Origin of the sequence: Paenibacillus sp. NPDC058071, assembly GCF_042885235.1 — a bacterium.
Classification (GTDB): domain Bacteria; phylum Bacillota; class Bacilli; order Paenibacillales; family Paenibacillaceae; genus Pristimantibacillus.
In genome coordinates, this window is the sequence record NZ_JBHVSK010000009.1 from 57,672 (window position 1) to 115,342 (window position 57,671).

50 protein-coding genes, 1 pseudogene and 1 riboswitch (2 of these 52 cut by a window edge) are annotated in these 57,671 nt (G+C 54.1%); of the genes and pseudogenes, 7 read left to right on the forward strand and 44 right to left on the reverse strand.

Annotated elements, in window-relative coordinates; genetic code table 11:
* Both ACFVTB_RS16055 and ACFVTB_RS16060 read left to right on the forward strand, forming a co-directional pair.
* Nucleotides 1-372, forward strand: partial view of a hypothetical protein gene (locus ACFVTB_RS16055; RefSeq protein WP_387750938.1) — the end only. The gene continues 1,038 nt to the left of window position 1, outside the view; only the last 372 of its 1,410 coding nucleotides appear in the window; its start codon lies off the left edge, out of view; it ends in the stop codon at nucleotides 370-372.
* A gap of 151 nt (nucleotides 373-523) precedes the next feature.
* A pseudogene (locus tag ACFVTB_RS16060) lies at nucleotides 524-714 on the forward strand (hypothetical protein); the annotation flags it as partial.
* Between the two features lie 77 nt (nucleotides 715-791).
* Here the strand turns inward: ACFVTB_RS16060 and ACFVTB_RS16065 are convergent.
* The gene (locus ACFVTB_RS16065) at nucleotides 792-1,367 is read right to left on the reverse strand and encodes a hypothetical protein (protein WP_387750941.1); all 576 of its coding nucleotides are present in this window, start codon (nucleotides 1,365-1,367) and stop codon (nucleotides 792-794) included.
* Nucleotides 1,368-2,631: 1,264 nt separating this feature from the next.
* A complete protein-coding gene (locus ACFVTB_RS16070) occupies nucleotides 2,632-4,869 on the reverse strand; it encodes an MMPL family transporter (RefSeq protein ID WP_387750943.1) in 2,238 nt (745 codons plus the stop codon).
* A gap of 133 nt (nucleotides 4,870-5,002) precedes the next feature.
* Here ACFVTB_RS16070 and ACFVTB_RS16075 point away from each other — a divergent pair, with 133 nt between their 5' ends.
* The gene (locus tag ACFVTB_RS16075; RefSeq protein ID WP_387750946.1) at nucleotides 5,003-5,620 is read left to right on the forward strand and encodes a TetR/AcrR family transcriptional regulator; all 618 of its coding nucleotides are present in this window, start codon (nucleotides 5,003-5,005) and stop codon (nucleotides 5,618-5,620) included.
* 30 nt (nucleotides 5,621-5,650) lie between these two features.
* Here the strand turns inward: ACFVTB_RS16075 and ACFVTB_RS16080 are convergent, their stop codons facing one another.
* The 13 genes from ACFVTB_RS16080 to ACFVTB_RS16140 form a co-directional block, all read right to left on the reverse strand.
* Entirely contained in the window at nucleotides 5,651-6,439 is a 789-nt protein-coding gene (locus ACFVTB_RS16080) for an undecaprenyl-diphosphate phosphatase (protein ID WP_387750949.1), read from the reverse strand.
* 145 nt (nucleotides 6,440-6,584) lie between these two features.
* Entirely contained in the window at nucleotides 6,585-7,862 is a 1,278-nt protein-coding gene (locus ACFVTB_RS16085) for a hemolysin family protein (RefSeq protein ID WP_387750952.1), read from the reverse strand.
* A gap of 216 nt (nucleotides 7,863-8,078) precedes the next feature.
* A complete protein-coding gene (locus ACFVTB_RS16090) occupies nucleotides 8,079-8,438 on the reverse strand; it encodes a Lin0512 family protein (protein ID WP_387750955.1) in 360 nt (119 codons plus the stop codon).
* A gap of 69 nt (nucleotides 8,439-8,507) precedes the next feature.
* Nucleotides 8,508-9,668, reverse strand: coding sequence for a DUF3900 domain-containing protein (locus ACFVTB_RS16095; protein ID WP_387750958.1), 1,161 nt, complete (start codon nucleotides 9,666-9,668; stop codon nucleotides 8,508-8,510).
* Nucleotides 9,669-9,676: 8 nt separating this feature from the next.
* Nucleotides 9,677-10,771, reverse strand: coding sequence for a nitric oxide synthase oxygenase (locus tag ACFVTB_RS16100; RefSeq protein WP_387750961.1), 1,095 nt, complete (start codon nucleotides 10,769-10,771; stop codon nucleotides 9,677-9,679).
* 157 nt (nucleotides 10,772-10,928) lie between these two features.
* Nucleotides 10,929-11,354: a disulfide oxidoreductase gene (locus tag ACFVTB_RS16105; protein WP_387751416.1), complete on the reverse strand. Its 426-nt coding sequence runs from the start codon at nucleotides 11,352-11,354 to the stop codon at nucleotides 10,929-10,931.
* A 36-nt stretch (nucleotides 11,355-11,390) separates the two neighbouring features.
* Nucleotides 11,391-12,092 carry a DsbA family protein gene (locus ACFVTB_RS16110; protein WP_387750964.1) on the reverse strand — a complete coding sequence of 234 codons (702 nt, stop codon included), beginning with the start codon at nucleotides 12,090-12,092 and terminating at the stop codon, nucleotides 11,391-11,393.
* Nucleotides 12,093-12,226: 134 nt separating this feature from the next.
* Nucleotides 12,227-14,317 carry a HelD family protein gene (locus ACFVTB_RS16115; RefSeq protein ID WP_387750969.1) on the reverse strand — a complete coding sequence of 697 codons (2,091 nt, stop codon included), beginning with the start codon at nucleotides 14,315-14,317 and terminating at the stop codon, nucleotides 12,227-12,229.
* A 195-nt stretch (nucleotides 14,318-14,512) separates the two neighbouring features.
* Nucleotides 14,513-14,815, reverse strand: coding sequence for a DUF1294 domain-containing protein (locus tag ACFVTB_RS16120; RefSeq protein WP_387751419.1), 303 nt, complete (start codon nucleotides 14,813-14,815; stop codon nucleotides 14,513-14,515).
* Nucleotides 14,816-14,841: 26 nt separating this feature from the next.
* Nucleotides 14,842-17,349, reverse strand: a complete 2,508-nt coding sequence (gene hrpB, locus ACFVTB_RS16125) for an ATP-dependent helicase HrpB (protein ID WP_387750972.1) — start codon at nucleotides 17,347-17,349, stop codon at nucleotides 14,842-14,844.
* Nucleotides 17,350-17,421: 72 nt separating this feature from the next.
* A complete protein-coding gene (locus ACFVTB_RS16130; protein ID WP_387750974.1) occupies nucleotides 17,422-18,246 on the reverse strand; it encodes a hypothetical protein in 825 nt (274 codons plus the stop codon).
* 100 nt (nucleotides 18,247-18,346) lie between these two features.
* Nucleotides 18,347-19,297, reverse strand: coding sequence for a magnesium/cobalt transporter CorA (corA, locus tag ACFVTB_RS16135; RefSeq protein WP_387750977.1), 951 nt, complete (start codon nucleotides 19,295-19,297; stop codon nucleotides 18,347-18,349).
* A 36-nt stretch (nucleotides 19,298-19,333) separates the two neighbouring features.
* Entirely contained in the window at nucleotides 19,334-20,287 is a 954-nt protein-coding gene (locus tag ACFVTB_RS16140) for a hypothetical protein (protein ID WP_387750980.1), read from the reverse strand.
* Nucleotides 20,288-20,456: 169 nt separating this feature from the next.
* On the opposite strand from ACFVTB_RS16140, the gene gluQRS reads away from it, so the two are divergent.
* Nucleotides 20,457-21,422, forward strand: a complete 966-nt coding sequence (gene gluQRS / locus ACFVTB_RS16145; RefSeq protein WP_387750983.1) for a tRNA glutamyl-Q(34) synthetase GluQRS — start codon at nucleotides 20,457-20,459, stop codon at nucleotides 21,420-21,422.
* Between the two features lie 1,021 nt (nucleotides 21,423-22,443).
* Here gluQRS and ACFVTB_RS16150 read toward each other — a convergent pair.
* The 19 genes from ACFVTB_RS16150 to lepB form a co-directional block, all read right to left on the reverse strand.
* Complete coding sequence (locus ACFVTB_RS16150; protein WP_387750986.1) at nucleotides 22,444-23,175, reverse strand: adenosylcobinamide amidohydrolase; 732 nt, start codon at nucleotides 23,173-23,175, stop codon at nucleotides 22,444-22,446.
* A gap of 1 nt (nucleotide 23,176) precedes the next feature.
* Nucleotides 23,177-24,286 carry a threonine-phosphate decarboxylase CobD gene (gene cobD, locus ACFVTB_RS16155; RefSeq protein WP_387750989.1) on the reverse strand — a complete coding sequence of 370 codons (1,110 nt, stop codon included), beginning with the start codon at nucleotides 24,284-24,286 and terminating at the stop codon, nucleotides 23,177-23,179.
* A gap of 22 nt (nucleotides 24,287-24,308) precedes the next feature.
* Complete coding sequence (gene cobS / locus ACFVTB_RS16160) at nucleotides 24,309-25,142, reverse strand: adenosylcobinamide-GDP ribazoletransferase (protein ID WP_387750992.1); 834 nt, start codon at nucleotides 25,140-25,142, stop codon at nucleotides 24,309-24,311.
* Nucleotides 25,124-26,104: an adenosylcobinamide-phosphate synthase CbiB gene (gene cbiB, locus ACFVTB_RS16165; protein ID WP_387750995.1), complete on the reverse strand. Its 981-nt coding sequence runs from the start codon at nucleotides 26,102-26,104 to the stop codon at nucleotides 25,124-25,126. The genes cobS and cbiB overlap by 19 nt, the downstream gene beginning before the upstream one ends.
* Nucleotides 26,101-26,712 (reverse strand): bifunctional adenosylcobinamide kinase/adenosylcobinamide-phosphate guanylyltransferase, encoded by a 612-nt coding sequence (cobU, locus tag ACFVTB_RS16170; RefSeq protein WP_387750998.1) that lies wholly within the window; start codon nucleotides 26,710-26,712, stop codon nucleotides 26,101-26,103. The genes cbiB and cobU overlap by 4 nt, the downstream gene beginning before the upstream one ends.
* A 6-nt stretch (nucleotides 26,713-26,718) precedes the next feature.
* Complete coding sequence (cobT, locus tag ACFVTB_RS16175) at nucleotides 26,719-27,798, reverse strand: nicotinate-nucleotide--dimethylbenzimidazole phosphoribosyltransferase (RefSeq protein WP_387751001.1); 1,080 nt, start codon at nucleotides 27,796-27,798, stop codon at nucleotides 26,719-26,721.
* A gap of 68 nt (nucleotides 27,799-27,866) precedes the next feature.
* Nucleotides 27,867-28,646: an ABC transporter ATP-binding protein gene (locus tag ACFVTB_RS16180; protein ID WP_387751004.1), complete on the reverse strand. Its 780-nt coding sequence runs from the start codon at nucleotides 28,644-28,646 to the stop codon at nucleotides 27,867-27,869.
* Nucleotides 28,643-29,680, reverse strand: a complete 1,038-nt coding sequence (locus ACFVTB_RS16185) for a FecCD family ABC transporter permease (RefSeq protein ID WP_387751007.1) — start codon at nucleotides 29,678-29,680, stop codon at nucleotides 28,643-28,645. The genes ACFVTB_RS16180 and ACFVTB_RS16185 overlap by 4 nt, the downstream gene beginning before the upstream one ends.
* A gap of 1 nt (nucleotide 29,681) precedes the next feature.
* A complete protein-coding gene (locus ACFVTB_RS16190; RefSeq protein WP_387751422.1) occupies nucleotides 29,682-30,668 on the reverse strand; it encodes an ABC transporter substrate-binding protein in 987 nt (328 codons plus the stop codon).
* 140 nt (nucleotides 30,669-30,808) lie between these two features.
* Nucleotides 30,809-31,010: riboswitch (cobalamin riboswitch) on the reverse strand.
* Between the two features lie 68 nt (nucleotides 31,011-31,078).
* On the reverse strand, nucleotides 31,079-33,331 hold the full coding sequence (locus ACFVTB_RS16195; RefSeq protein ID WP_387751010.1) for a heavy metal translocating P-type ATPase: 2,253 nt from the start codon (nucleotides 33,329-33,331) through the stop codon (nucleotides 31,079-31,081).
* Between the two features lie 220 nt (nucleotides 33,332-33,551).
* A complete protein-coding gene (locus ACFVTB_RS16200) occupies nucleotides 33,552-33,857 on the reverse strand; it encodes a rhodanese-like domain-containing protein (protein ID WP_387751013.1) in 306 nt (101 codons plus the stop codon).
* Entirely contained in the window at nucleotides 33,857-34,240 is a 384-nt protein-coding gene (locus ACFVTB_RS16205; protein ID WP_387751016.1) for a DnaJ family domain-containing protein, read from the reverse strand. The genes ACFVTB_RS16200 and ACFVTB_RS16205 overlap by 1 nt, the downstream gene beginning before the upstream one ends.
* A gap of 153 nt (nucleotides 34,241-34,393) precedes the next feature.
* Nucleotides 34,394-34,705, reverse strand: coding sequence for a YbjQ family protein (locus tag ACFVTB_RS16210; protein WP_387751019.1), 312 nt, complete (start codon nucleotides 34,703-34,705; stop codon nucleotides 34,394-34,396).
* 95 nt (nucleotides 34,706-34,800) lie between these two features.
* Nucleotides 34,801-35,169: a DUF3889 domain-containing protein gene (locus ACFVTB_RS16215; protein ID WP_387751022.1), complete on the reverse strand. Its 369-nt coding sequence runs from the start codon at nucleotides 35,167-35,169 to the stop codon at nucleotides 34,801-34,803.
* A 356-nt stretch (nucleotides 35,170-35,525) separates the two neighbouring features.
* Nucleotides 35,526-38,669, reverse strand: coding sequence for an efflux RND transporter permease subunit (locus ACFVTB_RS16220; protein ID WP_387751025.1), 3,144 nt, complete (start codon nucleotides 38,667-38,669; stop codon nucleotides 35,526-35,528).
* A gap of 51 nt (nucleotides 38,670-38,720) precedes the next feature.
* Nucleotides 38,721-39,410, reverse strand: a complete 690-nt coding sequence (locus ACFVTB_RS16225) for a winged helix-turn-helix domain-containing protein (protein ID WP_387751028.1) — start codon at nucleotides 39,408-39,410, stop codon at nucleotides 38,721-38,723.
* On the reverse strand, nucleotides 39,407-40,891 hold the full coding sequence (locus ACFVTB_RS16230) for a sensor histidine kinase (protein ID WP_387751031.1): 1,485 nt from the start codon (nucleotides 40,889-40,891) through the stop codon (nucleotides 39,407-39,409). The genes ACFVTB_RS16225 and ACFVTB_RS16230 overlap by 4 nt, the downstream gene beginning before the upstream one ends.
* A 248-nt stretch (nucleotides 40,892-41,139) precedes the next feature.
* Entirely contained in the window at nucleotides 41,140-42,096 is a 957-nt protein-coding gene (locus ACFVTB_RS16235) for a DUF4184 family protein (RefSeq protein ID WP_387751034.1), read from the reverse strand.
* A gap of 52 nt (nucleotides 42,097-42,148) precedes the next feature.
* Entirely contained in the window at nucleotides 42,149-42,700 is a 552-nt protein-coding gene (gene lepB, locus ACFVTB_RS16240) for a signal peptidase I (RefSeq protein ID WP_387751037.1), read from the reverse strand.
* Nucleotides 42,701-42,850: 150 nt separating this feature from the next.
* On the opposite strand from lepB, the gene ACFVTB_RS16245 reads away from it, so the two are divergent.
* A complete protein-coding gene (locus tag ACFVTB_RS16245; RefSeq protein ID WP_387751039.1) occupies nucleotides 42,851-44,068 on the forward strand; it encodes an MFS transporter in 1,218 nt (405 codons plus the stop codon).
* On the opposite strand, the gene ACFVTB_RS16250 is transcribed toward ACFVTB_RS16245, so the two are convergent.
* Nucleotides 44,047-45,801: an ATP-binding cassette domain-containing protein gene (locus ACFVTB_RS16250; protein ID WP_387751041.1), complete on the reverse strand. Its 1,755-nt coding sequence runs from the start codon at nucleotides 45,799-45,801 to the stop codon at nucleotides 44,047-44,049. The genes ACFVTB_RS16245 and ACFVTB_RS16250 overlap by 22 nt on opposite strands.
* Nucleotides 45,798-46,637: an ATP-binding cassette domain-containing protein gene (locus ACFVTB_RS16255; RefSeq protein WP_387751043.1), complete on the reverse strand. Its 840-nt coding sequence runs from the start codon at nucleotides 46,635-46,637 to the stop codon at nucleotides 45,798-45,800. Before ACFVTB_RS16255 ends, ACFVTB_RS16250 begins: the two co-directional genes overlap by 4 nt.
* Before the next feature lie 126 nt (nucleotides 46,638-46,763).
* Here ACFVTB_RS16255 and ACFVTB_RS16260 point away from each other — a divergent pair, with 126 nt between their 5' ends.
* Complete coding sequence (locus ACFVTB_RS16260; RefSeq protein WP_387751046.1) at nucleotides 46,764-47,378, forward strand: biotin transporter BioY; 615 nt, start codon at nucleotides 46,764-46,766, stop codon at nucleotides 47,376-47,378.
* A 148-nt stretch (nucleotides 47,379-47,526) separates the two neighbouring features.
* On the opposite strand, the gene ACFVTB_RS16265 is transcribed toward ACFVTB_RS16260, so the two are convergent.
* From ACFVTB_RS16265 to ACFVTB_RS16280, 4 genes are all read right to left on the reverse strand, one after another.
* On the reverse strand, nucleotides 47,527-48,690 hold the full coding sequence (locus ACFVTB_RS16265) for an iron-containing alcohol dehydrogenase (RefSeq protein ID WP_387751049.1): 1,164 nt from the start codon (nucleotides 48,688-48,690) through the stop codon (nucleotides 47,527-47,529).
* Between the two features lie 68 nt (nucleotides 48,691-48,758).
* Nucleotides 48,759-49,250 (reverse strand): YlbF/YmcA family competence regulator, encoded by a 492-nt coding sequence (locus ACFVTB_RS16270; protein ID WP_387751052.1) that lies wholly within the window; start codon nucleotides 49,248-49,250, stop codon nucleotides 48,759-48,761.
* A 42-nt stretch (nucleotides 49,251-49,292) separates the two neighbouring features.
* The gene (gene miaB / locus ACFVTB_RS16275) at nucleotides 49,293-50,885 is read right to left on the reverse strand and encodes a tRNA (N6-isopentenyl adenosine(37)-C2)-methylthiotransferase MiaB (protein ID WP_387751425.1); all 1,593 of its coding nucleotides are present in this window, start codon (nucleotides 50,883-50,885) and stop codon (nucleotides 49,293-49,295) included.
* Between the two features lie 314 nt (nucleotides 50,886-51,199).
* Nucleotides 51,200-52,669: an MDR family MFS transporter gene (locus ACFVTB_RS16280; RefSeq protein ID WP_483875114.1), complete on the reverse strand. Its 1,470-nt coding sequence runs from the start codon at nucleotides 52,667-52,669 to the stop codon at nucleotides 51,200-51,202.
* Nucleotides 52,670-52,839: 170 nt separating this feature from the next.
* Between ACFVTB_RS16280 and ACFVTB_RS16285 the strand changes: the two genes are divergently transcribed.
* Nucleotides 52,840-53,721 (forward strand): LysR family transcriptional regulator, encoded by an 882-nt coding sequence (locus ACFVTB_RS16285; protein WP_387751430.1) that lies wholly within the window; start codon nucleotides 52,840-52,842, stop codon nucleotides 53,719-53,721.
* A 64-nt stretch (nucleotides 53,722-53,785) separates the two neighbouring features.
* On the opposite strand, the gene ACFVTB_RS16290 is transcribed toward ACFVTB_RS16285, so the two are convergent.
* The 4 genes from ACFVTB_RS16290 to ACFVTB_RS16305 form a co-directional block, all read right to left on the reverse strand.
* Nucleotides 53,786-54,361, reverse strand: a complete 576-nt coding sequence (locus ACFVTB_RS16290; protein WP_387751054.1) for a phosphate propanoyltransferase — start codon at nucleotides 54,359-54,361, stop codon at nucleotides 53,786-53,788.
* Between the two features lie 88 nt (nucleotides 54,362-54,449).
* The gene (locus tag ACFVTB_RS16295) at nucleotides 54,450-55,316 is read right to left on the reverse strand and encodes a 2-oxoacid:ferredoxin oxidoreductase subunit beta (protein ID WP_387751056.1); all 867 of its coding nucleotides are present in this window, start codon (nucleotides 55,314-55,316) and stop codon (nucleotides 54,450-54,452) included.
* Nucleotide 55,317: 1 nt separating this feature from the next.
* Nucleotides 55,318-57,051, reverse strand: a complete 1,734-nt coding sequence (locus ACFVTB_RS16300) for a 2-oxoacid:acceptor oxidoreductase subunit alpha (RefSeq protein ID WP_387751058.1) — start codon at nucleotides 57,049-57,051, stop codon at nucleotides 55,318-55,320.
* Nucleotides 57,052-57,247: 196 nt separating this feature from the next.
* A protein-coding gene (locus ACFVTB_RS16305; protein ID WP_387751061.1) for a dipeptidase crosses the window boundary here: on the reverse strand, nucleotides 57,248-57,671 show its 3' end. 521 nt of this gene lie beyond the right edge of the window; 424 of the gene's 945 nt are visible here — the last part of the coding sequence; its start codon lies beyond the right edge, outside the window; it ends in the stop codon at nucleotides 57,248-57,250.

Below are 57,671 nucleotides of genomic sequence, written 5' to 3' on the forward strand. Positions count from 1 at the left end.
TCGCACGGTATCGTCAACGATCTTGGTGTAGCCCTCGCCAATAGCGTGCCTGTCAACGGGGCGGTAGGCTCCATTACTTTGACTGCGGTCGGCGCCGTTACCGGACTCGACGGCTCAGGCTTTTCCGGCATTTCATTGGCAGGGTCCATCGCCCAACTGTTCGCTCATGCCATTGGTTCAGGCATTGCAACATTGACGGCCCTCGGCCAGGTTGCGGCTATTTGGGTCGGCGGCGGCACGCTTGTGCCGTGGGCGCTGATTCCCGCTGCCGCCATTTGCGGAGTCAGCCCGTTCGAGCTCGCTCGGCGCAACCTGAAGCCGGTGCTGATCGGTCTGGCAGTGACAACCGTCGTCGCCATGTTTCTCATTTAATCCATCGGCTTAAAGACGGTGCGAGGTACGTCTACGATAGTAGGCGTGCCTGCCATTGGCTTTTCAGGCATGCCACATCGACGGTTCTCGGCCAGGCATTGCAACATTGACCGCTCTCGGCTAGGTATTGCAACATTGACCGCCTCGGCCAGGTATTGCATCATTGACCGCCCTCGGCCAGGTTGCGGCTATTTGGTCGGCGGCGGAACGCTCGTGGCTTGGGCGCTGATTCCCGCTGCCGCCATTTGCGGGGTCAGTTCGTTCGAGCTCGCACGGCGAAATCTGAGGCTGGTGCTGATCGGTCTGGGGGTCACGACTGTCGTCGCTATGTTTCTTAATTAATCCACCGGCTTAAGGCGGTGCTGATTGGTCTTCCGGCGGCGACCGATGTGGTTATGTTTCTCATTTAACCTATCGATTCATAGACGGTGAGAGGTGCGTCTGCGATAGTAAGCGTACCCTATCAGCACGGCTAATAGGACGACGGCAAGCAGCGTCACCATCCACGCCCCGGCCGAAGAGGTCTTTGAAGTCAGAAAATCGAGTGCGGGCGGTTTAGAGCCTTGCCCTAGCTGGGACAGCTCAGCGCCCGCGCCCGACAACAGCTTCGTCCCCCCGCACAACCCCGTTTCAAGCTTGCCGCCAATCGACTTGGCGAACACCAGGTAGGATTCTCCCTGCTTGAACTCCATGCCGCAGCTGTCGCTTCCCGCCGTGGAGTACACTTTCAATTGCGAAGTAACCTGCCCCTTCCACACTTCCGCAACGCGGAACTCGTATTCGACTTTATCGAGGGTCGAGCTAAACGCAGTGAATCCTTTCGTTTTCGAGGACACCGCTTCTCCGACGAATACGGCGTCCTGCGATTTCATCTGCTCAGTGAGCACAGGCTCCACGCAGGAACAAGCTTGTACCGCTTTCGGCGCGATAGCACCGGCGAGCAGAAGCAGCCCGGTTAGGAGTGAAACGGTCAGCGCCATTTTTACTATTTTCATCTCTATTTTCCCCCTTGGCGATCTGTCGGGTTATCATCCATCGTTTTAGACGGATGAAAGCTCTAGTTTGTTGCTTTGTTCGCCGCAAGGGCGGCTTTATGCTGCCGCTTGGGAGGCAATCGTATGTTGTAAAGGCGGCGCTGTGAGTCGGTTTTCCAAGGATCACAGATAGATACCGTTTAAATCTTACACCTGCTCGGGAGCCTTACAGCTCAACTCGTTCGCGTTTTTCGCTTCTGTAAGGCGCTTTGGAGCCTTACGAGCCCAGTTCTTTCGCGTTTTCCGCTACTGTAAGGCGCCTTGGAGCCTTACAGCTCTGCTCTTTCGCGTTTTTCGCTACTGTAAGGCGCTTTGGAGCCTTACAAGCCCAGTTCTTTCGCGTTTTTCGCTGCTGTAAGGCGCTTTGGAGCCTTACGGCTCAGTTCTTTGGCGTTTTCCGCTTCTGTAAGGCGCTTTGGAGCCTTACAGCTCGGCTCTTTAGCGTTTTCTGCTGTTGTAAGGCGCTTTGGAGTCTTACGGCTCAGTTCTTTCGCGTTTTCCGATTCTGTAAGGCGCTTTGGAGCCTTACGAGCCCAGTTCTTTCGCGTTTTTCGCTACTGTAAGGCGCTTTGGAGCCTTACAAGCCCAGTTCTTTCGCGTTTTTTGCTGCTGTAAGGCGCTTTGGAGCCTTACGGCTCAGCTCTTTAGCGGTTTCTGCTTCTGTAAGGTGCTTTGGAGCCTTACAGCTCTGCTCTTTCGCGTTTTCTGCTTCTGTAAGGCGCTTTGGAGCCTTACAGCTCTGCTCTTTCGCGTTTTTCGCTGCTGTAAGGCGCTCTGGAGCCTTACAGCTCTGCTCTTTAGCGTTTTCCGCTTCTTTAAGGCGCTTTGGAGCCTTAAAGCTTGACCTGTAAGACGGTTTTCCGGCTTACGGACTCCTTTTTTGGCGCTATCGTTCGCTGTAAGACGGTTTTCCGGCTTACGGACTCCTTTTTTGGCACTATCGAGCGCTGTAAGACGGTTTTCAGGCTTACGGACTCCTTTTTTGACGCTACCGCTCGCTGTAAGACGGTTTTCCGGCTTACAGACTCCTTTTTTGGCGCTATTGAGCACTGTAAGACGGTTTTCAGGCTTACAGTACGATGGAGCGCTGTGACATACCAGATACAAGTTACAACGCGTCGCGCCAGTAGCAGCAACAACGCTCAAAAGCAGCTGCTTTCGGCTCGTGAGAAGCAAAAAAGACGTTCCTCGCTATCGCTGTGCGATAACGAAGAACGCCTTTTCCTCACGAATGCTGGTCTTTTTGTTTAACCGACTGCGGCTCCGGTATAAGCTGCGCTTTGGCCGGCCAGAACGCTTTCTTGCCGAACAGCGCCGTGATGGCCGGTACGAGGAACGGCCGAACGATGAACGTGTCCATCAATACGCCAAGCGCCGTAATAAGGCCGAATTGCACAAGCACCTGAATCGGCAGCGTTGCCAGCACCGCGAACGTGGCGGCTAGAATAAGGCCTGCCGATGTGATGACGCCGCCCGTTTCGGCGACTCCCTCTTGTATAGCTTGCTTCAGCGGCATCTCTTTGCGCTTCCGCCAAATGCTGGAGATCATGAAGATGTTGTAGTCCTCGCCCAGCGCGACTAAGAAGACAAACGAGTAAAGCGGTATCGCTCCTTGAATCGCTTCTGCGCCCATTACATAGTGCAAAATTAACCAGCCTAGTCCGAGCGCCGAGAAAAAGGACAGCACGACTGTCGCGGTCAAATAAAGCATCGCCGTCACGGAACGCAAGTAGGCCAGCAGCAGCACCATAATCAGCACGATGACAATCGGAATAACAATCTTCATATCCCGGTCGGTCGTCAACTTAGCATCATGCTGCGTTGCGGTTTGGCCGCTAATCCAAACGCGATCCGCCGAATCGGACAAACCGGATGCGGCAACAGCCGACTCTGCCTTTTCCTGAATCGCAGGAATGAGTGCCATAGCTTCTTGTGAATATGGATTTATGTTCAATATCGCTTGTACCGACTGCAAGCCGGGATCAACGGAGCTTTGCACCGGATCGGATACGCTTGCTACTTGCTCCAACTGCTTCAATGCCTCACCCAAATCGGCGTCTTTGCCGTCCGTACGAACTACTACCGTGATTGGCGCAAGCTCGCCCGGCGGGAACGATTCGGACATAACGGCAAAGCCTTCCCTCGACGGCATATCTTTCGGGAACGAGGACAGCAGATCATACGTGTACTTGGTTTGCGTGGAGAAACCGGCTAAGATCGCCAAGACCGCGACGCTTACGATAACAACTGTCCACGGCCTCTTAATGACCGCTTTGCCGATGGCTGATCCGAAGCGGTTCTCCGCCTTCGCCTTAGGCGCCGTTCTCCCTTTGCGAGCCGCCCGTTCCTCCGCCATTTCTTTCGTACGCGGGATGAACGGGTAGAACGAGCCTCTTCCGAGAATAGCCAGCAGCGCAGGTACGAGCGTCAAGCTTGCTACTCCCATTATCAGAATCGATAGGCTGAACGGAATGGCGAACCGGTGAAATGCGCCATATTGCGCGGCCAACAGCGCCAGCAGCGCCAATACGACGGTGAATCCGCTCATTGCGATCGCCCCAGAAGCATCTTTGAATGCTCGCACAAGCGCCCGCATTTTATCCTTCTCCCACTTCAACTCATGCCTGAAGTGCGAAATTAGAAACAAGCAGTAGTCAGTACCCGCCCCAAATAGCAACACCGTCATAATCGAAATCGCCTGTCCGTCAACCGTGATAGCACCATTCCCTGCTAACCAGCCGAGAATCGGACTGGTGACCGCGTAAGCGAAGCCGACTCCGATCAGCGGGATGATCGCAAGAATTGGCGACCGGTAAATCGCAAGCAGCAGCACGAGAACAAGCAGCACCGTTGCGATCATCAGTTGAACGTCCGCCCCTTTGAATAAGCCGGTTGCGTCTACCGAAATGCCCGCCGGTCCGCTAAATCTTGCGCTTAACGCATCCTCGCTGCCAACCGGTACGGTGAACGGATCGCTATCGCCGTTTACGGCTGCAGCTGCCGCTTGAATATCGGCAAAGCTTTCCTTCAACACGTCCGCATCGGCCCATTCCTCGAACGGAATCGGCTGAACGAGCGTTGTCCCGTCTTCCGAGACGAACGACTTGAGCGCCTCCGGCGGCATCAAGTGAAGCGGAGCGAGCATACCTTGCGCGTTCGCTGGATGCTCAGTCAACTGGCTCGTCAACTGCCGGATCAGCTCCAAATCGCCTTCTGTCAAACCGTTGTCTCGATGCCAGACGACGAGAGCGGGTATCCCGGACTCGTTCGGAAAATATTGCTTCACGATTCTGTCCGCAATAACGGAAGGCTTATCGTCGCTCAAATTCGGCGCGTTATTGTTTTCCTTGTCCCCGACAGGCGGCAAAAGGACGGTCAACAGCACAGCGAGCAGCACCCATACGGCAACCGTAATCCAACGTCCCCGCTTTCCGGCGACAGCAAGACTCAATCGTTCCAACATAACAACAGCCATCTCCATTTCCATCTCAATCTATTTTCGTTATAATAAAGTATCTTATTAATTAATTATATATACCAGAAGGTTAATTAATCAACCATTATGTTCTTAAATATAAAAAAAGGGGTATCGGCAAATGTCAGACCAGCCTATTAAACGTAAACCGGGACGGCCGAAGGCCGAAGGAACGCCGGAAACGATGACCGCCATCTTGCGAACAGCAGCCGGTCTCTTTATGGAGCAGGGCTTTCAACAGGTTTCGCTCGAGGGCGTCGCGAAAGCTTGCGGCGTAACCAAAGCAAGCGTCTATTACTATTTCAACAATAAAGCGGAATTGTTTACCGAAGCGGTGCTGTTCGTCCTCTCTATTGCGCATGCGCAAACGAAAGCGATTCTGAACGGCTCCGGATCGCTGCGAGAGCGGCTGACTTTGGTGGCGGAAAAGCATATGGGCAACGCCCATATCGATTTTGAAACGATGATGCGGGAAGCGTCCGCCAGCTTGAGCGACGAACAAGTTGGGCGTATCCGCGCCGGGGAGAACGGTCTTCATCTTTTGCTGGCTGACGCATTCGAGCATGCGATCGCGGACGGGACCATCAATGACGGCAACCCCGCCCTCTTCGCTCATGCCTATACCGCTATGCTGAACGTCCGCAACCGCAAGGAAGTCGTTCGTGACGAGCATACCCTCAGGCAGTCGGCCGAGGACATTATGCGTTTGCTGTGGGACGGGCTTTCTCCGCGTCAATGAATTCCATTGAAACTTGCGATTTCACGTTGCTCACCAAATGATAAAAGCGAAGACAGCCGCCAAAGCGAACCGGTAATAAGCAAACCAGCTCAACTTTAACCGCTTGATCGCATTAATAAAGGTAACGACCGCAATTGTCGCAACGGTAAAAGCAGCAACCAGGCCGATCAAAAACAACGGCAAATCGGCTGCGGTCAAAAATTCACGGCTTTTAATCAGATCGAGCCCGCTCGCTCCAGCCATTATCGGAACGGAGACGATAAACGTAAATTCGGCTGCCGCCTTCTGGCTCGCTCCGAAAAACATGCCGCCGGAAATGGTCGAGCCAGAGCGGGAAAAGCCGGGCCAGAGTGCCAGCACCTGAAACATGCCGATCGCAAAGGCTTGCTTGTACGATAAATCGTCCAATTCCTCGGCAGTCGTCTTCCGTTTGACCCGTTCAGCGACAATCATAAGTATGCCGCCGGCAATAAGCCCGATCAGCACCGTCGCCGGACTGAACAAGTAATCCTTAATAAAGCCGTGCAGCAATACGCCGAACAGTCCCGCGGGCAGCAGTGCTAGAAGGACGTGAATCGCATTAAGGCCTGAGCCCTTAGATACATTGAAGTTAAGCAGCTTGAAGAACCGTTTGCGATATAAAATAAGCACGGCCAGTACCGCTCCGAACTGAATGACAACCTCGAACGTTTTCGCCCGGTCGCCTGTAAATTGCAGCAGCTCTGCCGTTAAGATCATATGTCCGGTCGACGAGACCGGCAAAAACTCAGTCAATCCTTCGACGATGCCCATTATAATTGCATTCCATAAATCCCCCATGCCTCTCCTCCTTTTCCCAATCGTTGCCAAACCGTATCATACCATATGGCCCGGACGTTAGTCGCCCGCTGTTTGTCCCGTTTTTCCGTTCGACAAAACGACAAAAAAAACCGTACGCCCCGACGGGAGATACGGTTTTCGAGCTTTACTTTACGACGATCTCGACCTTCCTTATGCGATGCTTCTCCTTTTTGCGAATCGTAAACGTTAGTTCGGCATACGTCCATGTGTCGCCTTCTTGCAGATCAGGGTTCTGATTAAACAGCCAGCCGCCAATCGAATCAACATCCTGGCTTTGCAGATCGCTCCCCGTCGCTTGGTTCACATCGCTCAGCAGCGCTATGCCGTCCACAAGGTACCGCTTCTCCCCAATCTGCTCGATCTCCTTCGTTTCATCAGCATCGAACTCGTCCCTAATTTCCCCAACGATCTCTTCGATAATATCTTCAATCGTGATTAAACCGGACGTGCCGCCGTACTCATCGAGCAATATAGCGATATGAACGCGTTCCTGCTGCATTCTGCGCAGCAAGCTTTTGATCGGAAGCACCTCAGGGACCGACATGATCGGCTGCATGAAGTTTTCTACCGTCGTCTCTTTATGGGCATAGTCATGCATAAAAAAATACTTCGTATTAATAACCCCGATTACGTTATCCTTACTGCCTTTTATGACCGGAAAACGGGTATACTGCTCGCGCCGGATCATCGCAATATTTTCCACTCGCGATTTTTCGACATCGACGCAGATCATATCGGTCCTAGGCACCATAATTTCTCTTGCCAGCCGCTCGTCAAACTCGAAAATTCGGTTTACGTAGCTCAGCTCGCTTTTATTTATTTTTCCGCTTTCGTAGCTCTCCGACATAATGTGCCGGATTTCCTCCTCCGAGTGCGCTTCGTGCTCGCCGGTAGGCTTAAAACCAAGCATGCGGATGAGTCCGTTGGCCGAGCCGTTCAGCAGCCAAATAAACGGATACATAATCTTGTGAAACCATACGATGATCGGAGAAGTAAACTGGCTCACTTCCTCAGACTTAATGATGGCAAGCGTCTTAGGAGCCAGTTCGCCGAGCACGACATGCAAATAAGTGACGATAACGAATGAAATAATAAAGGAAAGCGCGCTGGATACGTTCGCCTGCAGCTGCAGCCTGTCAAAAAGCGGATGAAGAAGCTGATGTACCGTCGGCTCACCCAGCCAGCCTAGACCGAGCGCTGTTATTGTTATCCCAAGCTGGCAAGCCGATAAATAGCCGTCCAAATGCGTGACAACCTTCTCTACCGCTTTCGCATTGCGGACACCTTCTTTTACCATTTGAGTGACGCGGCTGGCGCGAAGCCGAACGACGGCGAACTCCGTCGCGACGAAAAACGCCGAGAAAAGCAGCAATACAGCAAACAAAACGAGTTTCAGTACCATGGGAGGCTCCTTCCCGCGCGGAACTTAACGGCTATCCACTAGCTTGCCCTAGGATTACCCCGCTCCATGCACGCACCGGAAGTGCCAACGCTGACGGAAAGTCTTCCGCACTACTTACGCCTCCCAAAGCACAGTGCCATCGCTGCACGCGGTGCTCGGTCTCGCTTCGGCAGTCACACGCACGCACTAATGCATATATACGTTCACTATTTAAGCTTAACAGCCGACCTCAACCGAGGCGTTGACGATGTAGATAAGGTCGTTTTTATCGTCTTTGTCGGGAAGCACGATACCGCTCGTTGTCACCATGCCACCGTCCTGCACCTCGACCGTCACTTGTCCATAAGGCAATACTGCCTTCACCTTCTCCAGATCAAGAAGCTCACGGTCGCAAGGAACGGCCAACTTGACGCGCACCTTCATTTGATCCAGCGATCCGTCCGGCAGCAAACTGCGCAATCCCGGCATCGAGTTGTGGTGAATAGCGTTCTGCACGGCGCGCACTGCCGCTTTCGTAATGTCTTGACCGTGAAGATCGCAGCCCATGCCGATTTCGATGAAAAACAATTTTTCCATAATCGTCACCTCGTTTTATCATTCATTCTTTCATTTTTTCTATATCGATGCTAAAGATGTTTTCTCTATTTACCAAGGAACATCGCTGCCATTTCCGTCTCCGTTCGGCTTCTCGGCAGCCCCATCCTCCGACTCGCCGCCTGCATAAGCATCCTCCTGCTGTTTGCGGTGCGTGCCAATCTCGTCCAATAATTCCGTCAGATCCGGCGGCTGAAGCAATTCAACCGGCGACATGCCCTTATCGAATTGAAACGAATCCCCTTCCAGCACAACGACATATCGGCCGTTATGTTTGGCGAAATGAAAGGCCGTGCCGAAATCGGCCAGCTTGCCTTTGACTGTCATCTCATCAAGTTTGAAGGAAAACGACAAGTCGGGCTTTTGTTCGACGAGCGCTGCCGAGGCCGCCGCCACTTGCTCATGAGACCAATACTCCTGCAAATCGCGCTTATCGCTGTTTGCCCATATTTCAATCGCGTTCTCTTCTTCACGGCGTTGATGGCTCTCCGGATCGTCCTGCCATTTGTCCTCCATAAACTGCTGCACCATCCCAAGCACTTGCTCGCCCATTACAGCGGGGAGAGGCTTCTCGTAAGAAACGAAGCGTAAAAAGTCTTCGAAATAGCGAGCGTGAGACGCCTGGTGAATTTTCAACTCCCAATGCTCGAGCATGCCATCCTCTGGCATATGCGGGTATTGAATCGACTTGATGCTTCGCGCACTGATCGCCATCTCCACTTGCGAGATGAGATTGCGTTCATCTGCAATACGGGCGATATTGGGCTCGAAGTCGCATTTCAGCAAGAAGAGAAACGGTTCGTTAAAAAAGGTATGCAGCGTCGCTCTCGCCACAATAAACGCGCCGCCCCGGACCGCACTCGTATCTAGGTAAATATGAACGAGCTCGTCCGCAATGCCGATGTAACGCTCCTTGCCATCCGCATCACGGAGACGCTGAAACAAATTAAAGTTCTGGTTGCTGCCAAGCTCATAACCCGGCTCGACCATAAAACGGCCGATTTTGGTCGGCGCGTTTTCCGTGTTCGGATTACGTTCTACCTTCCGTTTAATAATCCGCTTGAACTCCCCGTCCAGAAAACGCTTGATTTCGCTGTCCTCGTAATCTTCTCCATCCAGCGTCTGATAATGCTTATATCGACGGGAAGATCCGCTGTCCTCGCCATCGGTCACGATGACGAAAAACGATAAATATTCCATGCGCAAATCCATATTCTGCGTCACTCTCCGGCTTCTTTGTCTTTGTAAGTAAACGTCGGCTTCAATTCGCGATCATCAAAGCCCCGGTGCCACACGGCCGTCGTTGCCGGCGACATCGGCGGAATGAGCCACGACCAGCGTCCGGTTATCTCTCTGCCGCTCTCCTTCTCTTGCTTCTCGAATCTCATAAACTGCTCCGCAGCGGTATGATGGTCGACAATGCTGACGCCGTTTAATTTAAAGGAATGAATAACCGCCGCATTCAACTCCACCAACGCCCGGTCCTTCCAAAGCGACGTATTGGTCGTCGTATCGAGTCCCATAAGCTTTGCTACTTGCGGCAGCTGATTGTAACGGTCTGTATCGGCTAAATTTCTCGCCCCGATTTCCGTTCCCATATACCAGCCGTTAAACGGCGCCGCAGTATAAACGATCCCGCCAATCTCAAGCTTCATGTCCGAAATAATTGGGACTCCGTACCAGCGCAGCCCCAGCTCCTGAAAGCTCCTGATATCAGGATGCGTGAGCGGCACTTCGAGCGCCAGCCCCTCAGGCATTTCGTATAGCTTCGGCTCTCGCCCGTCGATCCGTACGACCAGCGGCAGCACGTCGAAGGACGTTCCTGCTCCTTGCCATCCGAGCTCCATGCATCGTTCGGTAAAACGCAAAGATGATGGATCGCCGATTACCCCGCTATCTGAACGATAGCCGGCATAACGGATAAGCTGATGGTTCAAGATCTCAATTCGCTTATGATCCCGTTGCTGCCGGAAAATAGTGATCGTCGGCCTGATTTTGCCTTCGTTCGTTCCGTACCGAATATGCTGAAACAAAGCGTCCGCAATTTTATCCTCCGTCTCGAGTTTTCGCTCGTCGATGACATGCAGCGATTGCCAGAACAGTCTGCCGATGCAACGATTGCTGTTACGCCAAGCCAGCTTGGCCCCGTACGCCAATTCCTCGTACGTATGCTCGTAGTCGCCATCTCGTTCAATCGCTTCTTTCACTTCGGCTAAACGGCGTACGGTTTCTTCCGGCTGCTTTCCCAGTTCACGGTAACTGGTTTGAATAAACTGCTCCGCTTCCATGAATAATTCCGGTTGGCTTGCGATCATGTCGTTCCCTGCTCTCTCTTGCCTGCAAGCTTGTGCAGCTTTTTTGTTAAAGATATCGCAATTTTGCTTCTATCGCCACTTTCGGCCGAAACGGCAAACGGGACCGAGCCGGACTTATCCGGCTGCAGTCCCGCTAGTTGTCGACAGCATTTCCGATTTAGCGATTGCGAACGCGCGCCGCAATCAGTAGCCCCGCAATAAGAATGAACGCAACGAGCGCCATCAGCGGAATAGTGATAAACCCTAACCAATTCAAATAATCTTGGTTGCACGGGATGCCCGAACGGCATGGCGCCATTTCACCGAGCTTCGGAAACCAAATCTCGATGTTGTGATAAAGCGAGATCAGGCCTCCAATCAAGCTGACGGGCAGCAAATAATTGGCCATGCGCCGGTCGCCGCGATACGCCGCCATCCCGAGCAGCAGCGCCTGCGGATACATGAAGATGCGTTGGTACCAGCATAGATCGCAAGGAATAAACCCTTTCACCTCGCTGAAGTACAGGCTGCCGCCCGTTGCGATTAGCGAGACAACCCAAGCTAAGTATAAGCCATTTCGCTGCAGCCAGGATTCACGTTCAATCGAATCGGTTTCTTGGAATTCGGCTGTCGTCACCGGTTATTTTCCCTCCAGCTCTTTGTCGATCGCCGATTTGATCGCTTCATAGCTAATCGGCCCCTCGTACTTCTTGCCGTTAATGAACAGCGTCGGCGTCCCTTGCACATTCATCGGACGAACGAGCGCTGCATCGCGGTTAACCTGCTTTTCATACGTCTTATTGTCGATGTCGCTTTTCAGCTTGTCGTAATCAATCGGCAGGTTGGCGTCCTTCGCCAGCTGTACCAAATAATCCGGCGTTGCCCATGCGATCCGCTCGTCCTGCTGATGATCGTAAATCGCTTTGTAGTAATCCCAGAATGCTTCTTTATTTTGCTGATGTACCGCTTCAGCGGCCAGAGCGGCCGTCGTCGAATCTCTGCCGATGAACGGATAGTTGACGAAGTAAAGCGACGCTTTGCCCATCTCGATAAAATCTTTATCGAGCTGCGGTTTAATGTTTTGCGCGAAAAATTGGCAGGTCGGACATTTGTAATCGCCGAATTCGACGATTTTAACCGGAGCGGACTCGCTGCCCAGCATCGGTAAAGCTTCATATTCAAAGTTGACCGGTTTGTTCTGATTGCTGATGCCAAGCACGATGACGGCAACTACGGCTACGATCGCCAGCGTCAAAAAGATGATCGGCTTATTCGAGGCTTTAGCGGCCGCCTGCTTTCCTTGATTATAACTGTTTTGCTGTTTTTTCTTCGGTTTGCTCAATGCGGTTCAAATCCTTCCCAATTATCGAATGAATGCGCCTTGTAGCCAGTGTAGTTACAAGCCTCGGCAAAGTCAATATGCCGGAAGGACTTGCCTTAATACTGTCATAAAAGCGACTAACTGGCAAGAGTCTCCTAATTCATTTCAATGGAAGGCTGGATTAGGTCTGTAAGCGGTCCGACATGCAGCAACTTCAGCATGTGAAGCGCTCTGGTGCAACCGACATATAAGAGCTTGGCGTCATGCGTTAAATAGGCGTCCTCGCTAGCGTCCGCTATTAGTACAGCATCGAATTCCAGACCTTTCGATAAGTAAACAGGGACGACAGACAGCCCGCCTCCGTATTCCGGCTGTTTGCTTTGAACGAGTGATGGCGACAGGCCCGCTTCCGTCAGGGCTTCAAAAATCGTTTCGCACTGCCTCGCCGTCCGTCCGATAACCGATATCGTTTGTAATTGGCCGCCAGCCTGCCATTCGCGTACCGTATCAACGATGGCGGGAAGCCAGTCACGCTCTGTCGCAGGGACCGTTTCAACCGGATCGCCGCTGCGGAAAACCGGCACCGCCGCTTTCACGCCGCTGCCCATGGCGCCCAGTATGCGGTTGGCAAACTCGATAATCTCCATTGTCGACCGGTAGCTGCGGTTGAGCTCGAAAAAGCCGCTCTCTTCTTCGCCGAATAAATCGATCAGCTCGTTCCATCGGCGGATGCCCGCATAATCGTGAATGCCTTGCTGTAAATCGCCGAGCACCGTCATGGAAAGCGTGGACTGACAAAGCTTGAGCGCCTCCAACTGAAACGGTGAGTAGTCTTGCGCTTCGTCGATTACGATGTGATCGTAGGCGGGAATGCTCATGCCGAACAATCGGAGATGGATATAGACGAGCGGCGCCAAATCTTCCGTGACCGCCTTGCCTTCCTTTATACGCGCGGCAGTGGCTGCCGCAATCGCTTTTGGAACCGCGCGCAGCGCCTGCTTGCCTTGGAAAAGCGAGGCGTACAACTGAACGGCTGTATAGGAAGGAATTTTTTTCGAATACGAGCTCAGCTTCGCGGTCGCCTTGGCGCGAACCTTTTTATCCGCGATGCCTTTCATCTTCAGCTCCGATTCGAACCAGCGGCGAATACGGCTGACGAGTCGATCCCGTTTTTTCATTAAAGGCTCATCGCCATAATCGGTTTCGTACCACTCACGGATACGCTCCGGGTGCAGGACAAGCCCTGCTATCGGCTCGAAAGGGATTTCGGGCACGATTTTGCGGCCCAACGCTTCGATCGCTTCATCTATCATCGCTTTAAAGGCGATGTCTCCCTTCCATCTTCCGGACGACTGCTCCGCCTCCTCGGCGGTGCGAGGCAACTCGAACCAGTAGGTCAGCGTCTCAGCCGGATTTTCCAGCTGAATGTCATGCTCCAGCAGCTCAAGAGCCCAATCGGCAAAGGTCGTCTGTTGAATGTCGCCTACGCCCAACTCCGGCAGCACGCCGGAAATATAATCAAGGAACATCCGGTTCGGTGCAAAAATGACCATCCGCTCCGCCCGCATCCTCCCGGCGTACTGATAAAGCAAGAAGGCGAGACGATGCAGCGCGACAGTCGTTTTGCCGCTGCCCGCTACCCCTTGAATAAACAGCGCCTTGCCGCGCTCCGTCCGGATAATGCGGTCCTGCTCATGCTGAATCGTCGAGACGATGTCCCGCAGCTTATTGTCTTTGTTTTCGCCCAAACGGTAGAGTAGAAACTCGTCGGTGACCGCTTCGTCCTCTTGACCGCGCGTGAAGCTGTCAACCAGGCGCACCAATTCGCCGGAGCGCACCATCAGGTTTCGCTTCAAATGCACGTAGCCTTCGATTTCGCCTTCGGGCGATTCATAGGATGCCGCGTCGTCGCCTCCGGTGAAGGAATAGAACAGGCTTGCCGCCGGCGCGCGCCAATCGACGACAAGCAGCTCGTTGCCTGTTCCTTTCGCCACGCCGGCTTTGCCGATATAGAGAGGCTGACGCTTACCGTCCGGCAGCTCTTCAAAATCAATTCGGCCGAAATAAGGCTCGCGAAAAGCGATTTCGAGCCGCTGCTTGCGCTCCTCTTTTTGCAAATCGAGCATTTGCTCGGTGAAATCGTCGCCGGTATAACGCGGTCCAATCGCATTTAATTGCGTTTCGATTTCAGACAGCGACATCGATAGCCGCTCTCTTTCTTCTTGCAAGGCACTTTGAACAGTCATGTCAGTTACCTCCTAAGGGTGGTGGTGAAATGGGTGAAACGAAAATAACGCCGTCTAGAAGACGGCGAATGTACAAATAAAAGATCGATGGAATGTGCATATGTCCGCAATCAGCGCATTCAGGCGCCGATGCAAAGGAAATCAATTATAGCATAGCGGCGGACATCGCCGCAATGCTGTCTTTCGCTCCTACTCCTACAGTATTGGTAAAAACGTTCCGTCTCCACCGCCTGAAATGAGGTAGGCTGCGACTGCATAAACGATCACAATGTTCAGCAGCGTAAGCAGCGGCATGCCTATCCGAAACGAAGCGTGCTTCGTTTTGTGCCGGAACAGCAGCATCCCGAGCCATCCGCCCAGCGCCCCGCCCGCAATACCGGCCGCAAATAACCGCTTTTCCGGGATGCGCCGGCTACGCTTTATCGCATAACGCTTGTCCAGCCCCATCATCGTGAACGCCCATGCATTAACGGCAATCAAATAACAAGCTAGAACGATCGTTGCAATCATAATAAGTCTCCCTTCTATTGCCCGCGAGGCTTGGCTCTATTCGTTGGCTGAGCCGCATATGGATCGTCCGGCCAGTAATGCTTCGGATAACGGCCTTTCAAATCCTTTTTCACTTCGAAATAAGCGTCACGCCAAAAGCTCGCCAAATCACGCGTAACCTGCACCGGGCGCTGAGAAGGAGAGAGCAGCCGTATGGTCAGCGGCAGTCTTCCGCCTGCGAGCAGCGGCGTTCTGTCCCAACCGAACAGCTCCTGCAGCCGAACGGCAATAAACGGAGCCTCTGGATCGCTGTAATCGACCGGAATGCGCGAGCCGCTTGGCACGGTCATATGCGTAGGCACCTCGCGGTCCAATTGCTGGCGCTTCTGCCATTCAAGCTTCCCTTCCAGCAGCTGAACCATATTCAGCTTCGCCAAGTCGCCTCGGCTCTTAAGTCCAAGCAGATGCGGCAGCAGCCAATCCTCCATCGTAGAAAGCATTGCCTCGTCCGAAACGTCCGGCCAATCGGCGTTATGTCTCGCCATCAAACCGATGCGCTCTCGCAGCTGCGATGCCGCTTTGCTCATCGGCAGCCACCCGAATCCGTTCTGGCGGATGCCCGCAAGCAGCGCTTCCGCCACCTGTAAAGGATCAGGACTCGCTATCGGAGCCTCCTTCAGCGTAACGGCGCCAAGCCGGCGTCTTCGGCGCGCCCGAACCGCCTGCGCTGCGTTATCCCATTCCACTGCGTCAGCCTCTTCAATTCGGCTGCCGGCAGCTGCTTCCAGCGCTACGGCGGTCAACTGGGCCGCCAGCCGGATCCGGCTTTCACTGCCGGTATCGTCCAACTCGGCGGCAACGATGTATTCGGCGCGCGATAACGGCTGCAGCTCCTGCAGTGCCGCTCCGCGTCCGTTCGTCAGCAGAAATCTTCCGTCGCCGCGCAGCTTGCCGATTCTATCTGGGTAAGCAAGGGCGAGCAGCAGTCCGTAAGGTTCTCCGGCTGGAATGTGTTCTAAGGAAGCCTTCTTCTCCGCAGTACTCGAAGCCCCCTCCTCTTCCAGCAGCCGTTTCCATTGTCTTGCCTGTGCCTTGATCCGTTCGACCATTCCTCGATCGATGCGGCCGTCGGAACGGTGCAGCGCATCCATCCGCAGCCGCACGTCAGCGCTCCGCTCCTGTGGAAGCAAATCCCGTTCTGACAGCAATGCCGCCAGCTCGCAAGCCTCTTCCGTCAAGCCGAATTGTCTCGCTTTCAGAAGCATATAACCAAGCCGAGGGTGAACGCCTAGACGAGCGATTTTTTTGCCTTGCACAGTCGGTTTCCCGTCTGCTTCAACCGCCTCAAGCAGCCGAAGCAGTTCGAACGCCTGCCCATAGGCGGCTTGCGGAGGCGCGTCGAGCCAGTGCAGCTCCGCCGGATCGCGCACGCCCCATACGGCAAGCTCCAACGCAAGCTGCGCCAGATCGGCTTCCTTTACTTCAGGCTCGCTTTGGGCCGGCAAGTAGGCGTGCTCCCTCTCCGTCCACAGCCTGTAGCATACGCCGGGCGCGACACGGCCCGCCCGCCCCCTTCGCTGATCAGCCGACGCCACGGAGACAGGAACCGTTTCGAGCCGCGACATGCCCGTGCGCGGAGAAAAACGCGGGACCCGCATCAGTCCGCTGTCGACGACGATGCGTACGCCCTCAACCGTCAAGCTCGATTCCGCGACGGAAGTTGCCAGCACAATTTTCCGTTCGCCAGGTTTACATGGCGCGATTACGGCGTCCTGTGCATCCAGCGGCATGCTGCCGTGCAGCTCCGCTATTCGCACGCCTGGTCCGAGACCTTCGGCCGCCAGCAGCGCCGCCGTCCGCCGTATTTCGCCGGCGCCAGGAAGAAAGACGAGCGCATCGCCCTCCTGCTCCCGCATCGCTTGAACGACCGTTCTGGCGATATGCGGCGCAATTCTCCCGTCCGGCTTCATCGCGCTGTAATGCGTCTCCACGGGAAAGCTGCGGCCCGTGCTGGAGATGACCGGCGCCCCGCCAAGCAATTCCGCCGCCGCTTGCGCGTCAAGCGTGGCAGACATAAGGAGCAAACGCAAATCGTCGCGCAACAGCTCCTGCGATTGAAGACAGAGCGCCAGCGCCAAATCCCCATGCAAATGGCGCTCGTGAAACTCGTCAAACAATACCGCGCCTATGCCAGACAGCTCCGGGTCCTCTTGCAGCATGCGCGTCAATATGCCCTCTGTCACGACCTCGATTCGGGTGTGAGGCCCGACCTTCGTATCGAGTCGCACCCGATAGCCGACCGTTTCGCCAACCTGCTCGCCAAGCGAACGAGCCATAAAACGGGCCGCAGAGCGGGCGGCTAGCCTGCGCGGCTCCAGCATGACGATTTTACGTCCGTTCAGCCAAGGCTCGGACAGCAAGGCAAGCGGAACTCTCGTCGTTTTGCCTGCACCGGGCTCGGCGACGAGCACCGCATTAAGGCCGCGGTTCATCGCCTCCTTGATGTCCGCTATTACCGCATCGATCGGCAATGATTGATTCATAGCTCGTACAATCCTTCCTGTTGTTTCATGCCATTTATCTGTTTATCTATTTATCCGTTTAATAGGCATATCCTATTTCACGATTTTTATCATCTGCACAACCGGCCGATTGTCGCCGGTCAGCTTTGCTTCGGCGCTGTTCAATTGCGAAGAGCCGTCCCCGTCGAGAAAAACGCCGTCCACAAGCTGGCCCTCGCCAACTTCTTCGACAATAGCGTCCCGGAAAGCGGCCAACGTTCCATTCGTCACGCTCACCACCAAGTAAAGCATCCCGCTCTCATCGTATACGGCAGCTGAGCGAAGCCGCTCATCGTTCGGAAACGGTGCGTTCTCAGTGCTTGCCTGCTCTTCCCAGCCGTCCTCATCGCCAAGCGACATGCTGATGCCGCCTTGCGCCCAGAATCGGGAGCGGTCAGCCACTTTCAATTCGGACGATTGGCTCGCCACCTGCACCGACAGCCTGTCCTTCGCTCCGTCCCAAACCAGCGTTCCGCGAGCATACTTTATATTTTCCCCGCCGGAGCCGTATTCGCCGATAGCGCCGCCTACCGGATAGCCGTTTACAACGGCAATGCTGACAAGCGCTTCATTGTAGAAAAAGCCGCCATTTATACCGTAACTGTCCGTTAACGTTACATTATTGCGTACCGCAGCGAGCGTCACGTTCGACGGCTTCGTGCGCAAAATGTGAAGCTGCATGCCGTTCTTCGCCGTCTTCTGTTCATAAGCATACTGAGACGGATAATTGCTGGCCGTTCTGCCTTGACCGCTCTTGTGCTGCAGCGATTGGATCATGAAAAATAGCAGAATAGCGGAAACAGCGATGATCCCTGCTAGAATCGCAATCGTCGCGGCGATTTTCTTTTTCCCGATTTTATCATTCGTGTGGGTTTCCATCTTCCATAATTGCCCCTGTCTTTAAACGTCCAGCTCAGACGATTCCGGTTAATCGGCTCCATACGTTGCCTTTTACATAGACGTCTGAGTGGCTGGCTGGTTAGTCGAACCACCCTTTTCGCCTGAACCAAGCGTACATGAGAATGCCGAGACCCAGCATAACGCCGAGTACGCCGAAATAACCCCAATGCCAGCCGAGCTCCGGCATAAAATGAAAGTTCATGCCGTATAACCCTGCTATAAACGTAAGCGGCATAAAAATCGTCGTAATAACCGTCAGCGTCTTCATGATCGAGTTCATCCGATTTGCATTGTACGACATGTAGCTGTCCCGCAAATCGGCCGTCATCTCCCTGCATGCGTCCGTCATTTCCGCTAACTTGAGCAGATGATCGTAAATGTCGTGATAGAAAGCGAGATGCTTGTCCATACCCGTAATCCGCTCGGTATTGATAAGCCGGTACAGCAGCTCGCGCATCGGCAAAATCGATTTGCGCATACGGAGCAGCCTTGCACGGATACTGAAAATATCGTCCATGACTGACTGGCTTGCGCCTACTCCCCCGCCTATTTCCAGATCGAGCACCTGCTCCTCCAGCTCCTGAACAGCAGGAAAGTACTGATCGACCAGTTTATCAATAACCATATACGCGGCGAAAACAGGACCGTCTCCGCCAGCCCTTGTACCTGCAGCCAGCTTGGCTCTCGCGTCCTCGATTTCTTTTGAAGGCTCATAGTGGAAAGTGACCAGAAATTGCTTTCCGAGAAAGAGGTTGACCTCGCTCACTTCAAGCGATTGCGGATTGACGGCGTGCAACACGAGGAAATGGAACTGTTCGTAATGATCCAGCTTCGGCCGCTGAAGCAGGTGCAAACAATCCTCGACAGCGAGCGGGTGAAACTTAAAATGAGTCGTCAGCAGCGACGATTCCCGTTCATCCGGCTCGCTGAAATCGACCCAGTACCATTCGAGATCTTCCTCTTCCAGCTGATCAAGCCGCAAGTCCGTCTTCCATTCTTTCGTTTTCGTCATGCCAGCGATACGTATCAAATGAATCCCCTCTTCTTCATGCCTGTGCCCCAGTCGTTAACCGGCATAGCGTTCGATCAACTGCTCTCTTTCCCGCTTGAGCGAGGCAAGCGCCGAAGCCGACTGATCATGCTCGCTCTCCAGCTTTTTCAACAGCATTCTCGCTTTATGAAGCTGATCGAGCGTTTGCTGCAGCGAATCTTTTATTTTCCCTTGAACAATCCAGTCTGCAATCAATCCGTCGAAGAAGAAGTCGGCGAATTTCGCCATCCCGCCGATCTCAACCGCCAGCTCGGACGTCATATTGACATCGGCCAGCTCTTTATTTAGCCGATCAACCAAATGGCGGGCTGTCTGAATCGCTCCTTTGGCATCGTCGATTCTGGAGTGCTTGATCGATGTGCTAATCATCCCGCCGCCCAGCATATCGTAAGTGCCCCAGCTCGCCGCCGAGTCGAGCTTGTTGACCGCCTCCTCCAGTGCAAGGACGAGCGAGCGGCAGACCGCTCTAGCTTCGTACCATTCTTTCGCCCTAAGCTGATTTTCGCTAATATCGGCGTCTAGCTTCTCGAGCAAGCGCGCCGTCCCCGATTCGCCTGTCCGCATCCATTGTTCCTTCTCGCTCATAAGCCGGTCGTAATCCCGATCCGCACTGTGCAGCGAGAGCAGCAGATCGCCCGTCTGAATCAACTCCGTTTTGAGCAGATCGGCTTCTACCCTCGCCTGCTGCAGCTTGAGCGACGCAGCCAGCGCCTCCTGCCGTTCCGTTTCGAGCTGATCCTTTTTGCTGCGCAATATCGTATGAAATAAATTCGTCCAGCTCAGCTTGAGCAGTTTTTCGACGTCTTCTTGCTCGCGGTCCAGCTTCACTTCCAGCTCGACGATACGCTTCAGTTCCGCGTTCACTTGCGTTTGCAACTGGTCGCGACGGCGTTCAAGCTGCTTAAACTGCAGCATTTTTTCCCGGCTCCGCTCAAGACGTTCGTTCCAATTGGCGATTTGCTCGTTCATCCCGGCACTCTCCCCCGATAGCGCTATCTTATTATTATACGTTATACCATATTTTCGAGTTTCTCTACTATTAGACTGATCAGCCGCTCGATTGGTTGCGCCGGAAAGAAGGTCATGCTATCGTTTGTACAGAACTAGGAAAATTACGGTGGCAAGGAGTTTATATAAGATGATGCGCGGAAGATTCGCCCCGACTCCGTCGGGGCTTATGCATATCGGCAATTGCTGGGCAGCACTGCTGGCTTGGCTGCAAACGCGAAGCGCCGGCGGCCAATTCGTGCTTCGCATGGAGGATATCGACAAACCCCGCTGCAAGCCGGCGCTCGCCGAACAGGCGCTCGCCGATTTGCGCTGGCTTGGGCTCGACTGGGACGAAGGGCCGGATATCGGCGGTCCGTTCGTTCCTTATACGCAAAGCGAGCGGGACGATAGGTATGAGAAAGCTCTGCACAGACTGGAGCAGGACGGTTATTTATATCCCTGCTTTTGCAGCAGAGCCGAGCTGCTAGCCGTTGCTAGCGCTCCCCATGGTTTGAGCGAGGAAGGACCTGCCTACGCCGGGACATGCCGGCATTTAACGCCAGAGGAGCGTGCGGAGCGGAGGGCGCTGAAGACGCCTTCGCTTCGTTTTCGTATCGGTGACGACCGGGTTGTCTCTTATATAGACGGCGTCGCGGGTTTGCAGTGCTCCCCGCCGGGCGCCGGCGGGGATTTCGTCGTCCGCCGGGCCGACGGCATTATCAGCTATCAGCTCGCCGTCGTTGTGGACGATGCGGCCATGGGCATCACCGACGTGCTTCGGGGAGCAGACCTGCTGGATTCGACGCATCGACAGCTGCTGCTTTACGAGGCGCTGGGTCTCCCCGCTCCCCGCTTCGCTCACGTTCCGCTGCTGATGGGCGAAGACGGCAAGCGGCTGGCCAAAAGGCACGGCGACACCTCGATCGCCGGCTTGCGCCAGACTGGCGTCAAGCCCGAGCATGTTATCGGCTGGCTCGCCGTCTTGGCTGGCCAGCTCGACCGTTTCGAGCCGGTCGCAGCCGCCGAGCTAATCGGCAGCTTCAATCTCGACCGCGTGCCGAAAGCGCCTCTCGTCATCGACGAAGCGCTAATGAGACGGCTGCTTGAGGCGTAAAGAGGGGTCAACTCTATTATGTAGCGTTTAAACGTTCTGCGGCTGAAATAGGGAATGTTCCTATTTCAGCCGTTAGGCTGCCGAGAACGTCTCGGCAGCCTAACTAAGGTGGCATCTTCGGGCGCCGCGGGAAGCGACGCATTGTGCCCGACCAATGTTTGCGCCTATCCGCCAGCGAATAACTGCTTCTCAGAGGTTGTCCGCCATTACACATAGTCACATTTCGCACACGTGGAGTCGCAAAAGGCACTCAACCAGCGTTTGCACCAATATCCCCACACAGTAACTGCTTTTTTGCAGTTATTTTCACCCCTTATTACTAACTTAGAGGCAATAACTGCTTTTCTGCATTTATTTCTCATGCCAGCGCGCCGAACTCACTGATTTCCCAAAAAATAACTGCAGTTTTGCAGTTATTGGCCTGTCTCACAGCTAACGAAGGATAAATAACTGCTTTTCTGCAGTTATTTTCCCAAGGGTTTCCGCTATCGTACACTGCAGCTACACCCCGTTCGCCATTCGCTCCACCAGCATTCTCAACAATACCTCAGCACAGTAATTGCATTTCCGTTTCTGCAGTTACCTCCTCCTCAGGGGTTGACCTTCGAGCATCGTCGCTACTTGCGTATAGGGATCTCCGAAAGATCTAACCGGGGTTAGCGATTTATACCATTCAACAAAAATTCTGCCGACACAGTAGGCTAAGATGAGCCGCAACGGTTCCGTATCATTCGTATCATTCGTATCATTCGTATCTTTCGCATTCTTCGCATCATTCGCTTTGTTTTTATCGTCCTCGCCCTTGTCCCAGTACCCCGAGCTATGCCGATTTTTTTCCGCACCGCGCGCGCTTCCCGGCGTGCGGTGCCATCGCGGCGCGCGGTGCTCGGTCACACGTCGGCGGTTAAACCTCGTGCGGCCATGTGCGAGGATAAGACAAAAAGAGCCCGTGCACTCCCCGCCATGCCGATCGTGCGAGGACAAGACAAGGTCCCGTCCTCGTCACCACGCGTCCCTTTCCCTACGCATCGCCCTGCGTCCGGCATGCTTCGAGCACCGTCTCGTAGACGAGCCGGCCGATGGCGTTGCCGATCGTCGTGGCCGTTCCGGCGAACGGATGAACCTCGCCATAGCCGCCATTCCGGCTTACTCCCACGACAATTGCATCGGTCGTCGTCCCCGTCGCCGTCAAGCCTGTCTCCGCATCGACGAGCTTCAAGTCTTGAAGCGCCGCTGCTTTCGCTTCCGTTGCCGTTAATACAGCGTTCACCATCGCCGCATCGGTCATCTCCCCGTCAATCAGCACGACGATATTGATCGTCCCTGCCTCATAGGCGGAATACGTGCGGCGCAACACGCCCGCGCGCGCGCCGTTCCCCGTTCCGGCAGTCGTGCAGCAAAGCAAGGAAAAACGGTCGCCCTGCTCTTCCGCTACTGCAGCATGCGTCAGTTTAGCGGCAGTCAGCAGACCGACCGTTCGCGCCGGGTCGCAGCCCCACTCGTTCATTCTCTCGGAGATGTCCAACACAGGATCGTCGGAACTGTAATCGAGCGGAACTTTCCAATTGACGATTTTATCCGCTTCAGCCGCACCGCCCATATGAACGGCATTGCTGATTGTTCGAAGCGGTACAGGACTCTCGGTCACAATTCGATTGCCCTCCGCAAACTCCAAGCGCAAGCTGGGAAAATGCAGCGATTCGTAGCGGAAACCGCTGCGAAACGGCTGGCTAGAAACCGTTTGACGCTCCACGTTAATAGACCTCCCGGCCGGCAGGATCGCTCAGCTCGGCTAGGCATGCCGACAGCGTTTCGCAGAGCGTGTCGTTATCGTGCCGCAGCTTAACCGCGAATCGGCAATAGCTCTCGTCGAGCCCCGTGAAATGGGATGCGTCGCGGATCAGCACGCCTTTCTTTCCCATCGCTCGCTGCAAGGCAGACGCGGTTACCCCCTGACCAGGCGGCAATTGCGCCAGCACGTAATTGGTTTCACTAGGAAAAACGCGAAAACCGAGTCCGTCCAGCCGACTGGCAAGCCTTGAACGTTCCTCCTGCAGCCAATTCAACGTTTTCTCTGCATAAGCATGCTCGTCCAAAACCGCCTCGCCGATCGACTGGGCAAGCGAATTGACGCTCCATGGGACTTGAAGCTGTTTTAAAGCGGCAATTCGCTCAGGCGAGCCGACGATATAGCCAAGCCGGATGCCGGGAACTGCGTAAAACTTCGTCATCGAGCGGATGACGAACAGCTTGTCGCTCTTGGCGGCTTCCCTTATGAACGAATAATGATCAGCGTCCGGTATAAAGTCGATAAACGCTTCGTCGAGAGCGACGTCAGCGCCTCGATTCAGCAATGTGCGAACGATCGCGGGATCAATTCGGCGTCCAGTGGGATTATTGGGGGAGCCCAGCAAGAAAAAATCGGCTCCGGCCGCAAATGACTGCTGCAGAGCCTCCTCGTCCAATTGAAACGATTGCTCCGCTCGGAGCATGATCGGAGCGACTTCGCCCCCGATTTTGCGAACGGCGTCGCCATACTCGCCAAAGGACGGACAAGCAAGACCTGTGACCGACGGCCGAAGCCAGCGCACGACTAAATCAATCAGCTCAGCCGCTCCGTTGCCAATTAATATCGACTGCTCATCTATGTCATGTAGACGGGCCAGCTTCCTGCGCAACTTTCGCGATGCCGGATCGGGATAGCTGCCGATTACACTCGCATAAGCCGCCAGAACGCGTCCGACCGATTCCGGCGGTCCAAACGGATTCATATTCGAGCTGAAATCGAGAAATCCGCTCGCGGGCTTGCCGTACATTTCCGCGGCCGTTTGCAAATCGCCTCCGTGACCGTATCGTTCCAACATAATCGATTCCCCGCTTTCTTCTCTATGTATTCATGAGCCATAGCAGCGCCGCCAGCAGCAGCACTGCTTCGACCGCTTCGTTCATCGCGCCGTACGTATCTCCCGTCAAGCCTCCTAATTTGCGGCTCAACCAAACGGCCGACGCCCAGCCAACAAATGCTGTCACCAGCGCCGCAACTGCCGCTGCAATCATCGCCTCAAAGAAGCCGAGCTTTCCAAGCGCCGTCAATGCAATAAAACTGTATGCGGCGGCGATTAGTCCCCCACCCGCCGAATGTTTCCACCCGGCCAGCCGGAACATGGCACCGATGCCCTCTCCTTGCCTAGCGTTCGGCCAGCCGGCAATCGCCGCGGCCATCCACCACCTGCTCCAGGCAGGAACGATTGCCATTGCAGCGAATACAACAATCGAACTCTCATCCGATCCGACAGCTGCAATGCCATACAACTCGGTCAGCACGGCGAACTTGAACAACAACAGCAGAACTGCAGCGATAACGCCCATCGCCCCGACTCGGCTGTCCTTCATAATTTCCAGCATCCGCTCTCTGGAACGATGGCTGAGTACGCCGTCCGCCGTATCCATCCAGCCATCCAGATGTAATCCGCCGCTCATAGCCGTCCATAAGGCAAGCAGCAACACAGCTGCGGGAAGCGCCGGCATGAACAAGCCTAGCAGCGCGCAAGCGACCGCTATAATGCACCCGATGACCGCGCCGGCAATCGGGAAATAGATAGCGCTTCTCGCGAGCACCTCTGGCTCGAAAGGCACACGGATAGGAACCGGCAGCCGCGTCAGAAACTGCAAAGCTGCGGCCAAAGCCTGTCCGTGCCGTTTTAACGAACGAATAACCATGCGCACAACGCCCCCGCCATAATAATTACGCTAACCGCGTACAACAAACGGACAGTCCGGACGATATCCATCGCCTCTAGCTCCCGCCGCGGCCAGCCCATTCTCGCCCGTTCGCTCGGTTCTCCAAAATAATAATTCAAGCCTCCGAGCTCGATGCCGAGCGCGCCGGCAACCGCCGATTCCGGGATTCCGCTGTTCGGACTCGGGTGCAGCCGCGCGAAGCGGCGAATCGACCGCAGCGCGGCAATTCCCGACATGCTCCGATGCATAGCGGCCGATAGAGCTAGCAGCAAACCGGTCAGACGGGCCGGAATGTAGTTAAGCACGTCGTCAAGACGCGCCGAAAAACGACCGAAATGCAAATATTTCTCATTCCGGTAACCGACCATCGAATCCAGCGTATTGGCCGCCCGATACAGCATCGCCAGCGGCGCCCCGCCGATCAGCGCGAACACGATAGGAGATACGAATGCATCAACCGTATTTTCCGCTACCGTCTCAACAGCGGCCCGCGACGCCTCGCTTTCGTTCAACCGCTCCGTGTCCCGGCCTACAATGTAACCGACATATTTCCGTGCTTCCGCTAAGCGACCTTGCGTCAATGGCACATACACCAGCATTGCCGCTTCTTTCAGCCCTTTGACCGCAATCGTCGTTGAAATGAACCACGCGCTGGCTGCGTATCCAAGCCAAGGATGAATGGCTGCTGCAGCTGCCGTTATCCCCCATATAACTCCGTAAGACACCGCTAATACGATGACGCCAAGAATAATTCCTCTTCGAAAAATCGCACCCGCGCTGCGGCCTTCTTCGCTGGCACGAAGCCGAGCCTCCAGCAAGCGGATGAGCCGACCAATCCATATGACGGGATGAGTCGGCCATTTTGGGTCGCCGACAATCCAATCGATGACGATAGCGGCCGCGATCAGCAGCAGCGTCTCGGACAAGGAATAGCCGATCATAAGTCGTCCCAGCGAAACGCGATAGCTTTCAATTCAACGGGGATTCCCGCTGTTACAAGAAAGACGCGATCACAGTCCGCTGCAATTGCTTGATGCAGCCGACCCGCTTCGTCCCGAAAGCGTCTTCCCAGCGGATAGGATGGCACGATACCGTCTCCAACCTCATTCGTCACCAGTACGAGCGGATAAGGATACTGTTTGACCGCTTCGACGAGCGAAGCAATCTGACCGTTCAGCCATTCTCCGTCTATCCAATCGGACTGCTGTTCTTTCTTCTGTTCCTCGAGCAGGAGCACATTCGTCAGCCATAGCGTCAAGCAGTCAACCAGGACAACCGGCGGTATGCAACCGCTTTCCCGCTGCTCCGTACCAAACGTTTGCGCAAGACGATTTAATTCACGCACGAGCTCGATCGGCTCTTCAACCGTCGTCCACGGAAACGCCGCGGACGCTCTATCCGCCCGATGCTTTCCGATTCTCGCCGCCATCTCTTTGTCAAACGCTTGGCTTGTCGCTATGTATACGCCTTCTTCAGCCAGTCGTGATGCAAGTTGCTCGGCAAACGCGCTTTTGCCGCTGCGCGCCCCGCCGGTTACCAATATCGCCATTCTACTCTACTCCTTCGAAATGCCTGCGCTTTCAAATGTCGCCATTTCCTGCATCAGCTTAAGTGCCGCTTCAACGATCGAAAAGCATAAAACGGCGCCTGTGCCTTCGCCGAGTCTCATGTCCAGGTGTATGACCGGCGACAACTCCAGCGCTTCCAGCACTTTGCGGTGCCCTTGTTCTTGCGAAAGATGAGAGGCAATCACATACGACCTCACGCGTTCAGACATGCGGACGGCGACAAGCGCAGCTACTGAGGAAATAAATCCATCAATTACGACCGGCACGCGACGGATCGCAGCTCCGATCATAAATCCAGCCATTCCCGCTATTTCCAGCCCTCCGACCCTTTCCAACACGTCGAATACATCCTCGCAAGCAGGCTCGTGCAGTTCAACGGCTCGTCGTATAACGTCTACTTTATGCAGCCAGCCGCTGTCGTCGATGCCCGTTCCTCTGCCCGCCGTTTGCTCCGGAGGAAGACCGGTCAGCATCGAGGCAAGTGCTGCGCTGGCCGTCGTATTGCCGATTCCCATCTCGCCTGTGGCAAACAATTGATAGCCTTGCTCCGCCAAATCCTCGGCAATTTGAATGCCTGCAAGCACCGCCTGCTGCATTTGCTCCCGGCTCATCGCAGGCTGCTTAACCATATTTGCCGTTCCATGCATCACTTTTCGCCGCAGCAACCGAGGATGATCTATATTCACATCCAAATCGCTTTTCACGCCCATATCGACACAGAACACGTCCGCTCCCGCCTGCTTGGCTAGTACGTTCACGGCCGCTCCACCCTGCAAAAAATTGTTCATCATTTGAGCGGTTACTTCTTGCGGAAACGCGCTGACGCCTTCCTCGCACACGCCGTGATCGGCCGCCATGACGACAACCGCTTTTTTATCCAACGACGGCCAAAGTCCGCCTCCGATTCCCGCTAACCGGCAAGACATCTCCTCCAGTTTGCCAAGACTGCCGGGCGGCTTCGTCAACCGGTCAGAATGGCGCTGCGCCTCCAAGGCCGCTTCTTCATCATAAGGAGCAATTCGTTCAATGGAATAGGCGATCTGTTTCCCTAGCTGTTCTTCGTTCATCTCTCCATCATCCCTTCTGCTCATTCGCTTTCGTAGCAAGACGAACTCGCTCATCTCAACCATAAGGGCTACCGGACACCAGGACGCAGCAAAATTTGCGGCATGCCGTTCGCAGGGTGAGCGACAATTTCAGCTCCCGCTCCGTATACATGCCGAATCAGTTCCTCGTCCAACACTTCCTCAGGCGCACCTTGAGAGATAAGTCTCCCTTCATGAAGCACAAGCAGTTCGTCGCAATATAACGCGGCCAAATTCAAATCGTGCAGGACGGCGATGACGGTTATCCCCTTCTCCCGCCTCCACTGCCTTACCGTATCCAGCAATTGAATCTGATAGCCGATATCAAGATAGGTTGTCGGTTCATCCAGTAAAACGATTTCGGGCTCCTGCGCCATCACCTTGGCAAGCGCGACTCGCTGCCGCTCCCCTCCGCTCAGCGCAGCCAAGCTTCGGTTCTCCAGCTTGCCCAGTCCCATGACCCGAATCGCCTCGTCGATCAGCGGTTCGGCGTCGCCGCTTTCGTCACCAAACCAATTCTGGAACGGAAATCTTCCCATAGCGACGGTTTGGCGAACCGTAAAGCCGACAGCCGGCAAACCGCCCTGCTGAAGAACGGCAAGCCGCTTAGCAAGCCGTTTCGGCGGCAATGCGGATACTTCCTTGCCATCCAAAAGCACCTGTCCCGACGAAGGCTTTGAAATGCCGGACAGCAGCTGCAGCAGCGTCGACTTGCCCGCGCCGTTTGGTCCGATAATACCATAAAATCTTTCCGGCTGTAAGGCGAAAGAAAGCGATTCGAGCACCGCTCTTCCTTGCATCGTTTTGCCCGCTTTTATAACCTCGATCATAATGATTCCTCCCTGCTGCGCTTGCGGCTATGAAGCAGATAAGCGAAGAAAGGCGCTCCGATCAGCGCGGTGACGACGCCAAGCGGGATTTCCCGCGGACTAAGCGCGATACGAGCCAATGTATCCGCCCAGAGCAGGAATATGCCTCCTCCGACAGCTGACAGCGGCACAATAAGCCGATAATCCGGTCCGACGATCAGCCGGATCAAATGAGGGATAACGAGTCCAACAAACCCAATAACACCGGAAACGGAAACCGCCGCAGCCGTTAGCAGCGTTGAACCAATTAGGACAATCAGCTTCGTCCGCTCCACTCGAATGCCGAGATGCGCGGCATGCCGCTCACCGAACATAAATAAATTGAGCGGGTGAGCCAGCACCATAAGCAGCGGCAAACCGACCGCCAAAAACGGCAGGAGCATGTATACATGAGCCCAAGACCGCATAGCCAGTGAACCCATGAGCCAAAACAAGATTTGATTGACGACGCCCTCCGATAAGCTAACCATAAAAGAAACAAAAGCGCCGAGAAACGATTGCACGACGACGCCGGACAAAATGAGCGTCTCCAACTGCATCCCGGCTTTGCTTCGGGATAGCGCCAGCACTGCCCCAAGCGTCAGAAGCCCTGTTGCAAAGGCGACGACCGGAATCGTCCAAAAGCCGATCAGCGCTTGAAACCCGAACAGAATTAAAAAGGCGGCTCCGACCGAGCTGCCGGAAGCGACCCCTAGCGTGTACGGATCGGCAAGCGGATTGCGAAGCACTCCTTGAAAACCCGCTCCCGCCAGCGACAGGCAGGCGCCCACCAAAATGGCCAGCAGCACGCGGGATAAACGGACCTGCGTAACGATCGCCACTTCGCTCTCGCTCCACGAACCTGCGCTTTGGTCGAGCCACGGAAGCTGATGCAGCAGTATGCCCCATACGTCTTTAATGGAAATGCCTGCCGAGCCGATCGACAGGCTGGCAACAACGGAAACAGCAAGAAGGAGCAGACTTGCTGCTCCATAAGTGAGTAAACGGCTTTTCATTTTAAGAGAACAGATCCGGGTGGATTGTCTTCGCCAGCTCCAGCAGGCCGTCAGCCAATCTCGGACCTACGCGTACGAGCGGATCCTCGGCAACTGCAAACAGCTGTTTGTTCTTGATCGCATCGATTGCATCCCAGCCCGGTCTTTGGGCAAATGCGGCGGCAATCGGATTCGGGTCTTCTTTCAAGTCCGGGTAAATGATCAGTTGAGGATTTTGTTTAACGACTTCTTCTGCGCTTACCTCAAACCAGCCGGGCTGAGCTGCCGAAATGTTCGTTCCGCCGGCAATCGTCAGCAGTTCGTTGAGGAAGGTGCCTGAGCCGACGGTCCAGCCCGGCGAAAATTCAAGATATACCGGCTTCTTCGCAGCATCCTTGACCGCGTCCTGCACTTGCTGCTTGACGTCCTTCATATGCTGCGCCACCGTTTCCGCTTCCTTTTCCTTGCCTACGATGCGGCCAATTGTCGTGATCTTGTCCGCAGTCGCGTCATAGGTCGTCGGATCGGTTGCGTAAACGGCGATCTTCAACTCACGAAGCTTCGTCACCGCCTCCGCATTCATCGAGGAGGAAGCAAGCACCAAATCCGGCGTCAATGCGACAACCGCCTCAATGTTCGTCGTCATGTCGCCGATTTGCGGTTTCGAAGCCGCTTCCGGCGGATAATTGCTGAATGCGTCGACTCCCGCCACCTGCTCGCCCGCTCCGATCGCATACATCACTTCCGTTTCGCTAGGCGCTAATGTAACCACCTTGCTCGGCGCCTGTTCAAACGTAATCTCCGTGCCGGTGTCATCCTTAACCGTAAGCGGATATGCCGACTGCTGCGATTGTTCCTGCTGCTGCGGCTGCTGTCCTTGCCCATTCGACCCATTGCCGCCGTTCGATCCCGAACCGTTTCCGCAGGCCGCAACGACCATCAGCATAGCGACCAAGAGCAGCGCCGCTAATCCCCTCCATCGTTTGTGTGCGTTTTTCATTCCTTGCATCAAATTAACACATCTCCTCTCCTTAATTAAAAAAGCATTTCCGGCATCAAAAGTGCCGGAAATGCTGAAAGTCCCGCCGCCATTGTGCGCGCGGCGGACGGACTGGCCATCCCAACACCATCCCAAGTCCTCGTAGGATAAAGCGTTATGCGAAGCAGGCAGGTCTCCTGACTCGAAGCCGTCGACGGCGTCTTCCCGGGAGCGGCAGCGCCCAGTGACATTCAACCGTCGATATCGCCAGTGGGAATGCGGGCGACGCTTCTTACAGTGGCGGGTCCGTGCCGGATTTTCACCGGACTTCCCTATTAAGCCAAACGGCTGCCTGCGATTGCAGCATCCGAACGGCGCCTGATCGATCAAACCTATACGTTTATATCGTAGTTACTATACCAAAATCTTTGAACCTTTGTCTATCGCGCTTCCACTCCGAACACTGCCCGGCGAAGTCTAGGTCCAAGCCGGAAGGCGTTGCCGACGACGGAGACGGAGCTGAACGCCATCGCCGTACCCGCCATCCATGGCTCCAGCATGCCGATTGCCGCGAAAGGGATGATCAGCGCGTTATAGAGGAACGCGAACGTCAAATTCTGCTTCACGTTGCGCACTGTCATCCGGCTAATGGCAAACGCCTCGGGGATCGCCGTCATCCGCGGCTGCAGCAGCGTAATGTGTCCAGCAGTCAAAGCTGCGTCCGTCCCGTCGCCCATCGCAAGACCCGCGTCGGCCGCCGCCAGCGCGGGAGCGTCGTTCCAACCGTCCCCTGCCATGCCGATTCGCTTACCTTCCGCGCGCAGACGATGAACAAGCTCCAGCTTGTCTTCCGGCAGCATACCTGCAAATACGCGGCTTCTATCGATGCCTGCCGCATCGGCGGCCGTGTTCGCCGGGGAACGATGATCGCCCGTCGTCAGCAACACATCGACGCCTTGCAAGGCGAGCTGGCGTACGGCTTGACGGGCGTACGGCTTGATCGTGTCCGAGAATGAAATGACGCCGATGACAATGCCTTCGTCGGCCGCGTAAAGCACCGTTTCGCCGACGCTTTCCCGCTCGCTGACAAATGCCTTAATTCCGTCGTCATTTATTGTCCATTGCCGGTCACGGACAAAGGAAGCGTTGCCTACGCCAATTGTTCGACGTTCGACGAAAGCCTCTACCCCTTTGCCGGTCGTATACGCGAAACGCTCCGCCTTCGGAAGCACCAAGCCGCTCTTAGCTGCCTCAGCCACAATTGCTTTTCCAAGCGGATGCGTCGATTCCGTTTCTACAGCAGCCGCCAGCTTAAGCAGTGTTGACCGGCTGCATCCGGCTGCATAGCTGCGGCTCATCCGCGGCTTGCCTTCCGTCAGCGTCCCCGTTTTGTCGAGCAGCAGCGTATCCATTTGCGCGAGCCGCTCCAGCGCGCCGGCCTCCTTCACTACGATACCCCGTTTGGCCAGGCGGCCGGATGCGATCACAAGCGAGATCGGCGTAGCCAGTCCCAAAGCGCACGGACATGCGGCCAGTACGACAGCGACGGCGCAGCGGAACGCCTGCTCCCACCCGCCTCTGTCTATAAAGGCGATCCATACAACGAATGTCGCGGCGGACAGCAGCAGCATAGCGGGAACGAACCAGGACGAAACAGCGTCGACCTGTCGCTGGATCGCCGATTTCGAGCGCTGCGCCTGCCGGACGAGCTCGCTGATGCGGCTCAGCATCGTTTCATGGCCGGCCGCTTCCGTCCGGATACGGAGACGGCCGCTCTCCATCCTCGTCCCCGCCCATACTTTATCGCCCGCCCGTTTCGCGACGGGTAAGCTTTCTCCGGTAAGCAGCGACTCGTCGATTTCCGCTTCGCCGCTTGCGACAACGCCGTCGACCGGAATCATCTCTCCTTGCCCGGCTTGCGCATAATCGCCGGCGCGAACGAATGCTGTTTTCACTTCCATCGTCTCGCCTGCCCGCTCGACGATAACGGTGTCTGTTCGCAGCTTGCCGTAACCGGAAGCGTCGTTTTGCGCTCTCGCAGCAGCAGCGGCCTCGATGTACTTGCCTAACAATACAGCTGTAATAACGACGGCGGACGTTTCGAAATAAAGCGGCAGCTCATGCGCGTTCGCCCCTGCCCGACCGGCGGTAAAAACAAGATAATGACTGTAAAAGTAAGCGGCGGACGTTCCAACGGCCACTAAGACGTCCATGTTTGCCGATCTCGCCCGCAGCGCTTGATAAGCACCGAAATAAAACGGCATTCCGATCACGAATTGAATAAATGTCGCCAATCCAAGCTGCAGCCAAACGTTGGCGAGTGCGGCGGGAAGAGTCACTTCGCCCAGCCACGAGAAGTGCTGCAGCATCGCGCCAAGCAGCGGCAGCGTCAATACGGCAGAGACAATCAGCCTTGTCAGCAATGACCGCCGCTCCTTGGCAAATGCTGCCTGCGCCGCTTCCGGAACGGACGCGGCAAAGCCGATTTGCTTGATTTTAGCGGCAATTTGCACTGGCTGCACAGCTTCCGGATTATATTGAATCCATGCGGTTCTGGCCGAGTAACTAACGGCTACCGCTTGAACGCCCTCCATTCTTCCAACCGATTTCTCGATTCTCGCGGCGCACGCCGTACAGCTCATTCCTTGCACGGAGAAATCGATCGTGATGCCGTTCGTCTCGTACTCCACCATTCCGACAGCCCTCCCGTCCGCAAAACGATTCTGCCACTATTTATATGTCGGACAGGCGGACCTCATGAATATAGGGCTCAAAACCGAAATCAGTGCTTGCCTTGAAGGGAGGGAAAGCGCTGCGGGCAGAGGGTTCTTCCGATCGCCATCTATATCGAGCAGGCAGGCAAAAAAAAAAGACGAACGGATCGGCTTTCGCCCCGTTCGTCCCGCAGCCGGTTTAGCCGAGCGCCACTTCGCCCTGCCAAGCCAGCATGCCGCCGGTCATATTCGTCACGTTATAGCCTTGCGCTTCCAAGAAATCGCACGCTTTTCCGCTGCGGTTGCCGCTCCGGCAAACCATAATGAGCGGCGCATTCTTATCCAGCTCTTCGTACCGTTCTGCAAGCTCGGATAGCGGAAGGCTGACCGCTTCTTTAATATGACCGGATTCCCATTCATCGATTTCACGTACGTCGATTAAATGAAGCTTTTCGCTGTTTTTCAAACGGGATTCCACTTCTTCCGGCGTTATCAATTGTGCCATTATAATTCCACTCCTTCTAATTTCTTCGTAATTTGCGATTCATATTGCCTAAACGCCGAAGTATGCCCCCAGCCTCTCTCCTCCGTCAGCATCCGGTAACGCAGCTGTTTCTCGCTCAGCCTATGCCGCAGCTTTGTGCGCTCTCCATCGTCCGTACACAGAGCGATCAGGTCCCGCAGCCCGATAATCTCCTTCGAAAGCTGCATCTCCTCTGGCACCGCCCCGGCATTGCGAAGCAGCTTGTAACCGAGCCGCAGATCTTCCGGAACATGCGACATATCTTCCAGCTGCAGCGGTTTTCCTTTACCCTCCAGCTCGTCGAACTCGCCTCTGGACATCGCTTCCCGAATCCGTTGTTCCGCTATAATCGCCGCCCACTCCATTAAGCCTCGCTCCTTCCTCCGGTAACGTTCCATTTCCCTTCAATTGTACCGTTTCGATACAATCGATGTAAAGCGTTCGCAAGAGAGAGGGACAGCGCAACATAAAGCCCCCGGCCGATAGAGCCGGGGGCTTTATAGAAAGATCAGCTTCACTTAAATCCGAACGGCAGTGCCGCTTACCGTTACCATCAGCATGCCGTCGCGGATCACTTCGTAATCAAGATCGATCGCGACGATGGCATTGGCGCCCAATCTCGACGCTTGCTGTTTCATTTCTTCAATCGCTACGTCTCTTGCTTCCTTTAGCTTGCTTTCATACGCGCCTGATCTGCCGCCGACAATATCAGTTATCGATGCCAAAAAATCGCGAACGATATTCGCCCCCATGATCGTTTCTCCCGTAACAATGCCGATATAATCCATAATAGGACGTCCTTCAATGGTTGGCGTCGTCGTAATAAGCATGATTCCCATCTCCCATTCTTATAAATTGCAGCTTGATTAATCGCGGTCAACCGCTATTCATTTCAATATTTTTACAAACCGCCGCTTTATGCATCTTACCCTGTTATTTCATCAAAAGCAATCGATTCAAACTCATCCGAGCCTGTTGCCACCGAAATCCGGACGCGGACGCCGAATTCACGTCCATCCTTGCGCAGCCACAGCTTAAATCGCTCCTCAAACGTACCGGAGTTTAACGGATATTTGCCTTCGTATTTATAATCAACAATATCGGCCTGATAACGTCCTGCCGTTTCCTTCATAGCCAGCCGGCCCCAACGGGCGTACTCGGGCTCGAGCGCGCTCCCCATAGCCGGCGTCGATACCGGAGGTTCCGCAAGCTCCATTATCGATGCGCTGGAAAGTCCCGTTCCTGCATGAAATAGCAATATTGCTGTGATAATTGCTGTCGCCATTCGTTCCATGATCGATCGCCGCCTTTTTCCGTATTGAGAATAGGGTAGCCCTCGACAGGCGGCGTTATTCGGCCTGTAAGGAAGCAGAGTTCATGCGGCATAAGGAGCGCATACATCATAAGAGCTTCGTTCGCAGTCACCTGTTCTTCCTTCTTTAAGCCTTAAACCGATCTTCGGATCGGCGGATGCTTCAATTCGCATTTATAGCTCATCCCTCCCGCAGCCATAAGCTTCTTCCTGTTGCAGACGGCTGCATATAGAAAAAAGTTGCATCGACAAAAAGGGAAAGAAAAGAACCCGCACCGTACGCTTCTCGCGCAACGGTTGCGGGTTCTTTCGCTTTATTTGCCTAGTGGTCCTTTGCCTTATTGCTCAGCAACAGCCGGTTTTTTCTTACGGTTCAAAAATTCATAGACGACAGGCACGATAATCAGCGTAAGCAGCGTTGAGCTGATCAAGCCGCCGATTACGGTAATCGCCATCCCTTTCGAGATCAAACCGCCTGACTCGAACCCGAGTGCCAGCGGCAGCAGAGCGCCAATTGTGGCGATCGCCGTCATCAAAATCGGCCGCAAGCGAGTTCCGCCCGCCTCGAGCAGCGCTTCCCGTACCGATAAACCTTCGCGTTCTTTGTGAATAACGCGGTCGATCAGCACGATTGCGTTCGTGACGACGATACCGATCAGCATCAGTCCGCCCATCATCGCCGTCACGCTAAGCGTTTCTCCGGCAATCCACAAACCGACGAACGCGCCGATTACGGTGAATGGCAGCGAGAACAGAATTGCGAACGGCGTCAATCCGCCTCCAAATGTAATGACTAGGACGAGATAAACGATCGCTACGGCAGCGAGCATCGCTAATCCGAGCTGCTTAAACGATTCGTTCATTTGCTCGGTTACGCCGCCCATTTCGATATCCATGCCGGACGGCACGTCCATCTCGTCGATCATCGTTTGCAGCTTCGTCGAAACTGCGCTAACGTTTGCAGCAGTCACATCGGCCGATACTTCCGCGTATATGCGGTCGTTTTTACGAGTAATCGTGTTCGGCGATTCGCCGACCTCGATTTTCGCTACATCCTTCAATGCAACTTCTTTGCCAAGCGGAGAAGCAAGCTTGATATTTTCCAGATCGGATTTATCTTTGTAAGCCTTCTCTTCGACTTTCACATAGACGTTCAGCTCTTGTCCGTCCTTCTCAATCTTCGTCAGCACCGGAGTTGCTCGAACAGGCGCAAGCGCCATCGCGATTTGACCGGCCGCCAGTCCATTCTGGCTCAGCTTCTCTTGATCGGCTACGATACGGTACTGTTCGAACGTTTCCGACAAGCTTGAATCGACGTTCGTCAAATCTTTATTGTCCTTCAGCTTCGTTTCCAATTCGTCAACGAGCGGCTGCAACGATTTCATATCGGGACCGTACACGAGCATCGAAACCGACGAGCCGCCCAGACCTCCACCCATAAAGTCCTGCTGCTTCCATTCGCCTTTGCCTTCAAGCTGCCGCAGCAGCTCAATCACTTTATCTTTCTCCTCGGAGAACCCTGAGAACTTGTCGTCATACGTCATATTGAACAACGCCTGCTTCGAAGCCCCTGGGCTCATCGGATTGGAGCCGCCTACCGCATACTGGATGAGCTCGAGTCCTTCGCGGCCCAACAGCTTTTTCTCGGCTTCCAGCGCCATTTTCTCAACCTGCTCGCGCGTTTCGCCCGGAGCCGGGTTGTACGTGATCATCATTGATTTTTCTTCGTCGCCCGGCAGGAAGCTCATGCCGATAACCGGAAGCAAGAAGCAGCTGCCGACCAACATGACGACGGCAATGCCGAAAGCGGTAAGCTTATGGTTCAGCGACCAGCGAAGAATCCCTTTATAACCGTTAGCCATGCGGCCCGGCTTCTCATCATGCACCTTGGCGCCCTTCTTGAGGCCGTTGCGGAACATCATATGAGCCAGCATCGGCACGACCGTAATCGCAACGACGAGCGACGCCAGCAAAGCGAATACCATCGTCAGAGCGAACGGCATGAAGATTTCACCAATCATTCCGGATACGAGCGCCAGCGGCAAGAATACGGCGATCGTTACGATTGTGGACGACATAATCGGAATAAACATTTCCTTCGTCGCGTCCAAAATCAATTCTTTGCCCTTCATCTTCTCGCCGGTTAACGACATGCGCCGGTAAATATTCTCGATAACGACGATCGAGTCGTCGATCACGCGTCCGATGGCGACTGTCATCGCACCCAGCGTCATAATGTTCAACGTAACATCCATTTGATCGAGAATAAGCAGTGCGATAAGTATCGACAGCGGAATCGATACGACCGCGATAATCGTCGAGCGAATGTTGCGCAAGAACACCAGAATAATGAAGATTGCTGCGATAGCGCCAATCAGCATTTTGCTCAACATCGTATTGACCGATTCTTCAATCGGCTCGCCTTGGTCAAACGCCGTTACCGATTCCAACCCTTTAAATTCTTTTTCCAGCTCTTTGATTTTATCTTTAACGCCATTTACGACCTCGACCGTATTGGCGTCTGCTGCCTTAACGATGGAGATGCCTACCGATGGCTTTCCGTTCGTACGCGAAATCGATTCGGACTTGTCGATGATTTTCAAGTCGGCTACTTCGCTTAGCGGCACGGTTGGCAGCTTGATGTCCTGCATCATCTCTGCAGGCAGCTGCGGCGCCTGTCCTTGACCCGCTCCTGCCCCAGGTCCAGCGGCAGCGCCGCCCGCACCCGGCATGCCTTGCGGCGTATAAGGGATTTGCAAGTTGTTCAAATCTTGCTCAGTCACGACGTTGCCGTCGACCATAACCGTTTTTTCTGTCTCGCCGAATTCGAAAATACCGAGCGGTACCGAAATGGCATTGCCTTGAATGAGGCCTTTAACAGTATCCTCGGTCAAACCGTATTTGGCCATTGCCTCCGGTTTGAACGTCAGCTCAGCTTGCTTGACGTTTTGACCGGAAATTTGAATGCTTGCTACGCCCGCAACCGTTTCAAGCTCCGGTACGAGATCTTGCTGCACTTGTTTTGTGAATTGCTCCGGGCTTAGGCTTTCGTTCGATACACTTAACGAGATAACCGGAAACGCGTTCAAGCTAATGCGGGATACGCTTGGATTTTGCGCGCCTTCGGGCAGTTTCATTTCGGCAAGCGACTCTTTAACCGCCGTTGTGGCGGCGTCCATATCCGTGCCGTATTCATATTCGATCACGACGGAAGACGCATTTTCAAACGAAGTCGAATTGACCGTTTTTACGCCCTCCATGCTGCGGGTGCGCTGCTCGATCGGCTTCGTAATTTTTTCCATAATCTCTTCGGGCGCTGCGCCCGGGAGAACGGTCGTCACGCTGACAATCGGCACCGTAATATCCGGCAGTGTCTCCATCTTCATATTCAAGCCGGAGTACAAGCCTGCGAACATGACGATCGCCGTAATGATCCATAACGCAAACTTGTTGTTCAGCGAAAATTTAATAATGCTCTTCAACGTTGTCCCACTCCTTTTCTCTAGTAAACCGTAAGCTGCTAGTACGACGCGCTATACTCTAAATCGGTACCCGACGCCCCAAACTGTCTCGATATATTGCGGATTCGAAGGATCATGCTCAATCTTCTCTCTCAACCGGCGAATGTGGACGGTAACGGTCGCAATATCGCCAACCGATTCCAAGCCCCAGACCCGCTCGAAAAGCTCTTCTTTGTCGAACACCCGGTTCGGATGCGTGGCGAGCAGCAGCAGCAAATCATATTCCTTTGCGGTTAGCGCTGCTTCCTGATCGTGAATCGTCACGCGACGGGAAGGCTTGTCTATCGTCAGGCCGCGGATGAATACATGATCTCCTCGATCGTTCCGGTCGCCCGTAAGCCTTTCATACCGGGATAGATGAGCCTTAACCCGAGCCACGAGCTCACTTGGGCTGAACGGCTTCGTCATATAATCGTCGGCGCCGAGCCCGAGTCCTCTTATTTTATCGATGTCTTCTTTTTTTGCGGTCACCATCAAAATCGGAATATCGGTCGACTGCCGGATTTGACGGCATATTTCAAAACCGTCCACTTTCGGCAGCATGACGTCTAAAATAATCAGATCGTACGACTGCCCAAGAGCCTTCTGCAAACCAATGTCGCCTCTGCCTTCGATATCCGTTTCGAAGCCGTGACTCTCCAAATAATCGCGTTCCAATTCGGCAATCGCCTGCTCGTCTTCGATAATCAGTACTTTTTTCATTGCTTTTCACCATCCTTGGCCGGCGCGGCAACGGGCAGCTGCAAGCAAAAACGCATGCCGCCGCTCGCTGCATTTTCTGCCCAAACCCGGCCTCCATGCCCTTCGATAATTTGCTTGACGATCGCAAGCCCCAGTCCGCTTCCGCCAGTCTCCGAATTTCGGGATTGCTCCGCACGATAAAAGCCTTCGAAAATATGGGGAAGATCTTCCGAATCGATGCCGGGACCGTTATCGGCCAGCGTAATAATCGTATAGCCTTGCTCGGCGCGCGTCTCCAAGATTACATGAATCTGCCTGTCGCCGGGACGGTCTTCTTCCCCGGACTGCGCCATATACTTTACGCTGTTGCTCAATATATTGGTCAGCACGCGGCCTAGCTTCTCTTGATCCGCTGCGGCCATAACCGGTCCGTCCTTTGCCTCGAGCCCTTCCGTCTCAAGCCTGATTTCGACTTTTTCCAAATCGAACCGCTGCTCCTCCAGAAACTCACGCAAGTAGCCGCGCAAATCGATGACTTTAAAATCGAAGGCGACCTTCTGCATATCGAGCTTCGAGAACAGGAACAACTCGTCGATAATTTGGTCCATGTCCGTCGCCTTGCGGTATATGGTTTTATAGTATTTATCCCGCTTTTCCTCTGTATTGGCGATGCCGTCCATAATCCCTTCCACATAGCCTTTAATGGCCGAAATCGGCGTCTTCAGGTCATGAGAAATGTGCGAAAGCAGCATTTTCCGGTTTTCCTCGTAAAGCAGGCTTTGATCGATCGATGTTTTAAGCCGGATTCGCATTTCCTCAAACGCCGTGCTTAGCTCTCCGACCTCGCCCTTTGCTTTAATCTCCGCTATGCTCGACAGATCTCCTTCTTTCATTTGGAGAGCCGCCTTCTTCAGCTGCGCAATTGGACGGATAATACTTCTTGATACGAGATAAGTCAGCACGACAATGGTCAGACCGATCACGAAGAAAGACGTTAATCCGAAAATCGGCTTCCAATACATCGGCACGACGTCCTTGCGCAGCAGCAGCATAATTTCGCCGTTGCTTCCATCCGAATACGCAAATGAGATAACACTTGTTTGATACCGGTATTGATTGAGCGTCAGCTCCTCGGGCGGCGGCTCCGCCGCGTAACGCTCCCAGTTTTCGTGTGTGGAAATATGGTCGACGTACGAAGAGCGATACGTGATCGCCCCTTCCTTGAACACGATAAAGCCGGCTCGCGCAGCGGTCATCTTCTCGTCAAGCTTCGCGGTGTAGCTGGCTTTCTCGATTTCGCTCGCATCCGTCTCCAACACAAAATTCAATTCCCCGGCGACAAAAGCCTGATGATACCCAATATCCCCTTCTTCCTTAAAGTAAGCACGAATGTCCTGATAACCACTAGAATAAATAAAAATAAGCATTACGCAGGAAATGGCCAAGAAAGGCACAAACGCCATCGCCACATAAGATAAATAAAGTCTTCTTCGAATGGACAAGTCAGCATCACGCCTTATGAATTGATCATTTACCTCTATCGTTTATCATAAATGGCAATTATAAACCGTTATTAAACCAATTCTTACAAAAGTATTACGCATAAAGCACTTTTCTATGAATTTACGCTCAAAAAAGAAATCAGCGCTTGACTTCAAGTGAGAGGGAAAGCTGCCGAGCAGAGGACTCGTCGCTTTACTCTCCTTTTCTGTCAAGCACTGATTGAAAGTTTGATCCTGAAATTCTTCCTCTATACCGATTTCCGTAGCTTCCCTCTTTGAAGCGGATTCACAGCGTATGCCGCAACGATCAGCAACGCGGACAACAGCCAATGATAGACAACCCAACTCGCCGTTCCGGTTTCAAAAAAATAACGAAGCAGCGTACTCACCGCTACTGCTGCTGCGATCGCCAACAAAGCGGACCACGCTTGAGGCAAACGGCTGTTGCGTCTCGCTTCATGAAGCAGAGCGGCTGTAAACAGAGCCGCGGCGAGTGCCGTAAACGGGGCAACGACCCACATATTCAGAAACAACTTATCCGGCGCCAGCGCCAGCTTGCCCGCAAGCAGCGCAGCCCCAGATGCCAAACCGGCGGCAATCGCCGTAAACGCGACTTTCTCCCGTTCTCCGCGTCGACTGGACAACGCCTGTCCATCTGTGGATCGCTGTTTTCGCCAGCGTCTCCATTTTACAAGCAGCCATGCTGCCGGTACGGCCGCGCCGAGCAATGACAAGCCAAGCTGCAGCAAATAGTAAACCCCGAACGGACCGATCCGTTCAATCATAAACGGCACACGAAGCGCAAACCAGCCGTAACGATGCGTCCAGCCGTCGAAAAACACATGTGTAAAATAACCGATGATGGCGGAGAGCGTAAATAGGATCCATCCTCCAGCCGGGGCCGAGCCTCCCGCAGCGCCGATCCAGTCTCTTACGAAGCGGTTGAGACCGCCGGTTGAAGGCAAAAAAGCCGGCAGCGCCGGCTTCACGATACGATGGAAAATGACAGCCAGCGCGATGCAAATCGGCAGACCGAGTACCAGAAAACCGCCAAACGAATGGCCGATCGAGCGGTAGGACTGCATCGCCGTAAAGTATTCCAAGTCGGGCGCCATGCTGCCGAGAATAAGCCCGGACACGCTCAGAAACGGAATCGCTTTTTTAAGCGGTACGGCAAGCAGCGGATGCGAAAATGTAAAAGGCATTACAAACCTCTCTTCTATCAGGTGATGAACATTCGATTACTGCTGCATCCATTTAATTGATATCGCCGAATTTAGCGATCGGCCATATCCGGTACACCGCCTTCCCTTCGATGCTGCTCAGCGCGATCGGGCCGAGATCGCGGCTGTCTTCGCTCTGCTCGCGGTTGTCGCCCATGACGAACACGCTTCCTTCCTCTACCGTATAAGGCAAACGGAAAGAGCCGGGATTCGTCATCCCCTTCGTATACGGCTCCTCGACTGGCAGGCCGTTCAGGATGAGCTTGCCGTCCCGGATATCGATGATATCGCCGGCAACGCCGACAACCCGCTTCACCAGACGCTTCGGGCTTTCGGGACCTTTAATAATGACAATGTCGCGATGCAGCGGGGCGTTGAATCGGTATGACCATTTGTCTTCAATCAAGCGCTGGCCGGCGACAAGCGTATTTTGCATCGAAATGTTATGTACTTGCGATTGCGCGTACATATAATTTTGAAATAAAAACGAGATCAGAATGGCCGCGCCAAGCGCTACCGTCCATTCGCGCAATTCTTTTTTCCAATTCCAGCTTCTTTTCTTGGGTTGACTCCCATTGTCCGGCATTCCTCGCCCGTCCCCTTTCATTTGCAATCTTTAACAATTCCACCCTTATATACGTCCGGTTCGATGAAAAAGTTCCGGTTGTCCCTCGCAAAAGAGAAGTGACAAACAAACGGTTCATCCGATAAAGTAGAAGTTGCAGAGGAGGCTGTCATGATCCCGATATCGCGTCAACGATTGTTGTTTACAGCAGTTACATTATTGTATTGGACGTCCATGTACGTTTATGTCCCGACCTTATCCCCTTATTTAAGTACAAGAGGCTTATCGCTGCAGTTAATCGGCATCGTGCTCGGCAGTTACGGCTTTATGCAATTGCTGATCCGTTTCCCGCTCGGCATGCTGTCCGACAAGCTCGGCGTTCGCAAGCCGTTTATCCTGCTAGGCATGCTGGCCGCTTGCGTCAGCTGTCTGCTCTTTATCGTTCCAGGCTCATGGCTGTTTCCGCTTGGAGGGCGCGCGGTCAGCGGCATTAGCGCATCCGCTTGGGTTGCATTCACCGTTATGTACGCCAGCTATTTCGAGCCTGGAGACGCCGGGAAGGCGATGGGCAATATTAGCGTAATGACCGTTTCCGGCCAAATGCTCGGCATGCTCATAAGCTGCTGGGCAGCCGACGAATTAGGCGCCTCATGGCCTTTCTTGATCGGCTCTCTACTCGGTCTGCTCGGCCTGCTCCTCGCGTTGCTGCTGCGTGAACCGGCTGCAGCAGACGGGACTCGAGGCGGCGGCATCTCGCTGGCGAAAGTAGGAGCGGTGTTGCGGACGAGAACGCTGCTGCAAGTTTCGTTCTTGTCCGTTCTCGCCCATAGCATTTTATTTATTACGATGTTCGGCTTTACGCCGCTGAAAGCAGCAGCCTTAGGCGCGGCTGGCTTCCAACTGACGGGAATCGTTCTCGCCTTTATGCTGCCGCATGCTATCGCTTCGCTATTTACGGCCAAAAGTATTGCTCCCCGTTTCGGTCACTGGACGACGATCGGTGCAGGTTTCCTGCTTAGCGGCATCAGTACGGCAGCCATGCTGGCCGTCCACTCGCTGCCGATGCTGGCTTTGACGCAAGCGGTGAACGGCTTTGCGCAAGGGCTTCACATTCCGCTGCTGCTCGGTCTCGCTATCCGTGACGTCGAATGGTCGTCACGGGCGACCGCCATGGGCTTGTATCAAGCGATCTATGCGGCCGGTATGTTCGGTGGTCCTTTTCTAGCCGGATGGCTGAGCGGCAATTGGGGGCTCGACAGCGGCTTTCTGTTCGGCGGGCTCATCGCGTGCTTCGCCGTCGCTTTATGCCTCCTATGGGGGCGGAGTGAGAGAGCCAGCCTGCGCAGAGAATCGCCAGCCCCGTTGTCTCAAAGCAATACGTCCAAATAAAGCAGAAGAGCTGCCGCTGCTGCGGAGACGCCAACCAGCCACCCATCGCTGCGTCCTGGACGAAGCGTGAAGCCGCGAGTCGGCGCCGCGTCCGGCTTGCCGACTCCCCTTGCTTCCAGAGCGTCGGCAAGCTGCTCGGCCATGCGCAGCAGCGATCTTAAATACGGCACGATGGCGGGCAGCAGCATCGATGCAGGCAGCGACGCGCCGGGGCGCGCCGCCGCTTTGCCGCGCGCGCGGGCGATGGCGGCAAAGCGCTGCCATTCGGATGCAAGCAGCGGAAGAAAGCGAAAGAGAAGCGTGACCGTTAAAGCGATAGAGGCGACCGGCACCTTCACGCGAGTCAAGAATCCAAACGTTTGCTCTAGCGCCCGCTGCAGGCGAAGCGGCGACATGAGCGATAATATCGGCAGCCCCAGCGCCATGGCCAGCAAAAATCCGATAAAGCGATGCAGCGTCGCCAGCATTCTTTCTTCGTCGAATCCGATTGGTTGAATGTTAAGTCCGGAGAAAACGGAGATCGCCGCGACCATAACCGCATAAGCTCTCAGCGCCGGCAGCCAAGGCCGGATCAGGCGGCGGACGGGAGCGAGCAGACCGGGGACGACAACGCTTGCCCCCGCTAGGCCAAACCAGCTGTTTTGCAGCATAATGGCTGTCGCAAGCAGCAAATACGAGACGATGATCGTTCTGGGGTCAAACATGTCGGACCAGCGTCTCGGTTTCTCCGAGTAATCCGAAAGCGCGGCTTTTTCCATTTTGTTCGGCTGGTCGAGTGGTGCGTTGAACGGACCGAGCCCGTCCAGCCTTACTGTCGTTTCTTCTTCACCAGCAGCTCCTTCCACCGCTCCTATTGCTCCCTTGTGCGCAGCGATTGCGGACGCTATTTCCTGCGGAGTAGGAAGAATGACAGCTCCTGAATTCGAGTAAGCCTGCGGCAGTCGAACGCCCTTCTCTTGCAGCAGTGCAGTCAATTGCAGCGCTTGCGGAGCGGATCGGTCGCCTGCATGCGCCGCCGCCCAAACCGAGGCGGGAGCCGCTTCCGTTATCCTCCCTGCTTCTAATACGAGCACACGGTCAGCAATCGGCAACAGCTCTTCCAAGTCATGCGTAACGACGATGGCGCCGCCGCCCGAAGCGCGATGGGATACGAGCGTGTCGCGAAGCATCGCCGCGCCGGACGTGTCCAGTCCTGCAGCAGGCTCGTCAAGCAGCAGCCATTCCGGCTCGCAGGCGAGCAAGCACGCAAGGGCCAGCCTTCTTTGCTGGCCGCCGCTTAACGCCCAAGGATCGCGCGCCAACAGCTCTAGCGGCAGACCGACGGCGGACGCCGCCCGACCGATTCGCTCCTCCTGCTCCGCCTCGCCCAAGCGATAAGGCTTCAGCGAATAGAGCAGCTCGGCCTGCGCTGTTTGTGCAAACCATTGCGCCTCGGACTGCTGCAACGACAACCCGAATTGCAAAAGCACCGTCTTGTTCAGTCTCTTCTTTCTTCCCTTTGTCTCCCACAAAGGCATATTGCCGAGCTTGATTTCCCCTTCCGCCAGCGTCCTTAATCCTGCGATCGTCTCCAACATAGTCGATTTTCCCGATCCGTTTCGCCCGATGAGCAGTGTAATCGTTCCCGCAGGAAACATCGCCTGCAAGCCGTCCAGCAGCCGCTTCGGTCTTCCGTTCTCCGCGTCCGTCGTTTCGACGGCGATATTCGTCAGTAGCCAGTCTTTCCTCGTCATCGCCGCACCGCCTCTGCAAGCTCTTCAGCCGTAAATGGAATCGGCCCCGTCAAGCAGCCGAGACGCTGCAATTCCCATGAGACGCGTATCGTATACGAGGGCTCGAAGCCAAGGCGTTCACAAACGCTCGATCCTTCTTCATTCAATGAGTTTCGTTCGTAAAACCGCTCTGCTTTGCCGTCGAACGCAATTCGTCCTTCCCTTAGGACAATCAGCCTGTCCATTCGATTTAGTTCCTCGAGCCTTTGCGTCACCCACATGACGGCCGCGCCGGAGCGATGCAGCCGTCTAGCCGAATCGATCACAGCTTTACTTGCTTCCGGGTCAAGCATCGAAGTTGCCTCATCCATGATGAGCAAGTGAGGCAAAACCGCCGTCGCGCCCGCGATCGCCGTCAGTTGCTTCTGCCCGCCCGACAGTGTACCAACCGGCTGATGCAGCCGATCTCCCATTCCCGACTGTTCTAGCACGCGCTCGGCCCGTTCGACGATCTGTTCACCTGGCGCTCCGTGCTGCTCGAGCAGCATCACAACATCCTCAAGCGGAGTCGAACCGACCATGGAAGCTTCCGGCTGCTGCATAACGATCGGCGACAAACCTTCGCGAATCGTTTCTCCCCGTACAATAGATCCGGTAACGCGACCGACCCGAAAGCCCGCCGCCAGCTTAGCGAACGTGCTCTTCCCGCTTCCATTCATGCCGATGACGCTGACCCATTCCGCCGCTTCGATCCTAAAATCGACGTCCCGCAGCAGAAATGGCGCCTCGCTATCGTCCATCCTATCGGATTCGGCGCGCACGCTCGTTTTTTCCATCTCCAACAATATCGATTTCAAAAAAATTTCACCCAACCTCTTCCCCAATGAAGTCATCTATGCTAGAATCCGATTTGTTAACCTATAAAAATGATAAATGGTTTACAATAACTTAGCAACCACCATTTCAAAGGAGTCGATTTCATTATGCGTTCCACAAGCAATATCCGCAATCTCGTTTACATCGCTTTATTCGCCGCTTTATTTATCGTCATGAGCTCACTCGAAATTAAACTGGGCTTGCCAGTGCCGATTACGCTGCAGACGCTGGCCGTTATGCTGGCTGGCGCTTTTCTAAGTCCGCGAAACAGCTTTCTCGCGCTGCTGCTGGTTATCGCCCTGACGGCAACAGGACTGCCTTTGCTGCACGGAAAAGGGGGACTTCCTTATATTCTCGGTCCGACAGGCGGATTTATTTTTTCCTTCCCGGTTTGCGCGTTGCTCATCGGGCTGGCTGCAAGACGTCTCTACACAAGCCGATATTTAAGCAGCCGCCGGACGGCGTCGCTTATCGCCTTCTTCGCACTTTTTCTGCTCGCATCCCTTTTCATCTACATACCGGGGGTCGCGTGGCTTAAGCATGCCGCCAACTTGAGCTTCGACAAAGCGTTGGCCGGGGGCTTCTACCCGTTTATCCCTGGCGATACGATAAAATCGGCAGTTGCCGCATTGCTGGTCGTTTCTTTAAAAGGTTCCATCGTACGCCTGCAAGGCTTGACATCTGACGATTCGGCTTCCACACCGGTGTCAGCAGGGAAATAAGAAGCCGAGCAGGAAGCACGCAGTGGACTTAGCACTGCCGCTGCTAGTATTAGCACTAGCATTTGCGTTGGCAGCAATCGAACGCTGTCAATGGCTGAAAACGCCCGAAAGGGACCGGCTTCGTGCCGGCCCCTTTCGGGCGTTTTGCTTACAGCGACATCCGGTAAATAGCCGCAACGTCCGCTTTGTCCAGCTTCCGGAAATGTCCGCGTTTGCCGCCGCCGGTAGCCTTCTCGGCCATCTCATCGATTCGGCTCTCGTCAATGCCGTAATCGGACAGTTTGGAAGGAGCGCCAATCGAGGTCCAGAACCGGCGCAGTCTCCCGATACCGTCCTCGGCAATCTCACGGTCGGAACGGCCATCCGCTTCGACTCCGAATACGTTAATGGCAAATTGCTTGAATCGGCCAATGTTTTCATCCAGCACGTAGCTCATCCAATTGGGGAACAATATCGCCAGACCGCCGCCATGCGGAATATCGTAAACGGCGGATACGGCATGCTCCATATCATGATTGGCCCAATCGCCCTGAACGCCCATCGATAATGTACCGTTCAGCGCCATTGTACCGGCATACAAGATCGTTTCGCGATAGGACACGTTGGTCAAATCTTCGACCAGCAGCGGAGCCGTTTCGATTACTGCGCGGAGAATCGATTCACTGAAGCCGTCCTGTATCGGCGTCCGGCTGTCGTGATGAAAATATTGCTCCAGAACATGAGACATCATATCAACCATGCCGTATACAGTATGGTCTTTCGGCGCGCTGGCCGTATAAACCGGGTCCAAGATCGAGAACGCGGGAGAAACGTACGGGCTGCCCCAGCCGTGCTTCTCCAACGTTTGCTCATTCGAAATGACCGAGCCCGCGTTCATCTCTGAGCCGGTCGCAGCCAACGTCAGCACTGTGCCGAGCGGCAATGCCGCCTCGACTTTGCCCTTCTTAATGACGACATCCCAGAAATCGCCGTCGTAACGGGCTGCTGCCGCAATGGCCTTCGCGCAGTCAATCGTACTGCCGCCGCCAACCGCAAGCACCCAATCGATCGAGTGCTCCCGGCACAGCTCCGCGCCTCTGCGCACCGTCGTAATGCGCGGATTAGGCTCGACGCCTGCCAGCTCAATGATCTCGCTGCCCGCTTCCGCCAGCCTCGCCTGCACTTGTTCGTACAAGCCGTTGCGCTTAATGCTTCCTCCGCCATAGACGAGCAAAACCCGTTTGCCGTGCTTAACGGCCTCCTCCGTCAGTTGCTTCAATTGACCTTCGCCAAAATACAGTTTTGTCGGATTGTGATAAACAAATGGCAGCATTACATCTCTCTCCTCTCTAGTTTAAAGAAGCGCCTGCCGATGATCGACAAGCGCTGTTCTATCTATTATTAGTCGCATTGCTCAGGCGCTTCCGCTTCAGGGGCGCCTTCCACATTGATTTTTTCGGCAACCGTCTCTCTTACGATGGAAATAACCAACTGCAGCAAGTAGTTGATGTCAGACTGGCTTTGCTGGAACTCCGATACGATCGGAATGCCGTCCAGCTCGTCCTGCAGCGTCTCCATCTCGCCTTCGATTTTTTTAACCATTTGCTCGTTCTTAAACGTCGTCTCGAAGGCGACCAATTCTTTTTGCTTCTTTTTAATTTGTACAATCAAGCCTTGCACGCGGTCGTTGCGTTGAATTTGGCTCTCCGCCCGGCGGTAATGCTGCACTTCCTCGGAGGTGTAGATCAGATTTGCCAATTCTTTCGCTTTGGTCGTAATATCCTCACGCACAAGCAAATCTCGCGTATCAAATTTCGGAACGCCGCAGCCGCCGTGGCTGTGATCGTGGTCATGGTCATGCGAGTGAACCGCTGCATTTTGCTGTTCTGACATTTCATATCTCTCCCTATTTTATCGTTTCGCTAGCGAACTTCATTAGGATACGGCTGTGACGCCCGTTGGCGCTTCAACCGGCTCGGCTTTAATATACCAAGTTTTAGCATCGGTTACCCGCGCCTTGACGAATTGCCCAATCCATTCCTTCGGCCCTTCGATGTGAACGAGCTTATTCGTGCGAGTCCGGCCAGCCAGTACTTGAGCGTTGTTTTTGCTCTCGCCCTCTATCAATACTTCAATTAGACTGCCTCGCATTTTTTCGTGGCTCTCGCGGCTCATTTCCGCCATCAAGGCGTTGAGCTCGGCCAGCCGGCGCTTCTTCACTTCCATCGGCACGTTGTCTTCCATACTTGCGGCTGGCGTACCTTCCCGCGGCGAATAGATGAATGTGTAGGCCGAGTCATAGCCGACCTCGCGCACAAGCGAAAGCGTGTCCTGGAACTGCTCCTCCGTCTCGCCGGGAAATCCGACGATGATATCGGACGTGAGCATCACATTCGGGATCGCCTGCTTGATTTTGCCAACCAGCTCCAAATACGTCTCACGCGAATATTTACGGCTCATCCGCTTCAGCACTTCGGTGCTGCCGGATTGAACTGGCAAATGAACATGCTCAACGAGATTGCCGCCGCTTGCGAGTACTTCGATCAAATGATCGTCGAAGTCGCGCGGATGGCTCGTTGTGAAACGAATACGCGGCACGTCGATTTTCGACATATCCGCCATCAGATCGCCGAAGCGGTATTCGATATCCTCGAAATCTTTGCCGTACGCGTTGACGTTCTGACCGAGCAGCGTCACTTCCTTGAAGCCTTGACGAGCCAATTCCCGCACCTCGGCGATTACGTCCTCCGGCCGGCGGCTTCTTTCCTTGCCTCGCGTGTACGGCACGATGCAATAGGTGCAAAATTTGTCGCAGCCGTACATAATGTTCACCCACGCCCGCATGCCTTCCCGTTTCTTCGGCATGTTCTCGATGATGTCGCCTTCCTTGGACCATACCTCGACGACCATCTCTTTGCTGAAATAAGCGTTTTGCAGCAGATGCGGCAAACGGTGAATATTATGGGTGCCGAAAATCATGTCCACGAACGCGTGTTTTTGCAAAATGCGTCCGACGACCGATTCTTCCTGGGACATGCAGCCGCACACCCCTAGCAGCAAATTCGGATTTTGCTGCTTAAGCACTTTCAAATGGCCCAGCTCGCCGAATACTTTATCCTCGGCATTTTCGCGAATCGCGCATGTATTGAGCAGGATGACATCGGCCTGCTTACGGTCGTCCGTAGCCTTATAGCCCATATCCTCGAACATGCCTTTCATCACTTCGGTATCGTGCTCATTCATTTGACAGCCGTACGTTTGGATCAAGTAAAACTTCCCTTCACCAAGCGTGCGGAGCTCCTCTGGAATCGAAAAGTCGTAATGAACCGAAATCTCTTCCTTGCCCCGCTTCTTCTCAGCTTTATGATCCGGAGTCGCATTGATTTGAACGTTGCGTCCCTTAATGCGATACGTTACCTTGCCGTCTTCTTCGCTGACTACCTTCGCATCCGAGAAATCGAAATATTTGGAGTAGTCCTTCTCGCCCTTGCCAGATTTTAAGTCTGGTGAGTTACCGGTCTCCTTTATCAAAGCGATCACACTCCTTGCTTTATTACAGATGTCCGGCTATTCGCCCGACGCAGTTATTTTTTAAAGAACATATCAATTTATCATTATAGCATATCACCCCAGTCTATTCCATTGGGATAGCTCTGATTTTGTCGCGAAGACTGTTGATTTCGGAATTAATCCATAGAAAAAAGCCAACCAGAGCTTGCTGGCTGGCCTTGCTTAATATAGCGGCCTATCTTCCGGATGCTTTTCTTCACTATCCACTCGACAGTTGAACGCCCTTATTAGGGGACTCGGCTCGTGTCATTCTTACTAGATATTCATTGTCCTTAATGAACGGCTGGCTGACGCTCTTGCTCTCCTTCCGGAGCTTTCGTCTTCTTGACGAACAGTCCCAGAATAAAAGCGATTAGACAGACGAAGAAAGCAATCCGCAGTGCGCCCTGCATTCCGGAAACGAGCCCATTGATCGCTTCCTGCGGATCAGCGGGATTGGCCGACGCCTTCAAATACGACTTGGTTCCGTTCGAGAAAAGACTAATAAACAACGCCGTACCGATCGCCCCCGCCACCTGCTGCATCGTATTGACGATAGCAGTGCCGTGCGGGTAAAGCTGTTGAGGCAGCTGGTTCAAGCCCGTCGTCTGCGCCGGCATCATAATCATTGAAATGCCGATCATCAGTACGATATGAAGCGAGATGAATACGCCTTTCGGGGTCTCCAGATCGACGCCTGAAAACAGAAATAGTGAAAGAGCTGTCAGGAAGAGTCCCGGTATAATAAGCGCTTTAGGGCCAAACTTGTCGAACAGCCTGCCGGCTATCGGGGATATAATGCCGTTGACAATTCCGCCGGGCATCAGTGTAAGCCCAGCCGCGAAAGCCGTCATCATCATTGCCTGCTGCATATAGAGCGGCAATATGATCGAGGTCGAGAACAGCGTCATCGTCATCACGACCATAAGCGCCACCGTTAACGCAAACATCGGATGCTTAAATGCCCGCAGGTCCATCATCGGCTCTTTAACGACCAGCATGCGCCAAATGAACAATGCAATAGCCGCGACGCCCGCTGTGATCGCCCAAATAACCTCCGGCTCGGACCATGAGCTTTCGCCCGCTTTACTGAAGCCAAATACGATGCCTCCGAAACCGATCGTCGACAGGAGGATAGACAATAGATCGACTTTCGGCTTAGTGAGCGTCGATACGTTTGTTAGAAACAGAAAACCGAACACAATCGAAAGCACAGCAAACGGAATGACGAGAAAGAACAACCAATGCCAGGACAGCGAATCGATAATAAGTCCCGATACGGTCGGACCGATCGCCGGTCCGAACATAAGGACAAGCCCGATCGTGCCCATCGCTCCGCCTCTCTGTTCAGCCGGGAAAATGAGTAGAATCGTGTTCATCATGACAGGTACGAGCAGGCCCGTGCCCGCCGCTTGAATAACACGTCCAATCAACAACAGCTCAAACGTGCCGGAAAAGCCGCAAAGAACTGTACCTGCCATGAATAGCAGCATCGCTGACAAAAACATTTGCCTTGTCGTAAACCACTGCTGCAGCAATGCCGTAACCGGCACCAATATGCCGATAACCAGCATATAGACGGTCGATAGCCATTGAATCGTTGACGCTTCGACCCCGAACTGCTTCATTAAATCGGGAAATGCGACGCCGAGCAGCGTTTCATTCAAAATCGCTACAAACGCACCCATAATCAACGCGACAACGACCGGTCCCCTTTTAATCGAACTTACATCTGCTTTCGTTTGCACATTTTGTTCCGCAATCACGATGATGCCTCCTGCCTATCCTTATTTTGATACGTTTATTAGTATAGGGCAGGAACATTTACTCGAAAAAGAGCCGATTCATTGTTGATTAACAATGGATTTTGTATAATAAGAAGAATTAAACCCATGTAAAAAGGAGGCGGAATCAACTGGAGCTCCAGCAACTTATTTATTTCGCCGAGGTTGCAAGCCAACTGCATTTCGGCCGCGCAGCCGAGCGGCTGCATGCTTCGCAGCAATCGGTCAGTCATCAAATCGGACAGCTGGAAGCCGAACTGGGTCTTAAGCTGTTTAAACGAACGACTCGCAAGGTGGAATTAACTTTCGCAGGCGAAGCATTGTTGACAGAGGTGCGGCTAGCTTTCGAGCACCTGAAACGCGGGGTGGAAGAAGCTCATCGTGCGGAGAGCGGACAGCGCGGGAAATTAAACATTGGCTACTTCGGCATTATGCTTTATTCAATATTACCAAGCGCCGTTCGCCGCTATCGCGAGCTTTATCCCGACGTGGAAATCGTGATGCGCGAGATGGATTCATTCTTGTTAGAGCAAAAGCTGCTAGACGGCGAGATCGATATCGGATTTTCGATCGACCTCAATGACAAGCATAGCGAGACGAGCATGAATTGGCTGCCCTTTTCGACAGAAACGATCGTCATAGCTTTGCCCAAGGACCATCGCTTGGCCGCCAAAGAAAAGCTTGTTCTAAGCGATTTGGCCAAGGAGCCTATCATCGTACTTAACCGGGTCGCTTCTCCCGCCCAATTCGACGCCTTCGTCCTCCTCTGCCGTCAGGCCGGCTTCAGCCCGAATATTATTCAGGAAGCGGCAAGCGACCAAGCCGTCAGCGGCCTTGTAGCGGCCGGCGTCGGGATCGCCCTCGTCATGAGCTGCACGAGCAAGCTATATGGGAACGATATTGTATATTTGCCTTTGACGGACCCCACCTATGAATTTAAGCTCGCGGTCTGTTGGCTCCACAGCAACCAAGCGAAGCAGGTCGAGCAATTTGTCGAAGTCGTCCGGAGCTTTGTGCCGCCAGATCAATAAACGCAGAAAAACCGCCTTTCCTTACGGAATGGCGGTTTTTCTCATCTCACATCACGTGCAAAGGCTAGTCGATGATTTCGCCGTACGAGCCGTTCGCTACGCCTGCAGCGTTCGCTTCGTCCGTGTCGATATGCATATCGAGGGCGAACTCCGGCGATACGCGGGCAATGACGTTCTCAAACACAACGCCGCGATCGCCGCCGTAGCGGACGCGAAGCGACTGTTTGTCTTGAATGCCGAAACGCTCAGCGTCGCTCGTATGGAAGTGGATGTGGCGAGCCGCCACAATAACGCCTTCCTCAATCGACACTTCTCCGGCAGGCCCTCTCAGCTTAATGCCAGCTGAACCAGCTGTGTTGCCCGATTCTCGAACAGGCGGGTTAACGCCGAGCGAAAAAGCGTCCGTACGCGACACTTCCAGCTGCGTTCCTTTCCGGACCGGCCCCAAAATACGCACTTTAGCAAACGAGCCCTTCGGCCCGATAACTTCAACTGTTTCATTAGCAGCATATTGGCCAGGCTGCGACAGCGGCTTGAACTCCGTCAGCTCATAACCTTCTCCGAATAAAATCGCGACATGCTCAGCGGATAAATGAATATGTCTAGCGGATACCCCGATCGGCACTAATTTTTGTTCCATCTTCATGTGTCATCCTCTCTCGTGCAATTTCCATACCTTATGAAGTAAAAAGGCATACGGTCGGCTGACCGTATGCCTATCATACCATTTACTTGAATTCAGCGACAAGTTTGTCGAATTGATCCTGCGAAATCGTCAAGTCTTGTTTCGACAGCGCTTCGTCTCCGAAGCCTGCGATCAGATCCTCGTACGATTTGCGCTCTTTATTTTGATAGATAAGTCCGGTTAGAAGTCCGTTTGTTTCCATTATTTTATTCATCGCGCCAGCCCGGTTCGAAGGATCGTAATCCGAGAACTGATCAAGGTTCACGATATGCTCTTTAAACCAGTCGTACGTATTGATTTTGTTGAACGTCACACAAGGACTGAAGACGTTGATCAGCGAGAAGCCTTCATGCTTGATCCCTTCTTCGATTAAGCTCGTCAGCTGCTTCAAATCGCTGGAGAACGATTGAGCGACAAACGTGGCTCCCGCCGACAAGGCGATTTCAAGCGGCGACAGTGTCGTTTCGATCGAGCCTTCCGGCGTCGACTTCGTCTTAAATCCTTCAGCGCTGCGAGGAGACGTTTGTCCCTTGGTCAAGCCGTAAATTTGGTTATCCATCACGATATAGGTGATGTTCAAATTACGGCGGATCGCATGAACGGTATGACCCATGCCAATCGCAAAACCGTCGCCGTCACCGCCGGAAGCGATAACGGTCAGCTCGCGGTTGGCCAGCTTGACGCCTTGCGCAATTGGAAGCGCGCGACCGTGAATGCCATGCAAGCCATATGCGTTAATGTAGCCGGAAATACGGCCTGAGCAGCCGATGCCGGATATAACGGCGAGCGCTTCCGGCTCCAGTCCGACGTTGGCAGCGGCGCGCTGGATTGCTGCTTGTATGGAAAAGTCGCCGCAGCCCGGACACCAATTCGGTTTAACGTTATTGCGGAACTCTTTAAACGTAGCCATCTTACACCAGCTCCTTGCATGCTTTATAAACTTCCGAAGGCAAGAACGGATTGCCGTCATATTTCAGCTGACTGTGGATTTTGTCCGCAAAGCCCGCATTCATTTTAATTTGTCCGGCAAGCTGGGCGGTCGCGTTATTTTCGAGAACGACCACTTGTTTGGCGGCTCGCAAGTAAGGGAACAGCTGCTCCGTCGGGAACGGATGAATTTGACGAATCGTAATATGGTTCGTCTTGATACTGTCGTCGGAAAGCCAAGCTCTCGCCTGATCGATCGTACCGCCGGTCGAACCCATCCCGATTACCAGCAAATCCGGTGCATCATGAGGCGCATCAATGCGCAGCGCGTCGCGGACTTGCAGGCCGTCCAGCTTATTCAAACGCTTATCCATCATACGTCTGCGGTTATCCGCGTTTTCCGAAGGTCGTCCCGTCTCGTCATGCTCCACGCCGGTCACGTGGTGAATGCCATGCTTAACGCCAGGCAATACACGCGGCGATATGCCGTCTTCGGTCCACTCATAACGTTTGAACAGCTGGTGCTGCTCCAGCTCTGGCGCTTCCGTTACCAGCTTACCGCGATCGATTGCGATTTTATTCAGATCGAATTGCTCGCAGGACTGTTTGCCAAGTGAAAGCTGCAGATCGGTCATAACAATAACCGGCACCTGATACTGCTCCGCCAGATTGAACGCTTCAATCATGTCATAGAAGCAATCTTCAATAGAAGCCGGGGCGATGACGATCTTCGGTATTTCGCCGTGTGTGCCGTAAATCATCGCATTCAGGTCGGACTGCTCCTGCTTCGTCGGCAAGCCTGTCGAAGGACCGCCGCGCTGCGTATTGATAATAACGAGCGGCGTTTCCGTCATGCCCGCTAGGCCAATCGCTTCCATCATCAGCGACAGCCCGGGGCCTGCCGAAGCGGTCATCGTACGTACACCGGCATAGTTCGCGCCGATCGCCATCGTCACCGCTGCGATCTCGTCTTCCGTCTGTACGACCGTTCCGCCAAACTTCGGCAGCTTCTTAATTAAGTACTCCATAATTTCAGAAGCCGGCGTAATCGGATAAGCTGACATTAAGCGGCAGCCTGCAGCAATTGAGCCGAGACCGATCGCTTCGTTGCCGATCATGAACAGCTTCTGTTTGCCGTCTGCATCCTCCAGCTTAAAATCGTCCAGCGGGCCTCCCGCTTGCTCCAATACAAATTCTGCGCCGCGCTTGACCGCTTCGATATTTTTCTCTACGATCGCCGGACCTTTGCGGCCGAATTCTTCCTCCACCGCTTTATTGAACACGTCCAGCGGCAATCCGAGCAGAGCCCAAGATGCGCCGGAAGCGACCATGTTTTTCATTAAGGAAGTTCCCAATTCCTCGGCCATTGCCGTAATCGGCACAGCGAACAATCTAGCGTCGACGCCTTCCGGCACGACTGGATTAAATTTCGCGTCTGCGACGATAACGCCGCCTGGACGAAGTTCTCCTGCATTCAAATCGACGCTTTCCTGATCGAAAGCGACAAGAATGTCTAAATCATCGGAAATCGCACGAATCGGATGAGTGCTAATGCGAATTTTATTATTGGTATGTCCCCCTTTGATCCGGGACGAGAAGTGCCGGTAACCGTATAAATAATAGCCTAGACGGTTAAGCGCCGTGGAAAAAATGCGGTCCGTACTTTCCACGCCTTCCCCCTGCTGTCCCCCGATCTTCCAAGACAATTGACTAATCAAAATGCCCATCTCCTCTTTTATCATGGCATTTGCCGCATATATAGGCAGTACCCAACAGTTATTCTATCATAGATCTTTAACGGTCAAAACAAGTGTAATGGCGAGATTGACAAATTGCAAGATGTAAACGCTTAATAAAAGCATAATGATTTTCGATGACAACGATATCAAATATCGATGCGAGCAAGCTCATTTCTCACTCCGGCAAATGCCTTTCCAGAAAGCGAAGCGCGTTGCCCGCCATGAATGCGTCGGTTTGCCCTTCCGTGTATCGCTTCAATAAAGCGTCCCGCAGCAGCGGCGTTTGACCCGGATGTGTCAGCTGCTGCACATAGCGGTCGATACCGTCGAAATCCGACCCAAGCATAATATGGTTTTCACCGCCCAGCTCGCATAAATGCTCTACATGGCGAAGCACATCGTCTATACCGACGCTCGCTTTATCCGCTACAAACCAAGGCACAAAGGTAACGCCCAACAGCCCTTGCAGCGCTATAATCGCTTTAACTTGATCGTCCGTCAAATTGCGCGGGTGATCAAGAACCGCTTTTGCATTCGAGTGGGAAGCGATAATCGTCCTTTCCGCGGCATCTGCAACGTCCCAAAAGGCCCGCTCCGAT

Bases quoted from the DNA above. Each gene is read 5' to 3' on its own strand.
- ACFVTB_RS16065 (WP_387750941.1), bottom strand. From the start codon at position 1,367: ATGAAAATAGTAAAAATGGCGCTGACCGTTTCACTCCTAACCGGGCTG.
- ACFVTB_RS16070 (WP_387750943.1), bottom strand. From the start codon at position 4,869: ATGTTGGAACGATTGAGTCTTGCTGTCGCCGGAAAGCGGGGACGTTGG.
- ACFVTB_RS16075 (WP_387750946.1), top strand. From the start codon at position 5,003: ATGTCAGACCAGCCTATTAAACGTAAACCGGGACGGCCGAAGGCCGAA.
- ACFVTB_RS16080 (WP_387750949.1), bottom strand. From the start codon at position 6,439: ATGGGGGATTTATGGAATGCAATTATAATGGGCATCGTCGAAGGATTG.
- ACFVTB_RS16085 (WP_387750952.1), bottom strand. From the start codon at position 7,862: ATGGTACTGAAACTCGTTTTGTTTGCTGTATTGCTGCTTTTCTCGGCG.
- ACFVTB_RS16090 (WP_387750955.1), bottom strand. From the start codon at position 8,438: ATGGAAAAATTGTTTTTCATCGAAATCGGCATGGGCTGCGATCTTCAC.
- ACFVTB_RS16095 (WP_387750958.1), bottom strand. From the start codon at position 9,668: ATGGATTTGCGCATGGAATATTTATCGTTTTTCGTCATCGTGACCGAT.
- ACFVTB_RS16100 (WP_387750961.1), bottom strand. From the start codon at position 10,771: ATGATCGCAAGCCAACCGGAATTATTCATGGAAGCGGAGCAGTTTATT.
- ACFVTB_RS16115 (WP_387750969.1), bottom strand. From the start codon at position 14,317: ATGACTGTTCAAAGTGCCTTGCAAGAAGAAAGAGAGCGGCTATCGATG.
- hrpB (WP_387750972.1), bottom strand. From the start codon at position 17,349: ATGAATCAATCATTGCCGATCGATGCGGTAATAGCGGACATCAAGGAG.
- ACFVTB_RS16130 (WP_387750974.1), bottom strand. From the start codon at position 18,246: ATGGAAACCCACACGAATGATAAAATCGGGAAAAAGAAAATCGCCGCG.
- ACFVTB_RS16140 (WP_387750980.1), bottom strand. From the start codon at position 20,287: ATGAACGAGCAAATCGCCAATTGGAACGAACGTCTTGAGCGGAGCCGG.
- gluQRS (WP_387750983.1), top strand. From the start codon at position 20,457: ATGATGCGCGGAAGATTCGCCCCGACTCCGTCGGGGCTTATGCATATC.
- cobD (WP_387750989.1), bottom strand. From the start codon at position 24,286: ATGTTGGAACGATACGGTCACGGAGGCGATTTGCAAACGGCCGCGGAA.
- cobS (WP_387750992.1), bottom strand. From the start codon at position 25,142: ATGGTTATTCGTTCGTTAAAACGGCACGGACAGGCTTTGGCCGCAGCT.
- cbiB (WP_387750995.1), bottom strand. From the start codon at position 26,104: ATGATCGGCTATTCCTTGTCCGAGACGCTGCTGCTGATCGCGGCCGCT.
- cobU (WP_387750998.1), bottom strand. From the start codon at position 26,712: ATGGCGATATTGGTAACCGGCGGGGCGCGCAGCGGCAAAAGCGCGTTT.
- cobT (WP_387751001.1), bottom strand. From the start codon at position 27,798: ATGAACGAAGAACAGCTAGGGAAACAGATCGCCTATTCCATTGAACGA.
- ACFVTB_RS16180 (WP_387751004.1), bottom strand. From the start codon at position 28,646: ATGATCGAGGTTATAAAAGCGGGCAAAACGATGCAAGGAAGAGCGGTG.
- ACFVTB_RS16185 (WP_387751007.1), bottom strand. From the start codon at position 29,680: ATGAAAAGCCGTTTACTCACTTATGGAGCAGCAAGTCTGCTCCTTCTT.
- ACFVTB_RS16190 (WP_387751422.1), bottom strand. From the start codon at position 30,668: ATGCAAGGAATGAAAAACGCACACAAACGATGGAGGGGATTAGCGGCG.
- ACFVTB_RS16195 (WP_387751010.1), bottom strand. From the start codon at position 33,331: ATGGTGGAGTACGAGACGAACGGCATCACGATCGATTTCTCCGTGCAA.
- ACFVTB_RS16200 (WP_387751013.1), bottom strand. From the start codon at position 33,857: ATGGCACAATTGATAACGCCGGAAGAAGTGGAATCCCGTTTGAAAAAC.
- ACFVTB_RS16205 (WP_387751016.1), bottom strand. From the start codon at position 34,240: ATGGAGTGGGCGGCGATTATAGCGGAACAACGGATTCGGGAAGCGATG.
- ACFVTB_RS16210 (WP_387751019.1), bottom strand. From the start codon at position 34,705: ATGCTTATTACGACGACGCCAACCATTGAAGGACGTCCTATTATGGAT.
- ACFVTB_RS16215 (WP_387751022.1), bottom strand. From the start codon at position 35,169: ATGGAACGAATGGCGACAGCAATTATCACAGCAATATTGCTATTTCAT.
- ACFVTB_RS16225 (WP_387751028.1), bottom strand. From the start codon at position 39,410: ATGAAAAAAGTACTGATTATCGAAGACGAGCAGGCGATTGCCGAATTG.
- ACFVTB_RS16235 (WP_387751034.1), bottom strand. From the start codon at position 42,096: ATGCCTTTTACATTTTCGCATCCGCTGCTTGCCGTACCGCTTAAAAAA.
- lepB (WP_387751037.1), bottom strand. From the start codon at position 42,700: ATGCCGGACAATGGGAGTCAACCCAAGAAAAGAAGCTGGAATTGGAAA.
- ACFVTB_RS16245 (WP_387751039.1), top strand. From the start codon at position 42,851: ATGATCCCGATATCGCGTCAACGATTGTTGTTTACAGCAGTTACATTA.
- ACFVTB_RS16250 (WP_387751041.1), bottom strand. From the start codon at position 45,801: ATGACGAGGAAAGACTGGCTACTGACGAATATCGCCGTCGAAACGACG.
- ACFVTB_RS16260 (WP_387751046.1), top strand. From the start codon at position 46,764: ATGCGTTCCACAAGCAATATCCGCAATCTCGTTTACATCGCTTTATTC.
- ACFVTB_RS16265 (WP_387751049.1), bottom strand. From the start codon at position 48,690: ATGCTGCCATTTGTTTATCACAATCCGACAAAACTGTATTTTGGCGAA.
- ACFVTB_RS16270 (WP_387751052.1), bottom strand. From the start codon at position 49,250: ATGTCAGAACAGCAAAATGCAGCGGTTCACTCGCATGACCATGACCAC.
- ACFVTB_RS16290 (WP_387751054.1), bottom strand. From the start codon at position 54,361: ATGGAACAAAAATTAGTGCCGATCGGGGTATCCGCTAGACATATTCAT.
- ACFVTB_RS16295 (WP_387751056.1), bottom strand. From the start codon at position 55,316: ATGGCTACGTTTAAAGAGTTCCGCAATAACGTTAAACCGAATTGGTGT.